At 71.5% G+C, this 55,314-nt stretch carries 55 protein-coding genes and 4 pseudogenes (1 of these 59 only partly in view); 27 read left to right on the forward strand and 32 right to left on the reverse strand.

Translation table 11 applies throughout. The features are described 5' to 3' along the window. Window positions 1-434: 434 nt before the first annotated feature. Window positions 435-830: pseudogene (locus tag ACFYP4_RS31835) on the reverse strand (DNA-3-methyladenine glycosylase); the annotation flags it as partial. A 69-nt stretch (window positions 831-899) separates the two neighbouring features. Between ACFYP4_RS31835 and ACFYP4_RS31840 the strand changes: the two are divergent. Beyond that, window positions 900-1,721: a recombinase family protein gene (locus ACFYP4_RS31840; RefSeq protein WP_388790167.1), complete on the forward strand. Its 822-nt coding sequence runs from the start codon at window positions 900-902 to the stop codon at window positions 1,719-1,721. Next, window positions 1,706-2,374, forward strand: a complete 669-nt coding sequence (locus tag ACFYP4_RS31845) for a zinc ribbon domain-containing protein (protein WP_388790170.1) — start codon at window positions 1,706-1,708, stop codon at window positions 2,372-2,374. Before ACFYP4_RS31840 ends, ACFYP4_RS31845 begins: the two co-directional genes overlap by 16 nt. Here the strand turns inward: ACFYP4_RS31845 and ACFYP4_RS31850 are convergent. Together ACFYP4_RS31850 and ACFYP4_RS31855 are read right to left on the reverse strand one after the other, a co-directional pair. Beyond that, window positions 2,302-2,913, reverse strand: coding sequence for a DNA-3-methyladenine glycosylase (locus tag ACFYP4_RS31850; protein ID WP_358853450.1), 612 nt, complete (start codon window positions 2,911-2,913; stop codon window positions 2,302-2,304). The genes ACFYP4_RS31845 and ACFYP4_RS31850 overlap by 73 nt on opposite strands. A 12-nt stretch (window positions 2,914-2,925) precedes the next feature. Next, window positions 2,926-3,185: pseudogene (locus ACFYP4_RS31855) on the reverse strand (DNA-3-methyladenine glycosylase); the annotation flags it as partial. A 166-nt stretch (window positions 3,186-3,351) separates the two neighbouring features. Here ACFYP4_RS31855 and ACFYP4_RS31860 point away from each other — a divergent pair. Next, the gene (locus ACFYP4_RS31860) at window positions 3,352-4,137 is read left to right on the forward strand and encodes a sporulation protein (RefSeq protein ID WP_358853449.1); all 786 of its coding nucleotides are present in this window, start codon (window positions 3,352-3,354) and stop codon (window positions 4,135-4,137) included. Between the two features lie 262 nt (window positions 4,138-4,399). Beyond that, entirely contained in the window at window positions 4,400-4,906 is a 507-nt protein-coding gene (locus tag ACFYP4_RS31865) for an HNH endonuclease (RefSeq protein WP_358853448.1), read from the forward strand. 57 nt (window positions 4,907-4,963) lie between these two features. Here the strand turns inward: ACFYP4_RS31865 and ACFYP4_RS31870 are convergent, their stop codons facing one another. The 3 genes from ACFYP4_RS31870 to ACFYP4_RS31880 form a co-directional block, all read right to left on the reverse strand. Then, window positions 4,964-5,899: an SPFH domain-containing protein gene (locus tag ACFYP4_RS31870; protein ID WP_355787350.1), complete on the reverse strand. Its 936-nt coding sequence runs from the start codon at window positions 5,897-5,899 to the stop codon at window positions 4,964-4,966. Between the two features lie 123 nt (window positions 5,900-6,022). Further along, on the reverse strand, window positions 6,023-6,454 hold the full coding sequence (locus ACFYP4_RS31875; protein WP_358853447.1) for an NfeD family protein: 432 nt from the start codon (window positions 6,452-6,454) through the stop codon (window positions 6,023-6,025). A 120-nt stretch (window positions 6,455-6,574) separates the two neighbouring features. Next, entirely contained in the window at window positions 6,575-7,366 is a 792-nt protein-coding gene (locus ACFYP4_RS31880; RefSeq protein ID WP_358853446.1) for an ABC transporter ATP-binding protein, read from the reverse strand. A 121-nt stretch (window positions 7,367-7,487) separates the two neighbouring features. Between ACFYP4_RS31880 and ACFYP4_RS31885 the strand changes: the two genes are divergently transcribed. Further along, window positions 7,488-8,276 carry a hypothetical protein gene (locus tag ACFYP4_RS31885; protein ID WP_388790176.1) on the forward strand — a complete coding sequence of 263 codons (789 nt, stop codon included), beginning with the start codon at window positions 7,488-7,490 and terminating at the stop codon, window positions 8,274-8,276. Window positions 8,277-8,442: 166 nt separating this feature from the next. Here the strand turns inward: ACFYP4_RS31885 and ACFYP4_RS31890 are convergent, their stop codons facing one another. Further along, entirely contained in the window at window positions 8,443-9,084 is a 642-nt protein-coding gene (locus ACFYP4_RS31890) for a response regulator transcription factor (protein ID WP_358853444.1), read from the reverse strand. Then, window positions 9,077-10,264, reverse strand: coding sequence for a GAF domain-containing sensor histidine kinase (locus ACFYP4_RS31895; RefSeq protein WP_388790179.1), 1,188 nt, complete (start codon window positions 10,262-10,264; stop codon window positions 9,077-9,079). The genes ACFYP4_RS31890 and ACFYP4_RS31895 overlap by 8 nt, the downstream gene beginning before the upstream one ends. Window positions 10,265-10,424: 160 nt before the next feature. On the opposite strand from ACFYP4_RS31895, the pseudogene ACFYP4_RS31900 reads away from it, so the two are divergent. Further along, window positions 10,425-10,878 (forward strand): annotated as a pseudogene (locus tag ACFYP4_RS31900) (S-adenosylmethionine:tRNA ribosyltransferase-isomerase); the annotation flags it as partial. 298 nt (window positions 10,879-11,176) lie between these two features. Next, window positions 11,177-11,899 (forward strand): transglycosylase SLT domain-containing protein, encoded by a 723-nt coding sequence (locus ACFYP4_RS31905; protein WP_388790182.1) that lies wholly within the window; start codon window positions 11,177-11,179, stop codon window positions 11,897-11,899. A gap of 97 nt (window positions 11,900-11,996) precedes the next feature. On the opposite strand, the gene ACFYP4_RS31910 is transcribed toward ACFYP4_RS31905, so the two are convergent. Next, window positions 11,997-14,615 carry an FHA domain-containing protein gene (locus tag ACFYP4_RS31910; protein ID WP_388790185.1) on the reverse strand — a complete coding sequence of 873 codons (2,619 nt, stop codon included), beginning with the start codon at window positions 14,613-14,615 and terminating at the stop codon, window positions 11,997-11,999. Between the two features lie 241 nt (window positions 14,616-14,856). On the opposite strand from ACFYP4_RS31910, the gene ACFYP4_RS31915 reads away from it, so the two are divergent. Beyond that, window positions 14,857-16,926 carry a streptophobe family protein gene (locus ACFYP4_RS31915; protein ID WP_388790188.1) on the forward strand — a complete coding sequence of 690 codons (2,070 nt, stop codon included), beginning with the start codon at window positions 14,857-14,859 and terminating at the stop codon, window positions 16,924-16,926. Between the two features lie 282 nt (window positions 16,927-17,208). Then, window positions 17,209-18,423 carry a phosphoserine phosphatase SerB gene (gene serB, locus ACFYP4_RS31920; RefSeq protein ID WP_358853440.1) on the forward strand — a complete coding sequence of 405 codons (1,215 nt, stop codon included), beginning with the start codon at window positions 17,209-17,211 and terminating at the stop codon, window positions 18,421-18,423. 84 nt (window positions 18,424-18,507) lie between these two features. On the opposite strand, the gene ACFYP4_RS31925 is transcribed toward serB, so the two are convergent. The 4 genes from ACFYP4_RS31925 to ACFYP4_RS31940 all read right to left on the reverse strand — a co-directional run bounded on the left by ACFYP4_RS31925 (window position 18,508) and on the right by ACFYP4_RS31940 (window position 21,410). Beyond that, window positions 18,508-19,026 (reverse strand): histidine phosphatase family protein, encoded by a 519-nt coding sequence (locus tag ACFYP4_RS31925; RefSeq protein ID WP_358853439.1) that lies wholly within the window; start codon window positions 19,024-19,026, stop codon window positions 18,508-18,510. Between the two features lie 254 nt (window positions 19,027-19,280). Further along, on the reverse strand, window positions 19,281-19,487 hold the full coding sequence (locus tag ACFYP4_RS31930) for a hypothetical protein (RefSeq protein WP_388790192.1): 207 nt from the start codon (window positions 19,485-19,487) through the stop codon (window positions 19,281-19,283). A 168-nt stretch (window positions 19,488-19,655) separates the two neighbouring features. Further along, window positions 19,656-19,772, reverse strand: a complete 117-nt coding sequence (locus tag ACFYP4_RS31935; protein WP_358853437.1) for an SGM_5486 family transporter-associated protein — start codon at window positions 19,770-19,772, stop codon at window positions 19,656-19,658. Window positions 19,773-19,841: 69 nt separating this feature from the next. Then, a complete protein-coding gene (locus tag ACFYP4_RS31940) occupies window positions 19,842-21,410 on the reverse strand; it encodes a CynX/NimT family MFS transporter (protein ID WP_388790195.1) in 1,569 nt (522 codons plus the stop codon). A gap of 103 nt (window positions 21,411-21,513) precedes the next feature. Here ACFYP4_RS31940 and ACFYP4_RS31945 point away from each other — a divergent pair, with 103 nt between their 5' ends. Further along, the gene (locus tag ACFYP4_RS31945; protein ID WP_388790198.1) at window positions 21,514-22,215 is read left to right on the forward strand and encodes a FadR/GntR family transcriptional regulator; all 702 of its coding nucleotides are present in this window, start codon (window positions 21,514-21,516) and stop codon (window positions 22,213-22,215) included. Between the two features lie 9 nt (window positions 22,216-22,224). Here ACFYP4_RS31945 and ACFYP4_RS31950 read toward each other — a convergent pair whose 3' ends face one another. The 3 genes from ACFYP4_RS31950 to fabG all read right to left on the reverse strand — a co-directional run bounded on the left by ACFYP4_RS31950 (window position 22,225) and on the right by fabG (window position 24,277). After that, a complete protein-coding gene (locus ACFYP4_RS31950) occupies window positions 22,225-22,584 on the reverse strand; it encodes a hypothetical protein (RefSeq protein WP_358853435.1) in 360 nt (119 codons plus the stop codon). Between the two features lie 200 nt (window positions 22,585-22,784). After that, window positions 22,785-23,552 (reverse strand): enoyl-ACP reductase FabI, encoded by a 768-nt coding sequence (gene fabI, locus ACFYP4_RS31955; protein ID WP_358853434.1) that lies wholly within the window; start codon window positions 23,550-23,552, stop codon window positions 22,785-22,787. A gap of 5 nt (window positions 23,553-23,557) precedes the next feature. Then, complete coding sequence (fabG, locus tag ACFYP4_RS31960; RefSeq protein ID WP_358853433.1) at window positions 23,558-24,277, reverse strand: 3-oxoacyl-[acyl-carrier-protein] reductase; 720 nt, start codon at window positions 24,275-24,277, stop codon at window positions 23,558-23,560. A gap of 272 nt (window positions 24,278-24,549) precedes the next feature. On the opposite strand from fabG, the gene ACFYP4_RS31965 reads away from it, so the two are divergent. The 3 genes from ACFYP4_RS31965 to tyrS are packed head-to-tail and all read left to right on the forward strand — an operon-like array spanning window position 24,550 to window position 28,799. Then, the gene (locus ACFYP4_RS31965; protein ID WP_358853432.1) at window positions 24,550-26,073 is read left to right on the forward strand and encodes a TldD/PmbA family protein; all 1,524 of its coding nucleotides are present in this window, start codon (window positions 24,550-24,552) and stop codon (window positions 26,071-26,073) included. Further along, a complete protein-coding gene (locus ACFYP4_RS31970) occupies window positions 26,070-27,473 on the forward strand; it encodes a metallopeptidase TldD-related protein (protein ID WP_388790203.1) in 1,404 nt (467 codons plus the stop codon). Before ACFYP4_RS31965 ends, ACFYP4_RS31970 begins: the two co-directional genes overlap by 4 nt. Before the next feature lie 57 nt (window positions 27,474-27,530). Then, window positions 27,531-28,799 carry a tyrosine--tRNA ligase gene (gene tyrS, locus ACFYP4_RS31975; protein WP_388790206.1) on the forward strand — a complete coding sequence of 423 codons (1,269 nt, stop codon included), beginning with the start codon at window positions 27,531-27,533 and terminating at the stop codon, window positions 28,797-28,799. Window positions 28,800-28,899: 100 nt separating this feature from the next. Here the strand turns inward: tyrS and ACFYP4_RS31980 are convergent, their stop codons facing one another. Next, the gene (locus ACFYP4_RS31980) at window positions 28,900-29,178 is read right to left on the reverse strand and encodes a GlsB/YeaQ/YmgE family stress response membrane protein (RefSeq protein WP_358853429.1); all 279 of its coding nucleotides are present in this window, start codon (window positions 29,176-29,178) and stop codon (window positions 28,900-28,902) included. Window positions 29,179-29,422: 244 nt separating this feature from the next. On the opposite strand from ACFYP4_RS31980, the gene ACFYP4_RS31985 reads away from it, so the two are divergent. Next, window positions 29,423-29,818, forward strand: coding sequence for a DUF3099 domain-containing protein (locus ACFYP4_RS31985; RefSeq protein ID WP_358853428.1), 396 nt, complete (start codon window positions 29,423-29,425; stop codon window positions 29,816-29,818). Between the two features lie 223 nt (window positions 29,819-30,041). Then, window positions 30,042-30,284, forward strand: a complete 243-nt coding sequence (locus tag ACFYP4_RS31990; RefSeq protein ID WP_388790210.1) for a hypothetical protein — start codon at window positions 30,042-30,044, stop codon at window positions 30,282-30,284. 108 nt (window positions 30,285-30,392) lie between these two features. On the opposite strand, the gene moaA is transcribed toward ACFYP4_RS31990, so the two are convergent. The 3 genes from moaA to ACFYP4_RS32005 all read right to left on the reverse strand — a co-directional run bounded on the left by moaA (window position 30,393) and on the right by ACFYP4_RS32005 (window position 33,534). After that, a complete protein-coding gene (gene moaA, locus ACFYP4_RS31995; protein WP_358853426.1) occupies window positions 30,393-31,382 on the reverse strand; it encodes a GTP 3',8-cyclase MoaA in 990 nt (329 codons plus the stop codon). A gap of 170 nt (window positions 31,383-31,552) precedes the next feature. After that, the gene (locus tag ACFYP4_RS32000) at window positions 31,553-33,181 is read right to left on the reverse strand and encodes a cation acetate symporter (RefSeq protein ID WP_388790215.1); all 1,629 of its coding nucleotides are present in this window, start codon (window positions 33,179-33,181) and stop codon (window positions 31,553-31,555) included. Next, the gene (locus ACFYP4_RS32005) at window positions 33,178-33,534 is read right to left on the reverse strand and encodes a DUF485 domain-containing protein (protein WP_358853424.1); all 357 of its coding nucleotides are present in this window, start codon (window positions 33,532-33,534) and stop codon (window positions 33,178-33,180) included. The genes ACFYP4_RS32000 and ACFYP4_RS32005 overlap by 4 nt, the downstream gene beginning before the upstream one ends. Before the next feature lie 363 nt (window positions 33,535-33,897). On the opposite strand from ACFYP4_RS32005, the gene ACFYP4_RS32010 reads away from it, so the two are divergent. From ACFYP4_RS32010 to ACFYP4_RS32025, 4 genes are all read left to right on the forward strand, one after another. Continuing rightward, window positions 33,898-35,436: a S8 family serine peptidase gene (locus ACFYP4_RS32010; protein WP_358853423.1), complete on the forward strand. Its 1,539-nt coding sequence runs from the start codon at window positions 33,898-33,900 to the stop codon at window positions 35,434-35,436. 92 nt (window positions 35,437-35,528) lie between these two features. Then, complete coding sequence (locus tag ACFYP4_RS32015; RefSeq protein ID WP_388790220.1) at window positions 35,529-37,052, forward strand: S8 family serine peptidase; 1,524 nt, start codon at window positions 35,529-35,531, stop codon at window positions 37,050-37,052. A gap of 199 nt (window positions 37,053-37,251) precedes the next feature. Beyond that, window positions 37,252-38,733 carry a CoA transferase gene (locus ACFYP4_RS32020; protein WP_388790223.1) on the forward strand — a complete coding sequence of 494 codons (1,482 nt, stop codon included), beginning with the start codon at window positions 37,252-37,254 and terminating at the stop codon, window positions 38,731-38,733. Window positions 38,734-38,859: 126 nt separating this feature from the next. Next, on the forward strand, window positions 38,860-39,864 hold the full coding sequence (locus ACFYP4_RS32025; protein ID WP_358853420.1) for a CopD family protein: 1,005 nt from the start codon (window positions 38,860-38,862) through the stop codon (window positions 39,862-39,864). 31 nt (window positions 39,865-39,895) lie between these two features. On the opposite strand, the gene ACFYP4_RS32030 is transcribed toward ACFYP4_RS32025, so the two are convergent. Together ACFYP4_RS32030 and ACFYP4_RS32035 are read right to left on the reverse strand one after the other, a co-directional pair. Then, window positions 39,896-40,939: a zinc-dependent alcohol dehydrogenase family protein gene (locus tag ACFYP4_RS32030; protein ID WP_358853419.1), complete on the reverse strand. Its 1,044-nt coding sequence runs from the start codon at window positions 40,937-40,939 to the stop codon at window positions 39,896-39,898. A gap of 258 nt (window positions 40,940-41,197) precedes the next feature. After that, window positions 41,198-41,761, reverse strand: coding sequence for a TetR/AcrR family transcriptional regulator (locus tag ACFYP4_RS32035; RefSeq protein WP_329900747.1), 564 nt, complete (start codon window positions 41,759-41,761; stop codon window positions 41,198-41,200). Between the two features lie 271 nt (window positions 41,762-42,032). On the opposite strand from ACFYP4_RS32035, the gene ACFYP4_RS32040 reads away from it, so the two are divergent. Next, window positions 42,033-43,115 (forward strand): aldo/keto reductase, encoded by a 1,083-nt coding sequence (locus tag ACFYP4_RS32040; RefSeq protein WP_388790228.1) that lies wholly within the window; start codon window positions 42,033-42,035, stop codon window positions 43,113-43,115. Between the two features lie 58 nt (window positions 43,116-43,173). Continuing rightward, entirely contained in the window at window positions 43,174-43,920 is a 747-nt protein-coding gene (locus ACFYP4_RS32045) for an SDR family oxidoreductase (RefSeq protein ID WP_358853417.1), read from the forward strand. 35 nt (window positions 43,921-43,955) lie between these two features. Here the strand turns inward: ACFYP4_RS32045 and ACFYP4_RS32050 are convergent, their stop codons facing one another. After that, window positions 43,956-44,156 carry a hypothetical protein gene (locus tag ACFYP4_RS32050; protein WP_358853416.1) on the reverse strand — a complete coding sequence of 67 codons (201 nt, stop codon included), beginning with the start codon at window positions 44,154-44,156 and terminating at the stop codon, window positions 43,956-43,958. Next, window positions 44,153-44,523: pseudogene (locus ACFYP4_RS32055) on the reverse strand (sterol desaturase family protein); the annotation flags it as partial. The pseudogene ACFYP4_RS32055 and the gene ACFYP4_RS32050, both read right to left, overlap by 4 nt. Window positions 44,524-44,781: 258 nt before the next feature. On the opposite strand from ACFYP4_RS32055, the gene ACFYP4_RS32060 reads away from it, so the two are divergent. The 5 genes from ACFYP4_RS32060 (at window position 44,782) to ACFYP4_RS32080 (ending at window position 49,682) form a co-directional block, all read left to right on the forward strand. Then, window positions 44,782-45,774, forward strand: a complete 993-nt coding sequence (locus tag ACFYP4_RS32060; protein WP_358853415.1) for a DEDDh family exonuclease — start codon at window positions 44,782-44,784, stop codon at window positions 45,772-45,774. A 95-nt stretch (window positions 45,775-45,869) separates the two neighbouring features. Further along, a complete protein-coding gene (locus ACFYP4_RS32065) occupies window positions 45,870-46,103 on the forward strand; it encodes a hypothetical protein (protein ID WP_307063999.1) in 234 nt (77 codons plus the stop codon). Between the two features lie 80 nt (window positions 46,104-46,183). After that, window positions 46,184-46,975 (forward strand): SURF1 family protein, encoded by a 792-nt coding sequence (locus tag ACFYP4_RS32070; RefSeq protein WP_388790233.1) that lies wholly within the window; start codon window positions 46,184-46,186, stop codon window positions 46,973-46,975. Window positions 46,976-47,133: 158 nt separating this feature from the next. After that, window positions 47,134-48,921 (forward strand): glycoside hydrolase family 15 protein, encoded by a 1,788-nt coding sequence (locus ACFYP4_RS32075; RefSeq protein ID WP_388790236.1) that lies wholly within the window; start codon window positions 47,134-47,136, stop codon window positions 48,919-48,921. A gap of 5 nt (window positions 48,922-48,926) precedes the next feature. Then, window positions 48,927-49,682 carry an SDR family oxidoreductase gene (locus ACFYP4_RS32080; protein ID WP_358853412.1) on the forward strand — a complete coding sequence of 252 codons (756 nt, stop codon included), beginning with the start codon at window positions 48,927-48,929 and terminating at the stop codon, window positions 49,680-49,682. A 175-nt stretch (window positions 49,683-49,857) separates the two neighbouring features. On the opposite strand, the gene amaP is transcribed toward ACFYP4_RS32080, so the two are convergent. From amaP to ACFYP4_RS32105, 5 genes are read right to left on the reverse strand one after another with little or no spacing between them, the layout of a single operon-like run. Continuing rightward, complete coding sequence (amaP, locus tag ACFYP4_RS32085) at window positions 49,858-50,436, reverse strand: alkaline shock response membrane anchor protein AmaP (RefSeq protein ID WP_358853411.1); 579 nt, start codon at window positions 50,434-50,436, stop codon at window positions 49,858-49,860. Between the two features lie 10 nt (window positions 50,437-50,446). Next, window positions 50,447-51,148 (reverse strand): DUF6286 domain-containing protein, encoded by a 702-nt coding sequence (locus ACFYP4_RS32090; RefSeq protein ID WP_358853410.1) that lies wholly within the window; start codon window positions 51,146-51,148, stop codon window positions 50,447-50,449. Then, the gene (locus ACFYP4_RS32095; protein WP_358853409.1) at window positions 51,145-51,528 is read right to left on the reverse strand and encodes an Asp23/Gls24 family envelope stress response protein; all 384 of its coding nucleotides are present in this window, start codon (window positions 51,526-51,528) and stop codon (window positions 51,145-51,147) included. Before ACFYP4_RS32095 ends, ACFYP4_RS32090 begins: the two co-directional genes overlap by 4 nt. Before the next feature lie 3 nt (window positions 51,529-51,531). Continuing rightward, entirely contained in the window at window positions 51,532-51,717 is a 186-nt protein-coding gene (locus ACFYP4_RS32100; RefSeq protein WP_358853408.1) for a hypothetical protein, read from the reverse strand. 31 nt (window positions 51,718-51,748) lie between these two features. After that, window positions 51,749-52,246 (reverse strand): Asp23/Gls24 family envelope stress response protein, encoded by a 498-nt coding sequence (locus ACFYP4_RS32105; RefSeq protein ID WP_358853407.1) that lies wholly within the window; start codon window positions 52,244-52,246, stop codon window positions 51,749-51,751. 87 nt (window positions 52,247-52,333) lie between these two features. On the opposite strand from ACFYP4_RS32105, the gene ACFYP4_RS32110 reads away from it, so the two are divergent. Further along, window positions 52,334-53,077: a nucleopolyhedrovirus P10 family protein gene (locus ACFYP4_RS32110; RefSeq protein WP_358853406.1), complete on the forward strand. Its 744-nt coding sequence runs from the start codon at window positions 52,334-52,336 to the stop codon at window positions 53,075-53,077. A gap of 288 nt (window positions 53,078-53,365) precedes the next feature. Here ACFYP4_RS32110 and ACFYP4_RS32115 read toward each other — a convergent pair whose 3' ends face one another. The 3 genes from ACFYP4_RS32115 to ACFYP4_RS32125 all read right to left on the reverse strand — a co-directional run. Further along, complete coding sequence (locus ACFYP4_RS32115; RefSeq protein WP_358853405.1) at window positions 53,366-54,157, reverse strand: enoyl-CoA hydratase/isomerase family protein; 792 nt, start codon at window positions 54,155-54,157, stop codon at window positions 53,366-53,368. A 133-nt stretch (window positions 54,158-54,290) separates the two neighbouring features. After that, window positions 54,291-54,512 (reverse strand): helix-turn-helix domain-containing protein, encoded by a 222-nt coding sequence (locus tag ACFYP4_RS32120; protein ID WP_006123601.1) that lies wholly within the window; start codon window positions 54,510-54,512, stop codon window positions 54,291-54,293. 372 nt (window positions 54,513-54,884) lie between these two features. Next, window positions 54,885-55,314, reverse strand: the 3' end of a protein-coding gene (locus ACFYP4_RS32125; RefSeq protein ID WP_388790243.1) for an ABC-F family ATP-binding cassette domain-containing protein. It continues 1,169 nt past the right edge of the window; the window shows 430 of its 1,599 coding nt (coding positions 1,170-1,599); its start codon lies off the right edge, out of view; its stop codon occupies window positions 54,885-54,887.

Here is a 55,314-nt window from a genome sequence, read left to right on the forward strand (position 1 = left end):
TCAAGGAACGGACGCTTCCTTTGTACTCACCCTCTCGGGCTTTCCTCCGGGCGCTTCCCTTCGGTCTTGCGTTTCCGACTCTATCAGACCGTTTCTGGCTCCGATTTCCTCGGTGCTTTCCAGGTTCCCGCTTTCGCGTTTCCCTTTCCGGCGGTTCCGACTCTACCAGACCCTTTCGGACCCGATTCCCTGTCGGCGGGATTGTCTTGGGCCTGCGGTTTATGCCTCGCGGGCCTTTCGACATTCACTACGTTAGCGGATTCCCCGTACAGCTCATAATCGAGCCGAGGAGTCAGAATTCGACATGCGGACATGGCGAATTGGACCCCGTTGAGGGGAGTCGCAGGTAGTGGGTTGGCCGCTTCCGGCTGCTGGCTGAACGCAGTACCCGGGTCAAGCGGCTCGGGCCACATTACGGATCCCTCCGAGGCGAGTCAAGTTCGGCGGCGACGAGGCGTATGGGCCCGATAGGGGCTCACCGTCGGGTCGTTGGCGATCCAGAAGCGCCAGGGGTGGACGCCGCCGTCGCCGGAGACCCCGGTGCGGGGACCGCTGAGTACCTGGTCGGGATGCACGGGAGTGCCGGCCAGCATGCGGAAGGGACCGTCCTCGGGCCCGCAGGCGTCCGCACCGTCGAGGGCGCGGTCCACCCCGAGGGCCGTGGCCAGGCGGGCGGGTCCTTTGGCCAGTTCTCTGTCGTTGCGGGCCGAGAGTCGGCGTTCGCGGGCGAGCTCGGCACCCTCCGTGACCTCACCGGCCCGCAGCAGGATCCCGCTCGCTCTGCCCTGGGGGCCGCAGACCGGGTTCATGCAGTGGCACATGCCATAGGTAACTCACCAGGCATATATGTCGTTTGGTCCGGCATCATCCGCAAGGCGACGACGAGCAGGAGACAGGCAGTGCGCGCAATCATCTACGCCAGGCTCAGTCCCACCCCGAGGGGCGAGGAATCCAAGGGTGGGAACCTGACACAACAGGTCGAGCTGAGTCAGGCGCTCTGCGACCGGAAGGGCTGGTCGGTCGTAGCCGTGATCGTCGAGGAGGACACGTCAGCTTCGACCAAGCGGGGAGCAAAGCGAAGCGCCGAGTGGGAGCGCGTCAAAGCTCTGGTGGAGGACGGCAAGGCCGACGCCATCGTGTCCCGCCACTACGACCGTATGTACCGCACCCCCTGGGACCTTGAAGACCTGGTGGACCTGGCCGAGGCGACCGGCGTCACGCTGGCCGCCGCACAGGCTCAGGGCGTGCTCGACCTGTCCACTCCGTCCGGCCGTCTCGCTGCTTGCATCGGCGCTGTGGTGGCTCGCAACGAGACCGAGATGCGGGTAGAGCGTCAGGTACTCGGACACCAGCGGTGCAGGGAGTCGGGGAGGCCCTTCTGGAGTACTCGCCCCTTCGGCTTCGAGCGGGACGGCAGGCACCGGGAAACAGAGGCGGAAGCCCTGCGGCAGGCGTACCGGGATGTCCTGGCGGGTGTCACCGTCTGGTCCATCGCGAAGGACTGGAACACGCGTGGACTGCCCTCGCCCCATGGCAAGGAGTGGCGCAGCTCGAACCTTCGGACCGTCCTCTTGAAGCCGAGGAACGCGGGAATCCAGACGTACTCGCAGTGGGTCGAAAGCCGGACGGGAAGCGCGTGCGGCGGACCGAGGAGACCGGCACGGGCAACTGGCAGGCGATCGTCTCCGAGACCATATTTCGGGCCTTGGTCCGCTACCTGAGCGACCCCGAGCGCAACACGGGCGGGGGCGGCAAGCGCAAAGCCCTGTTGTCCGGCGTGGCCCGCTGCTCCAAGTGTCAGGCCGTCATCACTCAAGGTTGGAGCAAGAAGAACGCGGCAGGCGAGCGGTACCGCATCTACACCTGTTCTGGTGGCCGCTGCATCACCTGCCCGGCGGACCCGCTTGACTCCTTCGTGGTCAGGAACGTCATCGACAGGGCCGAGGAGTGGAACGCGGCACCGGCCACAGATGCCGCGGACGAGGAGCGAGAGGCCGGACTACTGGCCGAGGAGACGGCCGCCTCCGAGAGGCGCACTGCCCTGGCGGAGATGTTCGCTGTAGGGGACATCTCCGCGTCGACCCTGCGGACGGGCATCAGCAGGTGTGATGCCGACCTGACCACGATCCAGGCCGAGCTGGCAGATCTGGCATTACGGAGGGCCAAGCCGGCTGTCGGCGCCACGTGGCGACGGGCCCTGTCTGACGAGAGTCGGGGGCCCTTCGTCATACCCGGCAAGGAGCCGGACATCCCTTCAAGCCTCTGCGTGCACCTCTCGCTCCCCAGCGAGGCGGGCAGCGCTCAGGCTCCGGCGGGCGGTTTGGCGCGCGGGCTCAGTCGGTACGCCGACACCGTCGGATCACCGGCTAGGTAGAACCGGTGTTGCCAGTCGTGGGCCTTGCTCACCCCTACGCGAGGGCCGGCCTGGATGAGCGCGGCAGATACAGGCTCACCTTCGGACAACAGGACCGAGGGCCCTCTTAGGAGGTCCGCGCCGTTGTGCTCTCCCGTCACGCCGAGTGCCTGGCAGAAGTTCCCCGGACCTCGGGCGAGCCGTGCGCTCTCGACCATCTCCCCCCGTCGCTCGCGTGCCAGGTCTTCCCCCTCGATGACCCTGCCTGCCCGGATGAGGACGGCCGAGGCGATGCCGTCCGTCCCGGTGACGACGTTGGCGCACCAGTGGAGGCCGTGGGACCGATACACGTACAGGTGCCCTGCAGGTCCGAACATGACCGCGTTACGGGGCGTCTGGCCTCGGTAGGCATGGGAAGCCGGGTCAGCCGTACCGGAGTACGCCTCGGTCTCCGTGATGACGATGCTCACGGTTCCCTCCGGGGTCTTGCAGGTGAGGACACTACCGAGCAACCTTGGGGCGACCTCTTCGGCAGGATGGGCGAGGAGATCGATGTTCATGCTGACCGCCTTGACATGCCATAGGTGAAGTAGACGTACACATGACCGGGCGGGCCGAACATCACGTCGTTGCGGGCCGTGCGGCCCCGGTAGGCGTGGGAGCCGGGGTCATTGGGACCGTCGTAGGCCTCGACCTCGGTGAGGCGCAGTTCGATCGGGCCGTCCTCCGTGGTGCGCACGAGGGTGCGCCCGAGGAGGTCCGGAGCGACCTCCAGGACGGGCCGGTCGAAGAACTCCCGGGCGAGAGGCGTACGGTCAGGGGCCGCGATCATGGCGTACGAGCGTAGTCGAGAGCGGCTGCTCGTCGTCGGGGTGGTCAGGGAGCGTCCCCCTTGGCAGGGTGAGGACGCGGAACCGGCCGCCACCGGATCGCGTTTGTACGGATCAGGGATCCACACGCACACAGAACGTACAGGCGTTGCCTGGGGAGGAAGTGACATGGGGTTCAAGCGGCTGCTTGCGAGCATGGGAGCCGGCGGGGCTTCGGTCGAGACGGTGCTGACCGAGGTCAACACGGTTCCGGGCGGCGTCGTGCAGGGCGAGGTGCGGATCCAGGGCGGATCCGTGGACCAGGCCATCGAGGGTCTGTCGGTGGGCCTGCAGGCCAGGGTCGAGGTCGAGGGCCACGACGACCAGGAGCACAAGCAGGACATCGAGTTCACCAAGGTGCGGCTGGGCGGTGCCTTCGAGCTGAAGGCGGGCGCGGTGCACGCCGTCCCGTTCGGCCTGGAGATCCCCTGGGAGACGCCGGTCACGACGATCGACGGCCAGCCGCTGCGGGGGATGCACATCGGGGTGACCACGGAGCTGGAGATCGCGCGCGCCGTCGACTCGAGCGACCTGGACCCGATCAACGTGCACCCGCTGCCCGCCCAGCAGGCGATCCTGGACGCGTTCCTCCAGCTCGGTTTCCGCTTCAAGAGCGCCGACATGGAGCGCGGTCACATCCGCGGTACGCGGCAGAAGCTGCCGTTCTACCAGGAGATCGAGTTCTTCCCGCCGGCGCAGTACCGCGGGCTGAACCAGGTCGAGCTGAGCTTCGTCGCCGACGAGCGCGAGATGGACGTCGTCCTGGAGATGGACAAGAGGCCGGGCCTGTTCAGCGAGGGCAGCGACTCGTTCCGCGCCTTCAAGGTGGGCCTGAACGACTACCAGGGCACCGACTGGACCGCGTACCTGAACCAGTGGCTGTCGGAGGTCGGCAGCAAGCGCAGCTGGTTCTAGGACCGGCCGGGAAGCGGTTCCGGCACGGACTGGTGTTCCGCGTCGCCGCGACGGACGCCCGGCCGCCGGGCGCGCGCCCGGCTCGTCGGTGAGTTCACGGCTCCCGTGCAAGACGGCGTTCCCCGGACGTTTGCCCGCCTCTGGTCTTGGAATTGATCAGAGGCGGGCATCTTTTTTATTGCGTTGTCCATCTCGACGTGCCCGGCCAGAGTTGATCCAAGCCCGCCAGGGGGTGGGCCGGAGCGCATGGGAGGTGGGCTTGATGCGGGACACGCTGGTACTGAATGCGAGCTTTGAGCCGCTGTCGACGGTGACGTTGAACCGGGCCGTCGTTCTGGTGCTGCAGGACAAGGCCGTCGTCGAGCAGGCCCACCCCGAACTCCGCATGCGCGGAGCCGCGGTCGACATACCCGTGCCCCGGGTGATCAGGCTCTGCCGTTACGTACGGGTGCCGTTCCGAAGACAAGCGCCGTGGTCCCGCAGGGGTGTGCTGGTGCGGGACCGGCACCGGTGCGCGTACTGCGGCAGGCGGGCGACGACCGTGGACCACGTGGTGCCGCGGGCGCAGGGCGGCCAGGACTCCTGGCTGAACACCGTCGCGTCCTGCGCCGAGGACAATCACCGCAAAGCGGACCGTACGCCGGAGCAGGCGGGCATGCCGCTGCTGCGGCAGCCGTTCGAGCCGACGCCCGCGGACGCGATGCTGCTGACGCTCGGGCAGGACGACTTCCAGGCGCTGCCGGAGTGGCTGGCGCAGCCGGCCGCCTGAGGCCGTACGTGACCGGGGCCCGCCTTCGTCGAAGGCGGGCCCCGGTCATGTGCTGCGTCAGTCCGTGACGGACGGCTTCTCACGGCGCTCGGAGCCGCCGCCACCCGAACCGCCGCCCATCGGGCCGAAATTGCCCATGGCGCCGCTCAGGCCCTTGAGGGCGTCACCGATCTCGCTCGGTACGATCCAGAGCTTGTTGGCGTCGCCCTCGGCGATCTTCGGGAGCATCTGGAGGTACTGGTAGGCGAGGAGCTTCTGGTCCGCGTCTCCGGCGTGGATGGACTCGAAGACCGTACGGATGGCCTGGGCCTCGCCCTCCGCGCGCAGGGCGGCGGCCTTGGCCTCACCCTCGGCCCGCAGGATCGCGGACTGCTTCTCACCTTCGGCGGTGAGGATCTGCGACTGGCGGATGCCTTCGGCGGTGAGGATCGCGGCGCGCTTGTCGCGGTCGGCGCGCATCTGCTTCTCCATCGAGTCCTGGATGGAGGTGGGCGGCTCGATGGCCTTGAGCTCCACGCGGTTGACGCGGATGCCCCACTTGCCGGTGGCCTCGTCCAGGACGCCGCGCAGGGCCGCGTTGATCTCCTCGCGGGAGGTGAGGGTCCGCTCCAGGTCCATGCCACCGATGATGTTGCGCAGGGTGGTGACGGTGAGCTGCTCGATCGCCTGGATGTAGCTGGCGACCTCGTACGTGGCGGCGCGGGCGTCGGTGACCTGGTAATAGATGACCGTGTCGATGTTGACCACCAGGTTGTCCTGGGTGATCACCGGCTGCGGCGGGAACGGCACGACCTGTTCGCGCAGGTCGATGCGGTTGCGGATGGTGTCGATGAACGGGACGACGATGTTGAGGCCCGCGTTCAGTGTCCGCGTGTAGCGGCCGAAGCGCTCGACGATGGCCGCGCTGGCCTGTGGGATGACCTGGATGGTCTTGATCAGGGCGATGAAGACCAACACCACCAGAATGATCAGGACGATGATGATCGGTTCCATCGATGCTCCCCGTACCCTTCGCCTCGGTAATTCCCTCAGATCTTACGGGTGTTGAAGATCTTGCTGGACGAGTCTGACAGACCGTCGGTCGCGACGTGGGGCGTTCGGTCCAGTCGTGCGCGGTCACATCACGATCGCCGTGGCGCCCTCGATGTCGACGACGTCGACCTGCTCCCCCGCCTCGTAGGTCTGTCCGGCGTCGAGGGAGCGCGCCGACCAGATATCTCCGGCGAGCTTGATCCGGCCGCCCGAGCCGTCGACCCGTTCCAGCACGACGGCCGTCTTGCCCCGCAACGCGTCCACACCGGTGGCGAGTTGGGGGCGTTGGGCCCGGTGCCGGGCCGCGATGGGGCGCACCACGGCGATGAGGGCGACCGATACGGCGACGAAGACGAGGACCTGGAGGACGACGTCGCCGCCGAGTCCCGCGGCGCCCGCCGCCGCGACGGCGCCCACGGCCAGCATGCCGAACTCCGGCATCGCCGTGACCACGAGGGGGATTCCGAGTCCGACGGCGGCGACCAGCCACCACACCCATGCGTCGATGTCGTTCACACGGTCATGGTAGGACCGCGCCGCACGGACGGACAGGGCGCACGATCACGGGTACCCCCGCCGCGCGGGCCCGGGGGGCGTTTGGCCCCGGACCCCGCCGCGGGCCGCACCGACCGGGTGTCAGGAGAGCGGGAGGCCCTGCGCCGTCCAGCGCTCGCCGACCTGCTCGACGACGAGGGGCAGGCCGAAGCAGAGGGAAAGGTTGCGCGAGGTGAGTTCGAGCTCGAGCGGGCCGGCGGCCAGCACCTTGCCCTGGCGGATCATCAGCACGTGGGTGAAGCCCGGCGCGATCTCCTCGACATGGTGCGTGACCATGATCATGGAGGGGGCGATCGGGTCGCGGGCCAGGCGGCCGAGGCGGCGCACGAGGTCCTCGCGGCCTCCGAGGTCGAGGCCCGCGGCGGGCTCGTCCAGGAGCAGCAGTTCGGGGTCGGTCATCAGGGCGCGCGCGATCAGGGTGCGCTTGCGTTCGCCTTCGGAGAGCGTCCCGAAGTTGCGGTCGAGGTAGTCGCTCATGCCGAGGCGGTCGAGGAACGCGCGGGCGCGCTGCTCGTCGATGTCCTCGTACTCCTCCTGCCAGCCGGCGGTCATGCCGTACGCGGCGGTGAGCACGGTCTGCAGGACGGTCTGGCGCTTGGGGAGCTTCTCCGCCATGGCGATGCCCGCCATGCCGATGCGCGGGCGCAGGTCGAAGACGTCGACCTTGCCGAGGGTCTCACCGAGGACGGTGGCGGTGCCCGAGCTGGGGAAGAGGTAGCTGGAGGCGAGGTTCAGGAGGGTCGTCTTCCCGGCGCCGTTCGGGCCGAGGATGACCCAGCGCTCGCCTTCCTTGACCGACCAGGAGACCTGGTCCACCAGAGCCCGGCCCTCTCGGACCACGGATACGTCCTCAAGCTCCAGAACATCGCTCATCAGCGCGCTGTCTCCCATTGCAGTCTCGGCCGTCGCATACGTCTGTGGACGCAGCCCCCAGGGAAAACCTACGCCACCGGTCGGGCGGTCCAATCCATCGGTCGGTCCTTAGGGTGGGGGCATGCTCTCGGAACCACGCTCAGGACGCCTGGCCGCATGGGGAAACGCCCTTTTGGCCGGACTTGTTTCGCCGGACGACGCCGTGCTCGCCATCGTCGGTGAGGACGCCGTGCATCGCGTCGCGGGACTCCCCGGTGAGCCGGGGCCCGTCGGTCTCACGCTCGCCCTCGGGCGGCTGCGCGCGCTCGGGGTGACCGGGCTGCGGGTGGCGCTGCCCGCGCCGGGGCATCCGCTGGGGCTGAGCGGGCCGCCTGAGTTCAACGCGCGGGCCCTCGACGCGCAGGAGGCGGTCGTCTGCCGGGGGGCCGGGCTCGGGCTGGTGCCTGAGGTGTACGAGGCGGGGCCCGAGGGCGACGTCCACGTGGAGGTCGTCTGGCACTGCCTTCCCGTACGGGAGGCGCCGCCCGCGGACGTGCCGTCCCTCGGCGAGGCGGAGCGGGAACTGGCGGAGGCCCTGCGCGAGGCGACCGAGGTGCTGTCGCGGCTCGACGTGGCCGGGTCGGGGCCGGTGGCGGAGGCCGCGGTGGACGCGTACTGGGCTCGGGCCGAGCGGGGTCGTGAGGTGCTGGCGCCCGGGTATCCGCCGCGGGCGGTACGGGTGCTGGAGCTGGCCCAGCGGGTGGGGCTGCTGATCTCCGTGGCGTACGAGAACGGGCACGGCGGGGCGGTGAGCGCCTCGGAGATGGGGGCGCGGGCGGAGGCGCTGCGGCCGGTGGAGCGGACGGCTCGGCGGGCGCAGGTGGCCGCGTTCAACGCGTTCGTGGAGGAGCGGGAGCGGGGGGTTCGCTGAACTCGCGGGCAGCGGGCGGGCGTTGCCCTCGTCGGGCGCCGTCCGGGTGGACCACTCCCGCCTTCACTCCGGGCGCCCCGCCTTGGCCCCCGGTGTCGGGGCGCGGTCGGCTGGACGGGCACCGGCCGGTGCCCCTCCGGGTGGGCACGCTCCCGTCCGGGCACCTTCAGCCTGCCGCCCCGTGCCGTACGGCCCACAGCGCGGCCTGCGTACGGTCGGCGAGGTCGAGTTTCATCAGGATGTTCGACACGTGGGTCTTGACGGTCTTCTCGGAGAGGACGAGTGCCCGGGCGATCTCCCGGTTGGAGCGGCCGTCGGCGATCAGACCGAGCACCTCGCGCTCCCGCTCGGTGAGCGAGCCGCCCCTCCCCTGACCCGGTCCCGCCTCCTCCTGGGACAGCAGGGCGCCCGCGACCTCGGGCTGGAGCAGGATGTGTCCGGCGTGCACGGACCGGATGGCGCCGGCGAGCGCGTCGGGGTCGATGTCCTTGTACACGTACCCGGCGGCACCGGCGCGCAGGGCGGGCACCACCGTGCGCTGCTCGGTGAAGCTGGTCACGATCAGCACGCGCGCGGGGTTGGCCAGCTCGCGCAGCCTGCGCAGCGCCTCGACGCCGTCCATCCCCGGCATCTTCACGTCCATGAGGACGACGTCCGGTTTCAGTTCCTCCGCGCGGGCGACTCCTTCGGCGCCGTCGGAGGCCTCGCCCACGACCTCGATGTCGTCCTGCACCTCGAGGAAGGTGCGCAGGCCCCGGCGGACCACTTGGTGGTCGTCGACCAGCAGCACCTTGATCGCGTCAGCCACCAGGGACCTCCATCTCTATCCGGGTGCCCTTTCCGGGCGCCGATTCCACGGTGAGCGTGCCGCCGACGCCGCTCGCCCGGTCCCGCATGGAGACGAGGCCGAGATGGCGTCCCGCGCTGCGGATCGCGTGGGGTTCGAAGCCGCCGCCGTCGTCGGCGACGGTGAGGACGGCGCCCGGTCCGCGCTTCGCGAGGGTCACGTCGACGCGGGCCGCTCCGGAGTGGCGCAGCGCGTTGTGCAGCGCTTCCTGGGCGACGCGCAGCAGGGCTTCCTCCTGGGCCGCGGGCAGGGCGCGTACTCCGCTGCTCTCGAAGGTCACGCGCGCCGCCTGGGCGCGGTCGAGCACCTGGATCTGGGTGCGCAGCGTGGCCACGAGACCGTCCTCGTCGAGGGCGGCGGGCCGCAGCTCCACGACGGCGGCGCGCAGTTCGTCGACGGCTTCCGCGGCGAGGGCGGCGACCTGCTGGAGTTCGCCCTTGGCCCGGGAGGGGTCGCGGTCGACGAGGGCCGCGGCGGCCTGGGCGGTGAGGCGCAGCGAGAACAGTTTCTGGCTGACGGCGTCGTGCAGCTCGTGCGCGAGGCGGGAGCGCTCCTCGGCGATGGTGAGTTCCCGGCTGCGCTCGTAGAGCCGGGCGTTGGTCAGGGCGATCGCGGCGTGCTGGGCGAGGATCGTCAGGAGTTCCTCGTCCTCCTCGGTGAAGCGGCAGCGGAGGCCGTCGCCCTCTTCTCTGCCGGGTCCGGGTGCGGCGGGGCGCTCCTCGGAGCACCGCACCTTGTTGGCGAGGAAGAGGGCGCCGAGGACGTCGTCGCCGTCGCGGATCGGCAGGCCGAGGAAGTCCGACATCTCGGGGTGGGCCGCGGGCCAGCCCTCGAAGCGGGGGTCCTCGCGCACGTCGGCGAGGCGCTCGGCGCGGGCCTCGTGCAGCATCGCGGCGAGGATGCCGTGCTGGCGCGGGAGCGGTCCGATGGCCTTCCACTGGGCGTCGCTGACACCGTCGACGACGAACTGGGCGAAGCCTCCGTGATCGTCCGGGACACCGAGGGCCGCGTACTCGGCGTCGAGCAGCTCGCGGGCCGAGGCGACGATCGTCTTGAGGACGTCGCGCACCTCGAGGTGTCTGCTCATGGCCAGCAGCGCGGAGCTGACCGCGTACAGGCCGGACCTGGGGCCTTGGCTCATGACTTCACGGTACCGGCGGCCTGTGACAGTGCGTATCCGACCTGTGGTGGCGGTCGCCCGGGCCGGTGGACCTAGGTCGCGGGACCCATGCCGGCGGGCCTAGTGCTAGAGGCCCATGCCGGCGGGCCCAGTGCGAGCGGCCCATGCCGGTGGGTCTAAGGGCGAAGGGCCCGGACACCCCCGGGAAGCCGCACCTCCCATTCGCTACTCGTACACGGAGCGGGCTCAGCCGCCGTCGGCGTACCAGACGGTGTTCGCGCTGCCGTCCGCCGACGGTACGGGCAGTGCGGAGATGCCGAGCGTGGCGCGTCCCTTGACAGCGCGGCGTCCGCGGCGGGAGCGGACGGGGTGGTCCGGGGCGGGCAGGGCTGGACGGATCTGGGATCACACCGGAGCGCGGGGTACGGGTGGTGGAGGGGCTGCTGACCGGGCTGCACGAGCCGGAGGCGTCGCATCTGCTGATGTCGGCGGCCGTCACCGGGCGGGCCGCGGTCGAGCGCGGGTACGGCGAGGCGCTGCGCGGGCGCCATCTCTGGCACGAGTTCGGGGACACCCACCTCCTGCTGCCGGCGGAAGACCCTCACACAGAGCATTGCGTCAGCAACCTGGGGTGAGACTGGCGCGGTGGCGGTGTGAGCCCGCGCATAGGGCACACATCACGTACGAACGGGCATAGGAGACAGGGGGGACCCACCTGAGCGGGGAAGACGTGCCAGTCTGCCCCGTTTTGCCCCTCTGTGCTCCACTACCCCGCTTCGTACGTCACACCTTTGCCACAGGATTTTGCGGCCGCTAACAATGGCTCACGTCGCTCAACGCCGCGGGTTTCGCCCCGCGGCGTTCGTCCGGAAAAACACTCTGTCCCCACGGACCGGGAGCGGCGTCCGCGCTATTCGAAGAGGTCCATCAGTCATGCCCAAGAAGTTCATCGCTCCGGTGCACAGTCCCCAGCTGACCAAGACCCACAAGCTTTCGTTCGCCGGTGTCGCGGCCCTCGGTGCCGCCGCCCTCGCGTTCACGGCCGTGCCGGCGAACTCGCAGACCACGACCACCGACGCCGCCGCGTCCACGTCCTCCGTGGCCTACAGCCAGGAGCAGATCAAGGACGTGAAGGCCAGCGTCACCGACCAGCTGGCGGGCGCCACGGTCAAGGCCGAGGCCGCGAAGAAGAAGGCTGCCGACGAGGCCGCCGCGAAGAAGAAGGCCGCCGAGCAGGCCGCCGCCAAGAAGAAGGCGGAGGAGGCGCGCAAGAAGCAGGCCGCGACCCGCTCCGCGCAGCGCCCGCAGGTCAAGCCGGTCGCCGCCAAGACGTACGCGAACAACCTGGACGGCTGGATCCGCCAGTCGCTGGACATCATGAAGCAGAAGGGCATCCCGGGCAGCTACCACGGGCTGCACAAGAACATCATCCGCGAGTCCTCGGGCAACCCCAACGCCATCAACGACTGGGACATCAACGCCATCAACGGCATCCCGTCGAAGGGCCTGCTCCAGGTCATCCCGCCGACCTTCGCGGCGTACCACGTCCCGGGCACGTCGACGAACATCTACGACCCGGTCGCCAACATCACGGCCGCCGCCAACTACGCGGCCGACAAGTACGGCTCCATCGACAACGTCAACAGCGCCTACTGAGTCTCGCGAGTATCGCGCGGACCTCTGAGGGTCTCGGTCAAGACGCACAAGGGCGGCACCCCGGTCGGGGGTGCCGCCCTTCAGGTGTCCGGTGGCGCTACTTGCGCATGACCTCCGGCTCGTGGCGGCGCAGGAAGCGGGCCACGAAGAAGCCGCACAGGGCGCCGAGGACGAGCAGGGCCATCATGTCCATGGTCCAGGCCGATGCCGCGTGGTCCCAGAGCGGGTCCGTGCTGGACGGGTCGTCCGTGTTCGGACTGATGTTGTTGAAGTCCAGCGTGGCGCCGGCCGCGGCGACCGCCCAGCGCGACGGCATCAGGTACGAGAACTGGTTGACGCCGACGGTGCCGTGCAGGATGAAGAGGCAGCCGGTGAAGACGACCTGGATGATCGCGAACATGACCAGCAGGGGCATGGTCTTCTCGGCGGTCTTCACCAGGGACGAGATGATCAGGCCGAACATCATCGAGGTGAAGCCGAGAGCCATGATCGGGATCGACAGCTCGATCATGACCGCGATCTTGCCGCTGCCGAGGATCAGGCCCTCGTCGGGGATCGTGCGGCTGGAGAAGCCGATCACGCCGACCAGGGCGCCCTGGAACACCGTGACGGTGCCGAGGACGATGACCTTCGACATCAGGTAAGCGGAGCGCGACAGACCGGTCGCCCGTTCCCGCTCGTAGATCACGCGTTCCTTGATCAGTTCGCGGACCGAGTTGGCCGCGCCCGCGAAGCAGGCGCCGACCGCGAGGATCAGGAGCACCGTGGTGGCGGTGCCGTTCGGGATGTGCGCGCCGGTCTTCGGGTTGACCGCCGGGTTCACCAGCAGGTTCTTGTCCGGGTCGATCAGCAGGCTGACCGCGCCGAGGACCGCCGGCAGGATCACCGTCAGCGCCAGGAACCCCTTGTCGGACGCGATCACCGACACATAGCGGCGGACCAGCGTCATCAGCTGCGAGCCCCAGCCCTGCGGCTTGGGCGGCTTCATCGCCTGCGCGGGCGGCATGTGCACCGACTGCGGGGCGACGGCGTCGATGTCCGCGGCGTACATCTGGTAGTGCTGCGAACCCCTCCAGCGGCCCGCCCAGTCGTAGTCGCGGTAGTTCTCGAAGGCGGAGAAGACGTCGGCCCAGGTGTCGTAGCCGAAGAAGTTCAGGGCCTCCTCGGGCGGACCGAAGTAGGCGACCGAGCCGCCGGGCGCCATCACCAGCAGCTTGTCGCAGATCGCCAGCTCGGCCACGGAGTGGGTGACGACGAGCACCGTGCGGCCGTCGTCGGCGAGGCCGCGCAACAGCTGCATGACGTCGCGGTCCATGCCCGGGTCGAGACCGGAGGTCGGCTCGTCCAGGAAGATCAGCGAGGGCTTGGTCAGCAGCTCCAGGGCGACCGAGACCCGCTTGCGCTGGCCGCCGGAGAGAGAGGTGACCTTCTTCTCCTTGTGGATGTCCAGCTTGAGCTCGCGCAGCACCTCGTCGATCCGGGCGTCGCGCTCCTTCCCGGTGGTGTCCGCGGGGAAGCGCAGCTTGGCCGCGTACTTGAGGGCCTTCCTGACGGTCAGCTCCTTGTGCAGGATGTCGTCCTGCGGGACCAGACCGATGCGCTGCCGCAGTTCGGCGAACTGCTTGTACAGGTTCCGGTTGTCGTAGAGGACGTCACCCTGGTTGGCGGGGCGGTAGCCCGTGAGTGCCTTCAGGAGCGTCGACTTGCCGGAACCCGACGGGCCGATCACCGCGATGAGCGACTTCTCCGGGACGCCGAAGGAGACGTCCTTGAGGATCTGCTTGCCGCCGTCGACCGTGACGGTCAGATGGCGGGCCGAGAAGGAGACCTCACCGGTGTCGACGAACTCCTCGAGCCGGTCGCCGACCAGCCGGAACGTCGAGTGACCGACGCCGACGATGTCGTTCGGGCCGAGCAGCGCGGAACCGCCCTTGGCGATCGGCTGGCCGTTGACGTACGTGCCGTTGTGCGAGCCGAGGTCGCGGATCTCGTAGCGGCCGTCCGGCGTCGCGTGGAACTCGGCGTGGTGCCGAGAGACCTGGAGGTCGGAGACGACCAGCTCGTTCTCCAGAGCGCGGCCGATGCGCATGACACGGCCCAGCGAGAACTGGTGGAACGTGGTCGGGCTGCGGTCGCCGTAGACCGGCGGCGCCCCCGCGCCCCCACCGGGTCCGTGCTGCTGCGGGACGGAAGCACCCTGCTGCGACTGCGGCCAGTTCTGCTGCTGCGGAGCCTGCTGCTGAGGCGGAACCTGCTGAGGTGCCTGCTTCTGGAGCGGCGCCTGCTGAGGTGCCTGCTGCTGAAGCGGCGCCTGCTGCTGCGGAGCCTGCGGCTGAGGTGCCTGATGCGCCCAGCCGGGGCCCGCGCCCTGCGCCGCGTACGGCTGCCGGGGCTGCGCCTGCTGCTGCGGGGCCACCGCCGCGGTGGCACCCGAGAGGCTCAGGCGCGGACCGTCCGTCGCGTTGCCGAGGTGCACGGCCGAGCCGGGGACGATCTCCAGCTGATGGATCCGCTGACCCTGCACGAACGTGCCGTTGGTGCTGCCGTGGTCCTCGATGACCCAACTGCGGCCGCTCCAGCTGATCGTGGCGTGACGCCAGGACACCCTGGCGTCGTCGAGCACCACGTCCCCCTGCGGATCACGTCCGAGGGTGTATGGCCTGGACGCATCGAGCGTCCAGGTCCGTCCATTCAATTCCAGTACGAGTTCCGGCACTCCATGCCCCACTGAGTTGTCCCCCGAAGTTCCCCCATCACAGGGAGTCTAGGGATGTCGAACATCGTGGGGAACTATTTCAGTAGGAGCCCCCTGACCGAAAGTCGGGCCATGTGAAGACTGCCCGGGTGCGGCTTGTCCGTTTCCGTTGACGGGGTGGAAACCGGCCCGGAGAGTGGTAATCCCCCGCGAGGGGGGACATCCGCGGTGCATCGCCGCGACGCGGGCCGGGGGGCTGACGATGGGTATGGAGAGCGCGGAGCACCACAGGAACGTGCCCTGGGGGGAGGTGCTGATCGCCGCGATCGCCGCCGTGAGCTGGGCTTTGATCGGAATGGCGGGCACGGCCGCGCTGGGGCTGCACCTGCTTCGGGCGGACTCGGCCGGCTCGCTCGGTCCGATGACCGCGGCGGTCGTGGTGCTCGGGGCGGGCGGTTCGGTGACGCCGTCCGGGGACGTCTCGGCCTTCGGCCTGGACGGAGCGGAGGCCACGACCGCCATCGAGATCACGCCACTGGGCGTGAGCCTCGTGGGCGCGCTGCTGCTCTCCTGGTTCTTCCTGCGTTCCCTGCGCGGGGCGCGGGTCGTGCTCCCCGCGTCCGAACTGGCGGCCCGCGCGGGCGCCGTGGTCGTGCTGTTCGTGGCCACGCTGGGCGGGCTCGCCTGGGCCGGTCACGACGTCATCACGATCGACGGCGGGGAACTCGGTCTCGACAAGGTGCCGGGCGGCGGCCTCGACGACCTCACGGACGAACTGCCCGGCGGTCTCGGGGACATCGGCGGACTGCTGCCCGACCGGGTCGGCGACCTGGTGGACGCGAAGGCGGCCGTCGGCTTCACCGTCGACACGGCGCCCACCCTGCTCGGCGGCGCCGCATGGACCGCAGGAGTCCTGCTGATCGCGCTGCTCGCGTCGCGCCGCACTCCCCTGCCGCGTGGCTGGGACGCCGTGCACCGGGTGGTACGCCCGGCCACGTCCGCGCTGGTGACGGTGTTACTGGTTTCGGTCGCCGCGGGGTTCGCGGCGGCGGCGTACGCGATGGCCGGTGACGACCACCCGAAGCGGATCGCGGGTGCCGCGCTGCTCGGCGCGCCCAACGGGGTGTGGCTGGGCGTTCCGCTCGGCCTCCTCGTGCCCTGGGACGGACAGGCCACGGGCGAACTCGCCAAGGTGCTGCCCGACCCCCTCGACGAGTTGCTGAGCATCAGTGCCGACGAGCCCGTCACGCTCGGCAGGATGGCCGAACTGGACGGCAGGGTATGGCTGTTGGGGGTCGCGGCCGCGCTCATGATGCTGTTCGCGGGAGTACTGGCGGCGGCGCGTACGCCGGGGGCAGGGGATCGGAGCGGCGCCCGCCGGGGAGAACCGGGAGCGCCGGCGGGCGTACGGGGTCGGGGCGCCCTCGGCTTCGCGGGGCGCTGCGCCCTGCCGCTCGGGATCGTGACGGCGGTGGCGCTTCCGCTGCTGGCCCGGCTGACGGACGTGTCGGTGGACGCCTCGCTGTCGGTGCTCGGGTTCGACGCGTTCGGCGCCGGGACAGAACTGCACGGGCACGCGGTGACGGCGTCGCTGCTGGGTGCCGCGTGGGGTGCGGGGGCGGGAGCCGGCGGGGCGCTGCTCGCGTACGCGACGGGGGCCGCCGGACGGCGGGCCGCGCCCTTGGCGCTTGCGGCGGCACGGAGTGACGCGGGCATCGAGGTGACCGGGGAACGTCCGGGGTTCCCGGAGCACTCCCCGGAGCGGGTCGCGGAGCCCGGGCCCTATCACCCGGGTGCGCCGTTCCGGCCGTCGAACCCCGACACCAATCCCTATCTGCGGGTACCGGACGAACTGCGCGAGCCGCAGGACGCGCGCCCGGCCGAGGGCACGGGACCGTGCGGCGGGGGCTCCGGACCTCCGCGTGACGGGCAGCCGGCCGGGAACGCCGGACGAGGGGGAGCCTCACGGCAGAGCGGCTCCCACGGCGAGGGCGGGGCCGGCGGCGAGGGCGGTACGGGGCAGCGGCCCGCACCGGGCTCCGGGGCGGGAGACCGGCCGCCCCGGGACCCCGGGGCGGGAGAGCGACCGCCGGCTCGGGCCGGACGACGGCACGGTCCCGAGCCGTACGGCTGCGACCCCGAGCAGGAGGGACGGGCGCCCGAGGACGTGTACGGAGCGCCCACGGTGATCAGGCCGGTCACGCCACCGCCGCGAGCACCCCGGCAGCGGCCTCCGTCGCGGGGCGGGGCTCTGATGCCGCCGCCTCCACCACCACCGCCGCCACCCCCGAGGAAGGGGTCACCTCCCCCGCCGCCGGAACGGCACGACTAGGCCGTGTCCGCAAAGTCCCGCCTGTTCCGCGACGCCTGGCACGACCTGGAGCCTCCTCCCACGACGAACGTCACGTTCTCCGCGGGCCTGCTCGCGCGGGGCGCGCCGACCGGGCACGGGGCACCCCCTGGCACCGAGCCCGGCGCCCGGGCACCGCGCGGCACCGGGCACCCGTCACCGGCGAGCAAGGCCGGGGTCGTCCGCCCGCCACGTACTGTTCGCTGTCCGCCAGACGGACCTCGGCGGCGAAAGGCACTGCGTGCCGGATACGGTGGGACCACCATGAGCGCTTCGCAGACCTCTGACGTCCCCACCCTCCTCGTCAAGATCTTCGGCAAGGACCGGCCCGGCATCACCGCCGGCCTCTTCGACACCCTCGCCGCCTACTCCGTCGACGTGGTCGACATCGAGCAGGTCGTCACCCGTGGCCGGATCGTCCTGTGCGCGCTCGTGACCGAGCCGCCCGCCGGGCTGGAGGGTGACCTGCGGTCCACCGTCCACAGCTGGGCGGAGTCCATGAAGATGCAGGCCGAGATCATCTCCGGGCTCGGCGACAACCGGCCCCGCGGCCTCGGACGCTCGCTCGTCACCGTCCTCGGGCGTCCCCTCACCGCGGAGTCGACGGCCGCGATCGCCGCCCGGATCACCGACACCGGCGGCAACATCGACCGGATCTTCCGGCTCGCCAAGTACCCCGTGACGGCGGTCGAGTTCGCGGTGTCGGGTACGGAGACCGGGACACTGCGCACCGCGCTGGCGACCAAGGCCGCGGCGCTCGGCGTCGACGTCGCGGTGGTCTCGGCGGGACTGCACCGGCGCGCCCAGCGGCTCGTGGTCATGGATGTCGACTCGACCCTCATCCAGGACGAGGTGATCGAGCTCTTCGCGGCGCACGCCGGCTGCGAGAAGGAGGTCGCCGAGGTGACCGAGGCCGCGATGCGCGGCGAGCTGGACTTCGAGCAGTCCCTGCACGCGCGTGTGGCCCTGCTGGCGGGGCTGGACGCGTCGGTGGTGGACAAGGTGCGCAGCGAGGTGCGGCTGACGCCGGGCGCGCGCACCCTCATCCGCACGCTCAAGCGGCTCGGCTTCCAGGTCGGGGTCGTCTCGGGCGGGTTCACCCAGGTCACGGATGACCTGAAGGAGCGGCTCGGCCTGGACTTCGCGCAGGCCAACACGCTGGAGATCGTCGACGGGAAGCTGACGGGCAGGGTCACCGGCGAGATCGTGGACCGGGCGGGCAAGGCGCGGCTGCTGCGCCGGTTCGCCGCCGAGGCGGGGGTGCCGCTGGGCCAGACGGTGGCGATCGGTGACGGCGCCAACGACCTCGACATGCTGAACGCGGCCGGACTCGGGGTCGCGTTCAACGCCAAGCCGGTCGTCCGTGAGGCCGCGCACACGGCGGTGAACTTCCCGTTCCTCGACACGGTGCTCTATCTGCTGGGGGTCACCCGCGAAGAAGTCGAGGCCGCGGACACCAACGACGACGACTCGTTCTGATCTTCGCGCTCGCCCCGGCCGGCCCTCCGGGTGCCTGGCACGCGGACGGGAGCCGTGGCGGCCGCCCGTCCGCGTGGTGGCGGGTTACTCCGACGGGGCCCAGTAGTCGACCAGGGTGGCCACGCCGGGCTCCAGGGTCTTCCAGGGGCCGGTGAAAGTGAGTACGGCGAAGGCGGCGGTCGGGAAACCGCGGCTGCCCATGCGGGCCCGGACATCGCCCTCGGACTGGCCGGCGAGGATGTCGGCGAGGCCCTGCACGCCGGGGTTGTGACCGATCAGGACCACGTCCTGCACGTCGTCGGGTGTCTCGTTCAGCACGGCGATCAGCTCACCGGGCGAGGCCTCGTAGACCCGCTCCTCGTAGACCGTCTTCGGCCGGTGCGGCAGCTCGTGGACGGCGAGCTTCCAGGTCTCGCGGGTCCGGGTCGCCGTGGAGCAGATGGCCAGGTCGAGGGGGACGCCCGCGTCGGACAGCTTGCGTCCGGCGACGGCGGCGTCCGTGCGGCCCCGGTCGGCGAGCGGCCGCTCGTGGTCGGAGATCTGCGGCCAGTCGGCTTTCGCATGCCGGAAGAGGACGATCCTGCGGGATTCTGCGACGCTCATGCGTCCCAGCTTCGCACGAAACACGCCACGGGGCGCAGGGAGTTGAGCCGCTCCCGTGGCAGGGGTGCCGGTCCTTCCCCACGGGTCACAGCAGCACTGCTGCCGCACCGGGCCGCGAGGCGGCCGGCCGACGCGTGCCCGTCCATACTTCCCGAGAATCGCGCGCCGCGCCTGCCGGCGAGACCACCCGCCGGCAAGACCGCCCGCCGGTCGGGGCACACGCCTGTCGCCGGGGTGGCCGTCCGGCGCAACCTTCAGCGGAGGACCGCTTCCTGGAAACGCTCGACGACGTGGGCGAGGGCGGGGGCACCGGACGCGGCGTGCGCGTCGGACGGATTGACTATCAGCGCCAGCAGCGCGACGAACGCCAGGACCGGAAGCGCGAGGGCCCACCAGGGCAGTCGCATGTCGACGCCGCCCGTGGTCACCGGGTGGGTCCGGATGTGCGTGGGGGCCGGCATGACGCCTCCGTGGTCCTCGAGTGTCCGTGGGCCGCGTCCTCGCGACCACACCTCGAAACTACGGAATCCGGCGCCCGCGCCCCATCCGGCGGTCCACCCACTTCACCCTGACACTCGCCCCCTAGGGGACGGTGGGGCTACCCCCACCACCGACGGCGGACGAAGCGGTCACGGGGAGGCGATCGACGCGATGACGCCGATGATCACGGTGATGGCCAGCATCGCGCCGAGCACGAGCAGCAGCTTCTTCTGGCCGTTCTGGGGGTTCGGGTCGAGCACAGGCATGCGGCCAGTCTCGCACCTGCCGCGCCCGTCCCCGCCCACGGGGTCGCCCACTCCGGCCCTCGTGAGGGGTCAGCGCCGGGCCTCGTCCTCCACGATGCGGTTGCGGCCCGCCAGGATGCCCACGGCGATCTGCGGGACCATCAACCCGGCCATCAGCGCGATCGGCAGGCCCCAGCCGCCGCTGTGCTGGTAGAGCACGCCCACCAGGAGCGGGCCGGGGATCGAGATGAGATAACCGGTGCTCTGGGCGAAGGCGGACAGCTTGGCGACGCCCGCGCCGGTCCTGGCCCGCATACCGACCATGGTGAGGGCCAGCGGGAAGGAGCAGTTGGCGACCCCGAGCAGCACCGCCCACGCCCAGGCGCCGGCGGCCGGGGCCAGCCACAGGCCCGCGTACCCGGCGAGACCGCTGATCCCGAGGGCGATCACGATCGGCCCCTGGTTCGGCAGCCGGGTGGCGAGGCTCGGGATGACGAACGCCAGCGGCACGCCCATCACCATGGTGACCGCGAGCAGCACACCGGCGGTGCCGGCCGGCACTCCGGCGTCGCGGAAGATCTGCGCCATCCAGCCCATGGTCACGTACGCGGCGGTGGCCTGGAGGCCGAAGAAGACGGCGAGCGCCCAGGCGGTACGGCTGCGGGTGATCCGCAGCCCCTCGGCCGCCCCGCGTCCGACGGCGGCCGCGGAGACCGCCTCGCCGGGGCCCGCCGCACGTCCGGAGGCGCCGGCCGCGGAGGCCTTCGTGCCGCTCACCGTGGAGGCCGTGGTGCCGCCGGCCACGGGACGCGGCTCAGCGACGCCCGCGGAAGCCCGAACTCCCCCGGCCGGGGAGGCCTGCTCGCCATCGGCCCCGGGCGTTCCCCTCTGGCCGGCCGCCGGCACTCCCCCGCCGCCCGTCGTCCCGGAATCGGCCGGCCGCGCGCGCAGCAGCGGTATCCAGGGCAGTACGGCGGCGGCCGCGAGGGCCGCCCATACGGTGAGCCCGGCCCGCCAGCTGCCGCCCAGCGCGTCGGTCATGGGCACGGTGACCGCGGCGGCGGACGAGGTGCCGAGCGCGAGTGCCATCGAGTACAGGCCGGTCATGGAGCCCACGCGGTCCGGGAACCAGCGCTTGACGATCACCGGCATCAGGACGTTGCTGACGGCGATGCCCATGAGCGCGAGAGCGCTGCCCGCCAGGAAGCCCGCCGCGTTGCCCGCGTACGGCCGGACGGCCAGGCCCGTGGCGATGGCGGCCATTCCCGCGCAGACGACCGCGCCGGGACCGAAGCGGCGGGCCAGGCGCGGCGCCATCACCCCGAACACGGCGAAGCAGAGCGGCGGCACGGAGGTGAGCAGACCGGCGACGCCGGCACTCATCCCGAGTCCGTCGCGCACCTCTTCGAGGAGGGCGCCCAGGCTGGTGATGGCGGGCCGCAGATTGAGGGCGGTGAGGACGATGCCGACGACCACCAGCCGCGTCGTCCACGCGCGCGGGGCGGGCACCTCGTTGCCGGCTCGGGGAACCGGGGCGGACGCCGGAGTCTGCCGCCCGGTTCGTCCGGACGACGGATCCTCGGGGCCGGTGACCCCGGAACCGCGTATCGCCCTGGGTGTCCTCGTCCGCGTCCGCTCGCTTGCCATGCCCGCCATCATAGAATCATGGGATGATTGGTTGTCCACTTCCGTTCGTGTCCGCCCGCCTGCGTTACTCTCCGGAGCCTGCGGTCCCGCAGGAAGGCCCGTAGGAAGGACCGTCATGCCGCTGAGCCACCCCCGCCGGTCGGCGCTGTCCGAGCAGGTCATCGGCGAGCTGCGGAACCAGATCACCTCCGGTGAGTGGCCCGTCGGCTCCCGCATTCCCACCGAGCCGGAGCTGGTCGAGCAGCTGGGCGTGGCCCGCAACACGGTCAGGGAGGCCGTCCGGGCGCTCGCGCACAACGGGCTGCTGGACATCCGCCAGGGGTCGGGCACCTACGTCGTGGCGACCAGTGAGCTGGCGGGCGTCATGCACCGGCGGTTCGCGGACGCCGACCCGCGGCACGTCGCGGAGCTGCGCTCCACGCTGGAGTCCAGTGCCGCCCGGCTGGCCGCCGAGCGGCGCACCGAGCGCGACCTCAAGCAGCTCCACGCCCTGCTCGTGCGGCGTGACGAGGCCTGGGAGTCGGGCGACGCGGAGGCCTTCGTGACGGCCGACGCGACCTTCCACCTCGCGGTGGTGGCCGCTTCGCACAACGAGGTCATGACCGGGATGTACGCGGACCTGGGCGAGGTCATGCGCGACTGGCTGCGCGAGGACGTCGGCGAGAGGCTGACGCCGGAGACGTACATGGACCACACCCGGCTCCTCGACGCGATCCGGGCGGGCGACGCGGCGACGGCCGGGACGGAGGCCGCGGGCTACCCGTTCCAGTGCCGCCCGGGCAGGTTCAAGGACCCGGACGTCACCACCGGCGGCTGACGGGCACCGTCATTTCCCGTGACTGACCCACGCCGAGCGGATCTCCTTCCAGCAGCGCCCGGTCAGCCGTACGGTCTCGGCGGGCCCGGCGGCGACCGGGGCCCCGTCGCTGTCGATGTCCCACCAGCGGTCGCACTCGACGTGCAGGCTGACCCGGTCCGTCTCGGGATACGGGTTGTGGCAGTAGGCGGTCACCCGGGAGCCCAGCACGTGGGTGCGGCACGAGGCCCCGAAGGGTCTTTCGTCGGGCACGCGCACGTGGAGGCCCGTTCCGGGCGAATGCGGGGAGTGCGAGGCCGCGTCGTCGGGCAGGGCGACGGGGAGAACCAGCGCGGCCAGTACCGGGGCGAATCGGTGGAAAAGGCGCACAAGGGGGACCTCCTCGGCCGAGCTCGGGAGGAAACCGCGTCCGGAGTGCGGGGTGAACGCGTACTCCATAGTGCCTGGTCACCGGCGTCCGCCGCCCGGCCGATGGGTCCGAACGGGTGACGCCCCGCTCCCCGCACCTGCGGGAAACGGGGCGTCACCTGTTCGGACCAGGCCTTCGACCCGTCCGGGGGACCGGGCGGTCAGGCGCCGATCGCGTGCAGGCCGCCGTCGACGTGGATGATCTCGCCGGTGGTCTTCGGGAACCAGTCGCTCAGCAGGGCGACGATGCCGCGGCCGGCCGGCTCCGGGTCCTTCAGGTCCCACTCCAGAGGCGCGCGGGAGTCCCACACCGCGGCCAGCTCGCTGAAGCCCGGGATGGACTTCGCGGCCATCGAGCCGATCGGGCCCGCGGAGACGAGGTTGCAGCGGATGTTCTGCTTGCCCAGGTCACGCGCCATGTAGCGGCTGGTGGCCTCCAGGGCGGCCTTCGCCGGGCCCATCCAGTCGTACTGCGGCCAGGCGTACTGCGCGTCGAAGGTGAGGCCGACGACGGAGCCGCCGCTCTGCATCAGCGGCAGGCACGCCATGGTCAGCGACTTCAGGGAGTACGCCGAGACGTGCATCGCTGTGGCGACCGACTCGAACGGGGTGTTGAGGAAGTTGCCGCCGAGCGCGTCCTGCGGCGCGAAGCCGATGGAGTGCACGACGCCGTCGAGCCCGCCCAGCTCCTCACCGACGATGCCGGCCAGGCGCCCCAGGTGCTCGTCGTTGGTGACGTCGAGCTCGATGACCTTGGTGGGCTTGGGCAGCTTCCTGGCGATGCGCTCGGTCAGCGTGGGCCGCGGGAACGCGGTCAGGATGATCTCGGCGCCCTGCTCCTGGGCCAGCTTCGCGGCGTGGAACGCGATGGAGGACTCCATCAGTACGCCGGTGATGAGGACGCGCTTGCCCTCGAGGATTCCGCTCATGGTGATCAGTGACCCATTCCCAGTCCGCCGTCAACCGGGATGACGGCTCCAGTGATGTAAGAGGCGTCGTCGGACGCGAGGAACCGCACCGCCGCGGCGATCTCCTCCGGCCGCGCGTAGCGGTTGAGGGGCACCTGCTTGACGATGCCCTCGCGCTGCTCGTCGGTGAGCACCTTGGTCATGTCGGTGTCCACGAAGCCGGGCGCGACGACGTTGAAGGTGATGTTGCGCGAACCCAGCTCACGGGCGAGGGAACGCGCGAAGCCGACCAGGCCGGCCTTGGAGGCGGCGTAGTTCGCCTGGCCGGGGCCGCCGTACAGGCCGACGACGGACGAGATCAGGACGACCCGGCCCTTCTTGGCCCGCAGCATGCCGCGGTTGGCGCGCTTGACGACACGGAAGGTGCCGGTGAGGTTGGTGTCGAGGACGGAGGTGAAGTCCTCCTCCGACATGCGCATCAGGAGCTGGTCCTTGGTGATGCCCGCGTTGGCGATGAGGACCTCGACCGGACCGTGCTCGGCCTCGATCTCCTTGTAGGCCTGCTCCACCTGCTCGGTGTCGGTGATGTCGCACTTGACGGCCAGGCAGCCCAGCTCCGTGAGGGCGGCCGGCGGCTCGCCGGAGCGGTATGTGATGGCGACCTTGTCGCCGGCCTCGGCGAACGCGCGGGCGATGGCGAGGCCGATGCCCCGGTTGCCTCCGGTGACGAGAACCGAGCGGCTCAACGGATCACCCTTTCGATAGCGGTCTGACTCGTCCGCCCGGACAGCTGGATCGACCAGCTGGATCGACAGGCGGCTTTCTCGAAAACCTATCGGTCCGGGCCCGTCGACGGACAATCGGGCACCGACAGTGGCGTAGGGGGACTCACTGTCGGGTCTCTACAGAAAGTCACGGTCCCGGGCCGGAAACCTGTGGTCCGCGGGCGCGATGGGCGACATGATCGGAGCGACCGCAGAGCACGGCGACCACCGTCAGTCCACAGAAAGAGACCCAGGTGCCTCATTCCATCGACGAAGCCTTCACGGCACTACCTCTGCGCGCCCTCGCCGACGCGGCGCTCGCCCGCGCGCGGGCGCTCGGCGCCGTGCACGCCGACTTCCGTTTCGAACGGGTGCGCAGCGCGTCCTGGCGGCTGCGGGACGCCAAGCCGGCGGGGTCGTCGGACACCACCGACCTGGGGTACGCGGTGCGGGTGGTGCACGGCGGCACGTGGGGATTCGCGTCGGGCGTGGACCTGACGATGGACGCCGCCGCGAAGGTGGCCTCGCGGGCCGTGGCGATGGCGAAGCTGTCGGCGCGGGTGATCGAGGCGGCCGGTTCCGACGAGAGGGTGGAGCTGGCGGACGAGCCGGTGCACGCCGACCGGACCTGGGTCTCCGCGTACGAGATCGATCCCTTCTCCGTACCGGACGAGGAGAAGTCCGGGCTGCTGGCGGACTGGAGCGCGCGGCTGCTGGCCGCCGACGGGGTCAGCCACGTCGACGCCTCCCTGCTGACCGTGCACGAGAACAAGTTCTACGCCGACACCGCGGGCACGGTGACCACGCAGCAGCGCGTGCGGCTGCACCCGCAGCTGACGGCCGTCGCCGTCGACGAGTCCAGCGGCGAGTTCGACTCGATGCGCACGATCGCGCCACCGGTCGGGCGGGGCTGGGAGTACCTGACGGGCACCGGCTGGGACTGGGAGTCCGAACTCGCGCGCATTCCCGGCCTGCTCGCCGAGAAGATGCGGGCGCCCAGCGTGGAGGCGGGCGTGTACGACCTGGTCGTCGACCCGTCCAACCTGTGGCTGACCATCCACGAGTCGATCGGCCACGCCACCGAGCTGGACCGCGCGCTGGGTTACGAGGCGGCGTACGCGGGGACCTCCTTCGCGACCTTCGACCAGCTGGGCAAGCTCAAGTACGGCTCCGAGCTGATGAACGTCACCGGCGACCGGACCGCCGAGCACGGCCTCGCGACCATCGGGTACGACGACGAGGGCGTCGCCGGGCAGTCCTGGGACCTCGTCAAGGACGGCACGCTGGTGGGCTACCAGCTGGACCGGCGCATCGCGAAACTGACCGGCTTCGACCGGTCGAACGGCTGTGCCTACGCCGACTCCCCCGGGCACGTGCCCGTGCAGCGCATGGCGAACGTGTCCCTCCAGCCGGATCCCGCCGGGCTGTCCACCGAGGACCTGATCGGCAGCGTCGACCGCGGGATCTACGTCGTCGGTGACCGGTCCTGGTCCATCGACATGCAGCGCTACAACTTCCAGTTCACCGGCCAGCGGTTCTTCCGGATCGAGAACGGCCGGCTGACGGGGCAGCTGCGGGACGTCGCGTACCAGGCGACGACCACCGACTTCTGGGGTTCGATGGCCGCGGTGGGCGGCCCCCAGACGTATGTGCTCGGCGGCGCCTTCAACTGCGGCAAGGCCCAGCCGGGCCAGGTCGCGGCGGTCTCGCACGGCTGCCCGTCCGCCCTCTTCAAGGGCGTGAACATTCTCAACACCACTCAGGAGGCGGGCCGATGACCTCGCGTACGCACGGTACGGACAAACCGCACGAGATCGTCGAGCGCGCCCTCTCCCTGTCCCGGGCCGACGGCTGCGTGGTGATCGCCGACGAGCAGTCGACCGCCAACCTGCGCTGGGCGGGCAACGCGCTGACCACGAACGGCGTGACCCGCGGGCGTACGCTGACCGTCATCGCCACCGTGAACGGCCGGGAGGGCACGGCGTCCGGCGTCGTCTCCCGCTCGGCGGTGACGCCCGACGAACTGGAACCGCTGGTGCGGGCCGCCGAGGCCGCCGCGCGCGGCGCCGGCCCCGCCGAGGACGCCCAGCCCCTCGTCACGGGTGTCCCGGAGTCCCCGGACTTCACGGACGCGCCGGCCGAGACCTCCTCCTCCGTGTTCACGGACTTCGCGCCGGCGCTCGGCGAGTCGTTCGCCCGGGCCCGTGCGGGCGGGCGGGAGCTGTACGGCTTCGCCAACCACGAGTTCGTGTCCAGCTACCTGGGCACGTCGACGGGGCTGCGGCTGCGGCACGACCAGCCCAACGGGACGCTGGAGCTGAACGCCAAGTCGCCGGACCGCACCCGCTCGGCGTGGGCGGGCCGCTCCACCCGCGACTTCAAGGACGTCGACCCGGCGGCCCTGGACGCGGAGCTCGCGACCCGGCTCGGCTGGGCGGAGCGGCACCTCGACCTGCCCGCCGGGCGGTACGAGACGCTGCTGCCGCCGACCGCCGTGGCGGACCTGCTGATCTACCAGATGTGGTCGGCGGCGGCCCGGGACGCGGCCGAGGGGCGGACGGTCTTCAGCAAGCCGGGCGGCGGCACCCGCGTCGGCGAGCGGCTCAGCGAGCTGCCGCTGACCCTGCGCAGCGACCCCTGCGAGCCGGGCCTGGAGAGCTCCCCGTTCGTACTGGCGCACTCCTCCGGGGACGACGCGTCGGTGTTCGACAACGGGCTGCCGCTCCGGGCCACCGAATGGATCGCCGAGGGCCGGCTCCGGCATCTGTCGACGACCCGGCACAGCGCGGCCCTGACCGGTCTGCCGGTGGCTCCGTCGATCGGGAACCTGATCCTGGACGGGGGTGACGACCGCTCCCTGGAGGAGATGGTCGCGAGCACCGGGCGCGGCCTGCTGCTGACCTCGCTCTGGTACATCCGCGAGGTCGACCCGGCGACGCTGCTGCTCACGGGGCTGACCCGGGACGGGGTGTACCTGGTGGAGAACGGCGAGGTCGTCGGCGAGGTGAACAACTTCCGGTTCAACGAGTCGCCGGTCGGTCTGCTGGGCCGGGCCACGGAGGCGGGGCGCACGGAGAAGACGCTGCCCCGGGAGTGGAGCGACTGGTTCACCAGGGCCGCTGCGCCGGCCCTGCGGGTGCCCGACTTCAATATGAGCTCTGTCAGCCAGGGCGTATAACCTCGTAGCCGGCGGCTGCCCGGCTGCCCGACATCATCCCGAGGAGATACGAGAACCGTGACGGACATCGTCGACGAACTGAAGTGGCGCGGGCTGATCGCCCTCTCCACCGACGAGGACGCACTGCGCAAGGCGTTCGCGGACGGTCCTGTCACGTTCTATTGCGGCTTCGACCCGACCGCGCCCAGCCTGCACCTCGGCAACCTGGTGCAGATCCTGACGATGCGCCGCATCCAGCAGGCGGGCAACCGCCCGCTGGGCCTGGTCGGCGGGGCGACGGGACTGATCGGCGACCCGAAGCCGAACTCGGAGCGCACGCTCAACGCTCCCGAGGTCGTCGCCCAGTGGGTGGAGCGGCTGCGCGCGCAGATCGCCCCCCTGCTGGACTTCGAGGGTCCGAACGCCGCGGTGATGGTGAACAACCTGGACTGGACCCAGGGCATGTCGGCCATCGAGTTCCTGCGCGACATGGGCAAGCACTTCCGGGTGAACAAGATGATCGCGAAGGAGGCCGTCTCGCGGCGGCTGAACTCCGACGCGGGCATCAGCTACACCGAGTTCAGCTACCAGATCCTCCAGGGCATGGACTTCCTGGAGCTCTACCGCAGGTACGGCTGCACGCTGCAGACCGGCGGCAGTGACCAGTGGGGCAACCTCACCTCGGGCACGGACCTGATCCACCGGGTCGAGCCGGCGGCCGTGGTGCACGCGCTGGGCACCCCGCTGATCACCAAGGCGGACGGCACCAAGTTCGGCAAGACGGAGTCAGGCACGGTCTGGCTGGACCCCGAGATGACGACACCGTACGCCTTCTACCAGTTCTGGCTGAACGCGGACGACCGTGACGTCTCCAAGTTCCTGCGCATCTTCAGTTTCCGGTCCCGCGCCGAGATCGAGGAGCTGGAGCGGCAGACCGAGGAGCGGCCGCAGGCCCGTGCCGCCCAGCGCGCGCTGGCCGAGGAGCTGACCACGCTGGTGCACGGCGCGGGCCAGACGGCCGCCGTCGTCGCCGCTTCCCGTGCCCTGTTCGGCCAGGGAGAGCTCGGCGACCTCGACGAGCCGACGCTGCGGGCGGCCCTGTCCGAGGTGCCGCACATCCAGGTCGCCGCGCTCGGTTCCGTGGTGGACCTCTTCGCGGAGGTCGGTCTTGTGGCCAGCAAGTCGGCCGCGCGGCGCACGGTCAAGGAGGGCGGCGCGTACGTGAACAACGTGAAGGTCGCCGCCGAGGACGCGGTCCCCGCAAAGGAGGACCTGCTGCACGGCCGCTGGCTGGTGCTGCGCCGGGGCAAGAAGAACCTGGCGGCGGTGGAGGTCACGGGCGCCTGAGCGCGCCCTGGCGAGCCACGTGCACGCGAGAGCGGGGGCGGTCCCGTCACGGGACCGCCCCCGCTGTCTGAGTCCCGCGGGGGACGGCGGGCCGGGTGTCTCAGGCGCGCTGCCGGCGGTTGCCCCGCAGAGACATGTAGAGCATGTCGCCGAAGAAGACGATGACGATCGCGGCGATGAGCTGGAGTGCGTGCCGCCCCCAGTCGATGCCGCTGGTCTCGTCGATGCCGACCGCCCTGGCGATGGCGTTGCCGACGACGGCCCCGAGGATGCCGAAGATCGTGGTCAGCCAGAGCGGACTGTGCTGCTTGCCGGGAATGATGGCCTTGGCCAGCAGACCCAGCACGAATCCCACGACGATGGCCCACAACCAGCCCATGGCTCTGCCTCCTAGTACGGCTCCACGTGAGCATTTCGGCCAGTCTCGGTCCGCGGGCCGTACGCCGCATGTCGGGCGAAGCCATACGCGGTACGGCGCAGTCCGCCCCCGGCCGCGCCGTGCCCCCGGTCTCCAGGACGGTCAGGACGCGGCGTACCGTGGAAGGCGTTCCGGACCCGGTCCTGACCGGGTCCGGGTGGTACGGACCGGGGAGCGTCCGACACAGGCAAGGCGGTGGAATGTGATGCGGAAGCAGAACAGTGGCCAGGTCTTCCGGATCACAGGAGCCAGGCAGGGACTCGACGAGGACGTCCGCGGGCGGCAGCGGCGCTACGTCATCTCGATGACCGTACGCACGATCGCGGTGGTCCTCGCCGCCACCCTCTGGAACGTGGAACGGCACGTCGCGATCGTCGCCCTGGTGCTCGGGGGGCTCCTCCCCTACGTCGCTGTGGTGATCGCCAACGCGGGCCGGGAGAACGCTCCGTCGCTCCCTTCCACGTTCGTCACCGTCCCCGTGCGGCCGATGATCGCACCCCCGGCGGAGGGGCCCTCGGAACCCGTTCCGGAATCTGTGCCGGGGGACGCGCCGACGGATGCCGGGGCGGAATTCCGGGGCGAACCGCACGAGCGGACCTGACCGTCGCGGAGTACCGGAATCCGGAACGGGACCGGGCGCCGGGGCGAGTACAAAGCTCAGGAAAAGCTCAGATCAATCATGGAGTTCAGGTGCCGGGCAGCGGGTCCCCCGTGACATACTTCGTACGCGCTCCGCATCCCCCGTCGGAGCGACGGACCGACGCCGGGCAGCTCCCCCCGTGGCTGCTCGGCGTCGCCTTTGGGGGGCCGTTTAGGGTGAGGGCGTGAACCTCCCGCTCCCCGACTCCGCCCCCTCCGTACCGCAGTGCTCCGCCAAGGGCTGCCGCGCCGACGCCGTGTGGGTGCTCGCCTGGAACAACCCGAAGCTGCACACGCCCGAGCGCCGCAAGACATGGCTCGCGTGCGAGGAGCACCGGGAGCACCTGTCACAATTTCTGAGCCTGCGCGGCTTCCTGAAGGACGTGGTGCCGCTCGCCGAGTGGGAGACGGCAGAGGGCGGGAACTAGGGCCAGTCCCGAGGCAGACGGGAAGCGTCGGACAGGCCCTTGGGCCTGTCGCTCCGGTCGGCCAGGACGAACCGTCGGCCACAGCCGGCCCGATCCGAACGACAGACCCTATCCGCCGATCGCGGACATCGGGCGCTCCGGCTGGAGGAACGACGGGTCGTCGAGGCCCGACCCCGCCTTCTTGCCCCACATCGCGGCACGCCAGATGCGGGCGATCTCCTCGTCGGGGGCGTCCGAGCGCAGGGCCGCCCGCAGGTCGGTCTCCTCGGTGGCGAACAGGCAGGTGCGGACCTGGCCGTCGGCCGTCAGCCGCGTACGGTCGCAGGCCGAGCAGAAGGGGCGGGTGACCGAGGCGATCACGCCGACCCGGTGCGGGCCGCCGTCGACGAGCCAGCGCTCCGCGGGGGCCGAACCGCGCTCACCGGCCTCCTCCTCGGTCAGCTCGAAACGGGTGCGCAGCGAGGCGAGGATGTCCCCCGCGGTGACCATGCCCTCCCGCTTCCAGCCGTGCTGGGCGTCCAGGGGCATCTGCTCGATGAAGCGCAGCTCGTAGTCGTGCTCGACGGCCCAGGCGAGCAGGTCCGGGGCCTCGTCCTGGTTCAGCCCCGGCATCAGGACCGAGTTGACCTTGACGGGGGTCAGGCCGGCGTCGCGGGCGGCTTCGAGGCCTTCGAGGACGTCCTTGTGGCGGTCGCGTCGGGTGAGCGTCTTGAAGACGTCGGGGCGCAGGGTGTCGAGGGAGACGTTGACCCGGTCCAGGCCGGCCGCCTTCAGGGCGGCCGCGGTGCGCTTGAGCCCGATGCCGTTGGTCGTCAGGGACATCTGGGGGCGCGGCCCGAGGGCCGCGACGCGCTCCACGATGCCGACCAGGCCGGGCCGGAGCAGGGGTTCGCCGCCGGTGAAGCGGACCTCGGTGATCCCGAGATCGCCGACCGCGATCCCGATCAGGCGGACGATCTCGTCGTCCGTGAGGAGGTCGGGCTTGGCCAGCCACTGCAGGCCTTCTTCGGGCATGCAGTACGTGCAGCGGAGATTGCAGCGGTCGGTCAGCGAGACGCGCAGGTCGGTGGCCACTCGGCCGAAGGTGTCGATGAGCACGTGGGCCCCCCTCCCTCGATGCGGATCACAACGTCGGACAGCTCCGAGCCTACGCGACGGCACCGACAACGGCGGGGGCCCGATCCCACGAGGTACGGCGCGGCCCCGTCGTAGAGACCTACCAGTGGTGATCCACCGGGTGTCCACGACGGGGCCGCCGGGCGGGCGGATCAGTGCGCTCCGGTGCCCGTGAGGGAGCGGACCTCCAGCTCGGCGTACTTGCCGGCGTCGGGCTCCTCCTTGGACACGAGCGTGCCGATAAAGCCCAGCAGGAAGCCGACCGGGATGGAGATGATGCCGGGGTTCTCCAGCGGGAACCAGTGGAAGTCGACGTCGGGGAACATCGAGGTCGGCTTTCCGGAGACGACCGGTGAGAACAGCACCAGGCCGACGGCGGTGACGAGGCCGCCGTAGATCGACCAGAGGGCTCCCTGGGTGGTGAAGCGCTTCCAGAAGAGGCTGTAGAGGATCGTCGGCAGGTTGGCGGAGGCGGCGACCGCGAAGGCGAGGGCGACCAGGCCGGCCACGTTCAGGTCGCGGGCGAGGGCGCCGAGGCCGATCGACACCACACCGATGGCGATCGTGGCGTAGCGGGCGGCCCTGACCTCCTCCTTCTCGGTGGCGTCGCCCTTCCTGATCACGTTCGCGTAGATGTCGTGGGCGAACGAGGAGGACGAGGCCAGCGTCAGTCCGGCGACGACCGCGAGGATGGTGGCGAAGGCGACCGCCGAGATGGTGGCGAGCAGGATCGCTCCCCAGGTCGAGTCCACGCCGCCCAGGTGCAGCGCGAGCAGCGGGGCGGCCGTGTTGCCGGCCTTGTTGGAGGCGATGATCTCCTCCGGCTTGATGAGCGCGGCGGCGCCGAAGCCGAGCGCGATGGTCATCAGGTAGAAGCCGCCGATGATGCCGATGGCCCAGTTCACGGACTTCCGCGCGGCCTTGGAGTTCGGCACCGTGTAGAAGCGGATCAGGATGTGCGGCAGGCCGGCGGTGCCGAGGACCAGCGCGATGCCCAGGGAGATGAAGTCCACCTTGGAGGTCGAGGTCGCGCCGTACTTGAGGCCGGGTTCCAGGAACGACTTGCCCTTGCCGCTGTTGTCGGCCGCGGAGCCGAGCAGGTCGGAGATGTTGAAGTTGAACTTCAGCATCACCAGGAAGGTGATCAGGATGGTGCCGCCGATGAGCAGCACGGCCTTGATCATCTGCACCCAGGTGGTGCCCTTCATGCCGCCGATCGTGACGTACACGATCATCAGGACGCCGACCAGGGCGACGATGGCGACCTTGCCGCCGTCGCTGGTGATGCCGAGGAGCAGCGACACCAGGACGCCCGCGCCCGCCATCTGCGCCAGCAGGTAGAAGATCGAGACGACGATCGTGGAGGTGCCGGCCGCCGTCCGCACCGGGCGCTGGCGCATCCGGTAGGCGAGGACGTCGCCCATCGTGTAGCGGCCGGAGTTGCGCAGCGGCTCGGCGACCAGGAGCAGCGCCACCAGCCACGCCACCAGGAAGCCGATGGAGTAGAGGAAGCCGTCGTAGCCGAAGAGGGCGATGGCGCCGGCGATGCCGAGGAAGGACGCGGCGGACATGTAGTCGCCGGAGACGGCGAGTCCGTTCTGGAAGGCGCTGAACTGGCGTCCGCCCGCGTAGAAGTCGGCGGCGCTCTTGGTCTGGCGGCCGGCCCAGACGGTGATGACGAGGGTGGCCACGACGAAGACGGCGAACAGGGAGATGATCAGCGGCCGGTGCTCGCTCGCCTCGCCCGCCGCGAGCTGGACCTGGGTGATCGCGGGGCTCATGCGCCGCCCTCCATCCGGGACTTGATCGCCTCGGCCTTGGGGTCGAGCTCGGCGGCGGCGTGCCGCGAGTACCACCAGGCGATGAGGAACGTGGTGAGGAACTGGGCGAGACCGAGCACCAGGGCGACGTTGATGTTGCCGAAGAGCCGGGTGCCCATGAAGTCGCCCGCGTAGTTCGAGAGCAGGACGTACAGCAGGTACCAGGAGATGAAGCCGACGGTCAGCGGGAAGGCGAAGGACCGGTGCGAATGGCGCAGTTCACCGAACTCCGCACTCTGCTGGACCTCGACGAACTCCTCGGTGGAGGGGAGCGGGGGTTGGGATTTCGAGGGGGGCGGTGCGTCGGTGGCCACGGAGTCTCCTCGTGGTGCGGTTGCGACGGTGGACGGTTTCGCCGAGGGGGACGGGGACGAACTGGGCACGGACATGGGCGGCTTGACCTCACAGTGACGTGGATCACGTGAACCGGGAGGTGATGTTAGGGCCCCCGAGCGTGATCCGACAGGGGGCTCGATCGTGCTCGTGCGCCCTGCTCAAGGTCACGGCGCCACGCGTGGACCGGTTCAACTCACCTGAGTTCTTTCGGAAGTCGTCGCCGGATTTCATTGCTGGCCAGCTGGGGCGGGGGATAGCTTCGCCCTGCACGCCCGTCATGTACCTGCCCGAGCACCACCTGTGTTCGGGCAGTGCCCGTTTCCGGATGATGTGGAGATCCCATGGCTCATCTGCCTTCCAGACGCCGTCTCGCGCTCGCCGTGCCCGCCGCGCTGGCCCTCACCGCCTCCCTCGGCCTGCTGCCGGGTGTCGCGGCGGCCGCCCCCGGCGGCGCCGCCGCCTCCGCCTCCGCCGCGACGACCGCGGACGGCCCGAAGCTGGCGTACGTCGTCAACACCAGGACGGACCACCGCACGCTCGCGTCCGTGCGGCGGGCGATAGCCGCGGCCGACGGGACCGTCGTCGCCGCGTACGAGAAGATCGGCGTGTTCGTCGTCCAGTCGGCCGACCCGGACTTCGGCAAGCAGCTCCGCGCGGTGCGCGGGGTGCAGTCCGCCGGCGCCACCCGCACCGCGCCGCTGACCGCGGCGGGCACCACGGACGAGGGCGCCGCGCAGTACCTGACGGCGGCTCAGGCAGCCAAGGCCGAGGCGGGCAGCACCGCTTCGGGCGAGGAGCCCCTGGAGGCCGACCAGTGGGACCTGCGGGCGATAGGCGCCGACAAGGCCGCGAAGATCAACCCGGGCAGCAGGAACGTGACCGTCGCCGTGATCGACACGGGCGTCGACGACACCCACCCGGACCTGGCCCCCAACTTCTCCGCCTCGCAGTCCGCGAACTGTGTCGGCGGCAAGGCGGACACCTCGCCGGGCGCCTGGCGTCCCGCGAACGCCGACCACTACCACGGCACGCACGTGGCGGGCGAGATAGCCGCGGCGCGCAACGGCATCGGCGTCGCCGGTGTCGCTCCGGGCGTGAAGGTCGCCGGCATCAAGGTGGCCGACCCGGTCAGCGAGCTGTTCTACCCGGAGGCGGTCGTCTGCGCCTTCGTCTTCGCCGCCGACCACGGCGTCGAGGTCACCAACAACAGCTACTACGTGGACCCGTGGCTCTACAACTGCATGGACGACCCCGACCAGCGGGCGATCGTCGACGCGGTGAACCGGGCCCAGCTGTACGCCCAGAAGAAGGGCACCCTGAACCTGGCCTCGGCGGGCAACTCCAACGACGACCTCGACGCGGACGCAATCGTCGACGACTCCAGCCCCGACGACTCGACCCCGGTCCCCCGGACGATCGACCCGCACGAGTGCTTCGACGTGCCGACCCAGCTGCCGGGTGTCGTCACGGTCAGCGCGACCGGCGTCAAGGGCGCCAAGTCGTATTACTCCACCTACGGCGACGGTGTCATCGACATCGCGGCGCCCGGCGGCGACAAGTACCAGATCCCGGACACCCCGTCGAAGAACGGCCGGATCCTCTCCACGATGCCGAACAACCAGTACGGCTTCCTCCAGGGCACGTCGATGGCCTCGCCGCACGCCGCGGGGGTGGCCGCGCTCCTGAAGTCCGCGCACCCGCACGCGACTCCGGCCCAGCTCCAGGCGCTGCTCAAGGCGCAGGCCGACAACCCGGGCTGCCCGGCCGAGCCGTACGACGGTGACGGCGACGGTGTCGTGGACGCCACCTGCGAGGGCGGCAAGCGGGTGAACGGCTTCTACGGCTTCGGCGTCGTCAACGCGCTGCGGGCGGTCAAGTAGCCCCGGACGTCGGGCTCCTGCCCCGGACCTCCGCCCTGTGAGCTTTCCGCACGGCTCGTACAGCTCGTACCGTTGAACGAACTGGAGACACCATGACAGCGCCTCAGTCGCGCTCGCGTCGCGCGATAGCCGTCCCCCTCGGGATGGCCATGGCGACGGCTCTCGCCTTCCTGCCGAACGTCAGCGCGTCCGCGGCGGACACCGCCGCGCCGCGTGCCGCGGCAGCGGACGCGACCTCGCTCAGCTATGTCGTCAACGTCCGCCCGGGGCACGGCCCTTCGGCGCACGTGAAGAAGGCCATCGCCGAGGCCGGCGGCACGATCGTGACGTCGTACGACCGGATCGGCGTGATCGTCGTCCACTCGTCGAACGCCGACTTCGCGGCCACCGTCCGCACCGTACGCGGTGTGCAGTCGGCCGGCGCCACGCGCACCGCGCCGCTGCCCGCCCAGTCGACCACCGACGTGGGCACGCCCAAGGTGCTCACCGCGAAGGACGTCGCCGACGTCGAGGCGGCCGCCGGGCAGGACCCGTTGGAGCCGCTGCAGTGGGACCTGCCCGCCATCAAGGCGGACAAGGCGCACGAGAAGACCCTCGGCAGCCGGAAGGTCACGGTCGCCGTGATCGACACCGGCGTCGACGACACCCATCCCGACATCGCCCCGAACTTCGACCGCGACGCCTCGGTCAACTGCGTGACGGGCAAGCCGGACACCACCGACGGGGCGTGGCGGCCGAGCGCCGAGGAGAGCCCGCACGGCACGCATGTCGCGGGTGAGATCGCGGGCGCCAAGAACGGCGTCGGCATCACCGGTGTCGCCCCGGGCGTGAAGGTCTCCGGCATCAAGGTGTCCACCACGGCCGGGTTCTTCTACACGGAGGCCGTGGTCTGCGGCTTCGTGTGGGCCGCGGAGCACGGCGTCGACGTGACCAACAACAGCTACTACACCGACCCCTGGTACTTCAACTGCAAGGACGACCCGGACCAGCGGGCCCTGGTCGACGCGATCACGCGCGCCTCGCGCTACGCGGAGCACAAGGGCGCGGTCAACGTCGCGGCGGCGGGCAACGAGAACTACGACCTGGCCGCGGACGAGATCACGGACCCGTCGTCCCCGAACGACACGACACCGGGCGACCGGGTGATCGACCCGTCCGAGTGCTACGACATCCCCACCCAGCTGCCGGGTGTGGTCACCGTGGCGTCGACGGGCGCGAAGGGCATCAAGTCGTCCTTCTCGAACCACGGCCTGGGCGTCATCGACATCGCCGCGCCCGGCGGCGACTCGACGCGCTACCAGACCCCGGCCCCGCCCGCCACGAGCGGCCTGATCCTCGGCCCGCTGCCCGGCGGCGGCTGGGGCTACATGGCCGGTACGTCGATGGCGTCCCCGCACGTCGCGGGGGTCGCCGCGCTGATCAAGTCGACGCATCCGCACGCCTCCCCCGCCCTGGTGAAGGCGCTGCTGTACGCAGAGGCCGACGCGACGCCGTGCACCGACCCGTACGACATCGACGGTGACGGCAAGATCGACGCCGTCTGCGAGGGCACGAAGAACCGCAACGGCTTCTACGGATGGGGCACCGCGGACGCGCTGGACGCGGTGACGAAGTAGCGGTGACGTAGTAGCGGTGACGAAGTAGCGGTGAAGTAGTAGCGGTGACGTGGTCGGGACCACGCACCCGCCGAGGGGCCGGACGGCAGCACGCCGTCCGGCCCTTCGCCGTCCCCGGTCACGCCGCTCCCCGGGGGTCCCGCCCCAAGTACCCGGCCCGGTCGACATGTTGATTCCGTACATCCGGCACAGTGCCGTCATGACACCTGCACCGGTGACCGTCGCCTGGGAGGCGCTGGGCGGCGACCCCGCATCCCTCTCCCGTCTCTCGGCCGTCGTACGGGACGGCGCGCTCGACGCCCGGCTGCCCGTACGGGAGGTGGCACGCGGGTGTGTGGGCGCCTGCGCGCTGGCGGCCGCGGAGCTGGCCGCCCGCCGCACCGGGCGGGCGATGCCCGCGGCCGAGGTCGACGACGGGGCCGTCGCCACGGCCTTCGTCAGCGAGCGGCACCTGCGCGTCGGCGGGCGGGCGCCGGTGAGCTTCGCGCCGCTGTCCCGGTTCTGGCGGACCGCGGACGGATGGGTGCGGACGCACGCGAACTATCCGCATCACCGGGCACGGCTGTCGGCCGCGCTCGGCCTGCCCGCGGACCCCGCCGCCGAGACGGTCGCCGCCGCCCTGGCGGAACGGTCCGCGGGCGAGGTGGAGGAGTCCGTCTACGCGGCCGGGGGCCTCGCCGTCGCCCTGCGCACGGCGCGGGAGTGGGCGGCGCACGAGCAGGGTGCCGCCGTCGCGGGCATGCCCCTGGTCGCCCGGGAGCGGCTGGACGAGGAGCCGCCGCGGACCTTCACGGACCTCGCCGGTGACCCGCTGCGGCCGGCCGCGGGCGTCCGTGTCCTGGACCTGACCAGGGTCATCGCAGGCCCCGTGGCCACCCGCACACTCGCCCTTCTCGGCGCCGACGTGCTGCGGGTGGACCCGCCGCGGCTGCCGGAACTCCCCGACCAGCACGCCGACACCGGCTTCGGAAAGCGCTCCGCCACGCTCGACCTGACGACCGACGGGCGCGCCCTTCAGGAGCTGCTCGACGCGGCGGACGTCGTCGTCACCGGCTACCGGCCCGGTGCCCCGGACCGGTTCGGGCTCGGCCCCCGGGCCCTGGCCGGGCGGCGGCCGGGTCTGGTGGTCGCGCAGTTGTCGGCCTGGGGGGACGAGGGGCCGTGGGCCGGGCGGCGCGGCTTCGACAGCCTGGTGCAGGCCGCCACCGGGATCGCGGTGGCCGAGGGCTCGGCCGAGCGGCCCGGTGCCCTGCCGGCGCAGGCCCTCGACCACGGCACCGGCTATCTGCTGGCGGCGGCCGTGCTGCGGTCGCTGACCGAGCAGTCGCGCGAGGGCGGGACCCGGCTCGTACGGCTGTCGCTGGCCCGGACGGCGCAATGGCTGACGAACGGGCCGGCAGGGGTCCGGGACGTTCAGCGGACGAACGGGCCGGTGGGGATCCGGGACGACCCGGAGACGAACGGCCCGGTACGGAAGGCCGGGCGCCGGACGACGGGGCCGGTCCCGGACGACCGGACGACGGACACCCCGTACGAGCGGGCGGACCGCTGGCTCACCGGGACGGACAGCCCGTTGGGGCCGCTGCGCCATGCCCGGTCGCCGGTCTCCTTCGAGGGGGGACCACGCGACTGGCAGCGGCCGCCGGGGAACTGGGGCGCAGATCCGGCGCGCTGGTGGTGAGCGAGGGCGCGGGGTGGTCAGCGAGGGCGCGGGAATGGGCGGGCACCTCCGCTCCCGGGGGATGCCGTTCCGCCGATCACCCCACCCGACTTGTCCGATTTTCAGAGAGATGGTGAAGATCGTGACGTGAGTTCGACTGAACAGACGGCCGAGAGAGCCGCCACCGCCCCCGCGCAGCCCGCCTCCGCCGGCCGGGCCGCCGCCGTGCTCGGTCTGGTGACCCTGGCCGCGCTGATTCCCCTGCTCGGACCCTCGCTCGCGCTGCGCGGCACCGGCGAGGCCGCCGCGCCGGGCGTCGCCGGGATCGCCCTGCTCCGGGCGGTGCTGTTCGCGGCCATGTGCGTCCCGGCGGGCGAGCTGTTCGCGGCCCGGCTGGTGCGCCGGGTGCCGGGCGCCCCCGCCGCGCGAGCGCCCCGCAGCTGGGCGCCTTTCGCGGCGGCCGCGGGATGTGTGGCGGCGCTGGGACTCGCCGCTTGCGCGGCCACCGGGAACCGGCTGCCCGGGGGCCTCGTCGGCCTGGACGTGGGCGCGCTGTTCGGCTCCCGGGACGGCGCGCTGGCGCTCGTGGAGTTCAACGCGTTCGGAGCGGTCGGGCTGGGCGCCCTCACGAACCGTCCCGGCTTCCAGGTGCTGCCGTCGGCCGCGGTGGCCGTGGCGGAGGCGCTGCGGGCCCATCCCGTCACGGAGCACCTCCCGCTGGTCGGCTCGGCCCTGACGCTCGTTCACGTCACCTGCACGGTGCTGTGGGCGGGCGGGCTGCTGCACGTGCTGCGGACGCTGCGGGCCTGGCGCGCCCCGGAGCAGGGCGCCGCGCTGCTCGGCCGCTACGCGCGCGTGGCGGCCGTCCTGTTCGCGGGGATCACCGCCACCGGGGTGTGCAGCACGCTGCGCCGTATGCCGCCGGGCGCGGTCCTGGACCAGCTGGCGACGACGTCGTACGGGCGTGCCCTGCTCGCCAAGGTGCTCCTGGTGGCCGTCGTCGCCGGCCTCGCCCTGTGCGCGCGGCTGCGGATGGGCCGCGCGAACGACCCGCTCAGCGCCTGTTCGCCCGCGCGCGCGGAGGTGACGGCGCTGGGCGCGGTCGTCGTGGTGTCGGCCCTGCTGACGGCGCTGCCGCTCCCGGGCCGGTGAGCCCGGGGTTCCCGGCGGCGGCTGCCCTTACTCAGCCCGCGACCATGACCTTGAGCGCGGTCCGCTCGTCCATCGCGCGGTAGCCCTCCGGGACGTCCTGAAGGCCGACGGTGCGGTCGAAGACGGGCGACGGGTCGATCGTTCCGTCCAGGACGTCGGGCAGCAGTTCCGGGATGTACGCGCGCACCGGGGCGACGCCGCCGCGCAGGGCGATGTTCCGGTCGAACAGGACGCTCAGGTCGAGTCCGGTGCCGCTGCCGTGGGGCACGCCGACGAAGCCGACGGCGCCGCCGTCGCGGGTGATGCTCACGGCGGTGCTCATGGACTGTTCGGTGCCGACGGCCTCGACGACGCAGTGCGCGCCCTGTCCGCGGGTGAGTTCGCGCACTGCCGCCACGGCGGCCTCCCCGCGCTCGGCGACGACGTCGGTGGCTCCGAAGCGGCGCGCGATGTCCGTTCGCGCCGCGTGGCGTCCGAGCGCGATGATCCGCTCGGCGCCCAGCCGCCGGGCGGCCAGGACGGCGCACAGCCCGACGGCTCCGTCACCGACGACGGCGACCGTCGCGCCCGGCCGCACCCCCGCGCCGAGAGCGGCGTGGTGACCGGTGCCCATGACGTCGGAGAGGGTGAGCAGGGCCGCCAGCAGACGGTCGTCGGAGGCGGCCTCCTTGGGCAGCCGGACGAGGGTGCCGTCGGCGAAGGGCACCCGCACGGCCTCGCCCTGCCCGCCGTCGTAGCCGACGGAACCCCAGAAGCCGCCGTGCTCGCACGAGGTGGTGAGCCCCTCACGGCAGTAGTCGCAGGCGCCGTCGGACCACATGAACGGCGCGACGACCAGGTCCCCGCGGCGCACACCGGTCACCTCGGAACCGGTCTCCTCGACGACGCCGAGGAACTCGTGCCCGATCCGCTGTCCCGGCTGCCGTGCCGCCTCGCCCCGGTATGCCCACAGGTCGCTGCCGCAGATACAGGACCGCAGCACCCGTACGACCGCGTCGGTGGGCAGCTGTGCCACGGGGTCGGGGACGTCCTCCACGCGCATGTCGTAGGGGGCGTGGATGGTGGTGGCGCGCATGCGAGGGTCCTTCTCGGCTGATCGGCGGTGGTGCGCTCAGGGGGTGGTCGAGCGCGTCTCACCGTACGCCGGGGCGGGCACGGATCGCCCGCGAGGGCACCCGGGGGCGGCACGCTTCTGGAAGGCCCTGTTCTCGTATGGCTACGGCGAACGGACACAGCGTCCTCGCCAAGGTCTGGGGCGCCACGACCGCCGCGGCCACAGCCATGCCGTCCGGCCGGCATGGGCCGACGCCTCGCCGAACGGCCGGCGTATCGCTCAGCGGGGCCTGAGTCCGTCGACGACGACGTCCAGCATGCGGTTCAGTTGGGGGCGCTGCTCGGGTGCGCCGGCCACGGAGAGCAGACCGGCGAGGATGCCACCCACCTCGACCGGGTCGATGTCGCTGCGCAGTTCTCCTGCTGTGGCGCCGGCCTCGAGCACCATCGCCAGGACTTGCTGGACCTCGTCGCAGACCGGTCCGGTGCCGAAGCGGCCGGAAGCGCTCATGGCGACCAGGGCCTCGCAGATACCGCGTCGTTCGCCGGCCCAGTCGGCGAATCGGAGCATCCACGCGTGGAGGGCCTGTGCGGGCGGCTCGGTAGCCAGCAGGGTGCGCGCGTCTTCGCGCAAGGGGCGGATCTGGTCCCGGTAGACCTCTTCGACCAGATCCTCTCGGGTGGGGAAGTGCCGGTACAGGGTGGCGTTCCCCACTCCCGCGCGTTTGGCGATCGCGTCCAGCGAGATCGGGCGTCCGGAGGCGAAGGCCTCGGCGGCCGTGGCGATCAGCTGCTCGCGGTTGCGCTGCGCGTCGGCGCGCAGGGTGCTGCGTGGAGGTGTCATGACCCTCGCGATCGTGAGTGTCGGATGAGGCTCGGGAACGATTCGGGGATGTCCCCGGTTCAGTGTACGGTGAGACAAACGGGGAGTTCCCCGATTAAGGGTGGTCTCACCCATCGCTTCAGCGGCGAAAGGTCTGCCATGCCTACAGCGGTCATCACCGGGGGGGGCGACCGGCATCGGCAGAGCGACGGCCGAGCCGCTGCACGCCCGCGGCCACCGGGTCGCGGTAACCGGACAGAACGCCACGAACCGCACCTCACAGGAGAACACGATGGCACTCACTCTCGACACCTATCGGCTGCTGGGCCGTTCCGGACTCCGGGTCTCACCGCTGGCGCTGGGCACGGCGACCTTCGGCACCGAGTGGGGCTGGGGCGCCGAGCGCGACGAGGCGCGCAAGCTCTTCGACCGCTACACCGAGCTCGGCGGCAACTTCTTCGACACCGCCAGCACCTACACCAACGGCAGCTCCGAGCGACTGCTCGGCGAATTCGCCCGCACCAACCGCGACAAGATGGTGCTGGCGACGAAGTACTCGACGCTGCGTCAGCCCGGTGACCCGAATTCCGGGGGTACCCACCGCAAGAGCATGCTGGCGTCGGCGGAAGCCAGTCTGCGGCAGCTGAACACCGACTACATCGATCTGCTCTACGTGAACGTATGGGACTTCAGGACGCCGGTGGAGGAGATCCTGCGGGGCCTGGACGACCTGGTGAGGCAGGGCAAGGTGCTGTACGTGGCGATCTCTAGCGCCCCGGCCTGGCAGGTGTCGCGCATGCAGGCGATCGCCGACCTGCGCGGCTGGTCGCCACTGGTCGCACTGGAGACCGAGTACAGCCTGATCGAGCGCACCGCGGAGCGTGACCTGATCCCGATGGCACGCGAGATGGGACTCGGCGTGGTCCCCTTCTCCCCGTTGGGCGGCGGGGTGCTCACCGGCAAGTACAGCCGGGAGGACCAGAACCAGGCGGGCCCCGTCGTCGGCGAAACCGCCGGCAACCGCAAGAGCCTCAACGTCGCCCTGGGATGGGTCACCGACCGCAACCTTGCCATTGCCGATGCGGTGAAGGAGGTGGCCTCGGAGCTGGGCCGCACACCCGCCCAGGTCGCACTGGCCTGGACCCTGAACGCCCCGGGTGTGACGGCACCCGTCATCGGCGCCCGCACCATCGCGCAGCTGGAGGACAACCTGGGTGCCCTGCAGGTCGACCTCACTCCTTCCCAGCTGGCCCGCCTCGACGAGGTCAGCTCCATCGACCTCGGCAATCCGCACGACCTGCTCGCCAGCGATCACATCCGCGCGGTCACCACAGGCGACATGAAGATCGAAACCCTCGGCCGATTCGCTTCCTGAACGGCGACATCCAGACATATCGACATGTTCTTGATGATGGAACGGAGCAACCTCGGTTATGGGTGAGTACAGCGACAAGAATGTAGTGATCACGGGTGGCAGCAGCGGCATGGGGCTCGCGCTGGCGGAGCTGCTGGTGCGAGGCGGAGCCCGCGTGGTGATCACCGGCCGTTCTCAGGCCAAGCTCGACGCGGCACGCGAGCGGCTCGGCGGGAATGCCGTGGCCGTCCGGGCGGATGTGGCCTCACTGTCCGACCTGGATATGCTCGTCGGCCGTGCAAAGAGCGAGCTCGGCTCGATCGAGGCTTTGTTCGTCAACGCCGGCATCTCACCCCTCACGCCACTCGAGTCGACGACCGAGGACGTGTACGACGAACTGTTCGCGATCAACGTCAAGGGCGCCTTCTTCACTGTGCAGAAGCTCGCTCCGCTGCTGAGCGCGAACGCCGGCATCGTCCTCACCACCTCGATCGCGAACGTCATCGGCATGGTGGACACCAGCGTCTATGCGGCCGGCAAGGCGGCGCTGCGCTCGATGGCCCGCACCTTCTCCCGCGAGCTGCTTCCGCGGGGAATCCGTGTCAATGCGATCAGCCCGGGTCCCATCGACTCGGGGATTCTGGAAACGATGAACTTGTCCGAAGAGGCCGCTGACCAGTTCAGGGCGGAGCGGACCGCGAGCAACCCCATGAAGCGCTACGGCACCGTCGAAGAGTTCGCCAAGGCGGCCGCGTTCCTCGCCTTCGATGCCACGTACACCACCGGCATCGAGCTGGCCGTGGACGGCGGCGAAACCCAGCTCTGAGCTCGTCTGCCGTCCCGCCACGGCCGTAAGGCCCGCTACCACGGCGGCTTCAGCGGGGAGCTGCAACACGTGGTCGTGTGGATCAGGCCGCGAGCAGTGTGAGCGGCCAGGAGGGGCATCAACAGCGGTTCGGCGACGGCGTGTCCGGGACCGAGGCCGGCCGTCAGGCAGACCAGATCCACCGGAACCGCGACGCCGAGGGCGGCGAGCGCCACACGCGCGTGGCGTGGGTTCACGCGACGGGCTCCGCGACCGGCGTCGGTTCGGCGGCCGGCCGAGCGGGCTGCCGGACCGGCCCGCGGAGGACGCGCCCCGCACGCTCGCGCCAACCGCGGGCAGCCTTGAGGACCTTGGCGATGGCGACGTACTCGTGAGTGGCGACGCGCGCGGGGTTGTACGTGTCGATGTTCTCGGCGAGGCCGTGGACGGGCCGCTCGGCCTCGGGCACGAACGACCCGAAGATCCGGTCCCGGACGATGAGGATCCCCCGAAGTTCCGGTCCGGGCAGCCGCCTTGGGAGGGGTGGTGGACACGGTGGTGCGAGGGCGCGTCGAACACGAACTCGACGGGCCGGGGCAGCCTGCCAATGCGCTCGGTGTGGATCTCACCGTCTCCGTACCGGCCCCGGTGGACGGGCTGCCGGTGAAGGCGTGACGTGGTCGCACACGTGACGGACCCCGCCTTCGGGACCGGTGAAGCGCGTCCGTTTTCAGAGGAATTGCACTGATAATCCGTCAGGAGGTCGCCACCGCAGCGCATCTACGCCACCGCGCCGCCACCGGCCGTTCGCCACGCGCCGGGACCCGACGGGCTTCGGGTCCGGGCCGTCACTGTCGGCGCCGACCCGTATCCTCGTGAACCATGCTCGAAGACCTCGCGACCGCAGCGCTCCCCGCCGCCTGGCCGGCCGCGTATCCGAAGGGATACGCGGTCGTTGACGTGGAGACCACCGGCCTGGCCCGGGACGACCGGATCATCTCGGCCGCCGTCTACCGGCTGGACGCGCGCGGCGAGGTCGAGGACCACTGGTACACGACGGTCAACCCGGAGCGGGACCCCGGCCCGGTGTGGATCCACGGCCTGACGAGCGAGGTGCTCGAAGGGGCACCGCTCTTCCCGGACATCGCCGAGGAGTTCGCGTCCCGGCTGGCGGACCGCGTACTCGTCGCGCACAACGCGGTCTTCGACTGGTCGATGATCGCCCGGGAGTACGCGCGCGCCGAGCGCGAGGCGCCGGTGCGCCAGCGACTGTGCACCATCGCGCTCGCCAAGGAGCTGGGGCTGCCGCTGCCGAACCACAAGCTGGAGTCGCTGGCCGCACACTTCGGCGTCGTGCAGCAGCGGGCGCACCACGCGCTGGACGACGCGCGCGTGCTGGCCGAGGCGTTCCGCCCGAGCCTGCGGGCGGCGGCGCGCGGCGGGGTCCGGCTGCCCCTGCTCGAATGCCGGCCGCTCACCGAGTGGTCCGGCACACCGCGGATCGGACAGCAGGCCTCGGGCGGATACCCCTCCGGCGGTTACCGGCCGGGCAGTTGGCGGCCGTCACGCAAGCGGCCCGTGTGCCCGTACCCCAACCCGGGCCGGTACGAAGCGGGCAAACCCCTCAAGCAGGGCATGCGTGTCGCCTTTTCGGGTGACACGTCGGTCGAGCGGGAACTGCTGGAGGACCGGGCCGTCGAGGCCGGGCTGCACATCGCGACGAGCCTGTCCCGGCTCACCAGCCTGCTCGTCACGAACGATCCCGAATCGGGTACGTCCAAGGTGGTCAAGGCCCGGCAGTACGGCACGCCGGTGATCGACGAGGCCGCGTTCGGCCAGCTGCTGCGGGACGTGGAGCCGGCGTCCGGAGCGTGACGGGGCGCACGCCCCGGACGTCAGACGGGTGATTGCCGGGCGACTCGCCCGCAGCCCGCTCGCCCGGGCCGCGCCGGCGCCCCACCCTGTGGCGCATGGCGAGATGTGAAGTCTGTGGCAACGACTACGGCATGACGTTCGAGGTGCACGCGCAGGGCGCCGTGCACGTCTTCGACTGCTTCTCCTGCGCGATCCACCGGATGGCCCCCATCTGCGAGCACTGTCGCGTCCAGATCATCGGTCAGGGTGTCGAGGTCGAGGGGCACTGGTACTGCGGCGCGCACTGCGCCCGCGCCGAGGGGAGGGCGGGAATCACCGACAAGGTCTGAACCCGGGCCGGACCCGGACGCCGAGCCCCCGCCGGGACCCTCCCGGCGGGGGCCGGCACGTGCGGGGTACCGTCAGTGGGGTGTACCGCTTCCTGTTGTCCCGGCAGTGGGTGATCCTCACCCTCCTGACGCTCGCGCTCATCCCGACCATGATCGAGCTGGGCTTCTGGCAGCTGCACCGCCACGAGCACAAGGTGGCGCTCAACGAGGTGATCGCCACGTCGCTGGCCGCGAAGCCGGTGCCCGCCGAGACGCTCACCGCCCCCGGCAGGACCGTCGCGCACGACGACCTGTACCGCCGCGTCACCGCGCGGGGCACCTTCGACCCGGCGCACGAGGTCGTCGTCCGCCGCCGTACGAACGCCGACGGCGAGGTCGGCTTCCATGTCCTGACCCCGTTCGTCCTGGACGACGGGCGGGTGCTGCTGGTGAACCGGGGCTGGATCCCCGCGACCGGCGTACAGACGCAGTTCCCGAAGGTCCCGGCGCCCGCGCGGGGCGAGATCACCGTCACCGGCCGGCTGATGGCCGACGAGACGACCGCCGAGAGCGGCATCAAGAACGTGCGGGGCCTGCCCGACCGCCAGATCATGCTGATCAGCAGCGGCCAGCAGGCCCGGCAGCTCGGCAAGCGGGTCCTAGGCGGCTATGTCGAGCAGACCGCGCCCGCGCCCCGGGGCGGCTCCCCCGAGCTGATCCCCGATCCCGAGCACGGCGACATCGGTCCGCACATGGCGTACGCCGTCCAGTGGTGGCTGTTCTCGGCCGGTGTCCCCGTGGGCTGGTTCGTGCTGGTGCGCCGGGAGCGCCGGGACCGGGCGGAGGCCGCCGCGAAGGAGTCCGCCCCCGAGGCGGCCCCGGCGCCCGTCTAGACCCTCCGGGCCGGCCCGGTGAACGGGCATTCCGGGGGCGCGCGGTGTCCCTCCCGAGGTCAGATGTGCGGCCGTCCGGCCGCTCGGCCGGACCGCGCGGCCCACGTGCCACTCCGGCGGCCCGATTGGCGGTCGCCGCACTCGGGAACCCAGTGTGCGTGCAACGACGCATCGAGGACTACGCGCTCATCGGGGACGAACAGACGGCCGCACTGGTGGGACGTGACGGTTCCATCGACTGGCTGTGCCTGCCGCGGTTCGACTCCCCGGCCTGCTTCGCGGCACTGCTGGGCGACGACGAACACGGCCAGTGGCGCATCGCCCCCAAGGACGCGGAGCTCTGCACCCGCCGCGCCTACCGGCCCGACTCACTGGTGCTCGACACCGAGTGGGAGACGGCGGAGGGCGCGGTCCGCGTCACCGACCTGATGCCGCAGCGCGACCGTGCCCCCGACGTCGTACGCGTCATCGAGGGCCTCAGCGGCCGGGTGACGGTACGCAGCGCCCTCAGGCTGCGCTTCGACTACGGCATCGTCGTGCCGTGGATGCGCAGGCTCGGGGACGGTCACCGGGTCGCCGTCGCCGGCCCGGACGCGGTATGGCTGCGCAGCGATCCGCCCGTGCGCACCTGGGGCAAGGACTTCTGCACGCACTCGGAGTTCACCGTCGGGGCGGGCGAGAAGGTCGCCTTCGTCCTCACGTGGCATCCCTCGCACCAGCCGCGCCCGCGGCTCGTGGATCCGTACGAGGCCCTGCGGTCCAGCCTGGACGACTGGCAGCGGTGGGCGGCACGCTGCAACTACGCCGGCCCGCACCGGGACATCGTCGTACGCTCCCTGATCACCCTGAAGGCCCTCACCTACGCGCCGACCGGCGGGATCGTCGCCGCCCCCACCACCTCGCTCCCCGAGGAGCTGGGCGGCATCCGCAACTGGGACTACCGCTACTGCTGGCTGCGCGACTCCACCCTCACGCTCGGCGCGCTGCTCGCGGCCGGGTACCACGAGGAGGCCGAGGCGTGGCGTGACTGGCTGCTGCGGGCGGTCGCGGGCGACCCGGCGGAACTGCAGATCATGTACGGCCTCTCCGGCGAGCGCCGGCTGACCGAGTACGTGCTGCCGTGGCTGCCCGGCTTCGCGGACTCGTCACCGGTGCGGGTCGGCAACGACGCCGTGCGCCAGCTCCAGCTGGACGTCTACGGCGAGGTCATCGACTCGCTCTCGCTGGCCCGCGAGGCGGGCCTGCCGATGAAACCGCACATGTGGCGGCTGCAGGTCGCGCTGATGGAGTTCCTGCGGACGGCGTGGCGGCAGCCGGACGAGGGGCTGTGGGAGGTGCGCGGACCGCGCCGGCACTTCGTGCACTCCAAGGTGATGGCATGGGTGGCCGCCGACCGCGCGGTCCGCGCACTGGAACGCGACCCGCAGCTCAGCGGGGACCTGGAGGGCTGGCGCGCGATGCGCGACGAGGTGCACCGGGAGGTGTGCGAGCGCGGCTACGACCCCGGACGGAACAGCTTCACGCAGTCCTACGGCTCCCAGGAGCTGGACGCCTCCACGCTGCTCATCCCCCGCGTCGGTTTCCTGCCGCCCGACGATCCGCGGGTCGTCGGGACGGTCGAGGCGATCGCGCGGGAACTCGGCCACAGCGGCTTCGTCCGCCGCTACAGCACCGCCGCGAACCTCGTCGACGGGCTGCCGGGCGACGAGGCCACGTTCCTCGTCTGCTCCTTCTGGCTCGCGGACGCCCTGCATCTGATCGGCCGCAAGCAGGAGGCGCGCCGCATGTTCGACCGGCTGGTCGGGCTCACCAACGACGTCGGCCTGCTCTCCGAGGAGTACGACCCCGTCGCGGGCCGCCAGCTGGGCAACTTCCCGCAGGCGTTCAGTCACATCGGCCTGGTGAGCACCGCCCTAGCCCTGTATGAGGGCGAGGGGGCAGGATAGGAGCCATGGATCTTGGACTGAAGGACCGGGTGTACGTCGTCACGGGGGCCACCCGTGGCCTGGGCAGCGCCGCCGCGCGCGAGCTGGTCGCCGACGGGGCGAAGGTGGTCATCACGGGGCGCGACGAGAAGAGCGTCGCCGAGGCCGCCGGGGTGCTCGGCCCGAACGCGGTCGGGGTCGCCGCGGACAACGCCGACCCGCGGACCACGGACCGGGTGATCGAGGCGGCCCGTGAGCACTTCGGCGGCTTCGACGGGGTGCTGATCAGCGTCGGCGGCCCGGCGCCCGGGTTCGTCGCCGACACCACGGACGAGCAGTGGGCCGCGGCGTTCGAGTCCGTCTTCCTGGGCGCGGTGCGGCTGGCCCGGGCCGCCGCCGCGGAGCTCGGCGAGGGCGGGGTCATCGGGTTCGTCCTCTCCGGCTCGGTGCACGAGCCGATTCCGGGGCTGACCATCTCCAACGGTCTGCGCCCGGGCCTCGCGGGGTTCGCCAAGTCCCTCGCGGACGAGCTGGGACCGCGCGGCATCCGCGTCGTCGGCCTGCTGCCCGCCCGCATCGACACGGACCGCGTCCGCGAACTCGACGCCCTGTCCGCCGACCCGGAGGCCACCCGCGCGGCCAACGAGTCCCGTATCCCGCTGCGGCGCTACGGCAGGCCGGAGGAGTTCGGCCGCGCCGCCGCGTTTCTGCTCTCGCCCGCCGCGTCGTACCTGACGGGCGTCATGCTGTCGGTCGACGGCGGCATGCGCCACGGCTTCTAGAGCCCCGAGCGGCTCCGGATCCCCGTCCCCCGGTTCCAGCCCCGGGGCCGCTTCCGCACGCCCGGCGGGTTCCGAGGGGCAGGAGCTGGACAGGGCGCCGGCCCGAGCAGAGGCAGTCCCGGCACCGGCGGGGCGGAGCCCGGCAGGGACGGGAACCCGGCAGGGTGGCCTCTGCTCAGGTGACGCGTTCGGGGCGGTGCTTGGCCGCGCGGAGGTGTACCTCCGAGGGCAGCGCCGCCAGGCCCGCCGATTCACGGGCGTGCTCCAGCGCCTCCGTCGTGAGCAGGTTCAGCGTGTTGCCGGGGTCCGCATACGGCTCCAGCACGAGCTGGACCCGCGTCCACGGGGCGGTGCGGCGCCCGCCCAGCCGCACCTGGGCCCGCTCGACGCCCTCCAGCTCACCCGCCTCACCGGCCAGTACGCCCTCCACTGCGCGACCGCGCAGCAGCGCACCCTCGCCGTCGCCGGTGTCGACGAGTACGTCGGCGAGCCTGCGCCGCCGCAGCACGGCCGCCAGCCACCACAGGGCCAGCAGCACCAGGACGGCGAGCGCGGCGATGACGGCCCACCACCACCAGCCCTCGTCCCGCCACCGGCTCCGCTCGGCAGCGGTCAGCAGCACGTCGTGCCGCCCGTCGTGGATCCACCAGGAGGGCGGTTTCAGCCCCAGCCCGACGGCCAGCACGGAACCCCCGAGGGCGACGAGCACCAGCCCGGCGATCCCCAGCAGCACACGGTTGACGGTCCTGAGCACCGGACCTCACCTATCCCTTCCGGCCGGGACGTCCGACGTGCAGCGTCAGCGCGGGCTGCCGGGCGAGCCCGAGCCCCCGGATGCCGTCGGTCAGCGTGGCGTCCAAGTCGGCGCGTACATCGTCGAGTTCACGGAAGTGGCAGACCGCACGGACGTCGACCCTGCGGCGCTTGACACGCACCTTGGCCGCGCGCACCCCGGCGACCTCCATGGCCCGGTCCCGCAGCACCATGGCGGCCAGGCCCCGGTGCAGTCCGGCGCGGACGTCGGCGTGGCCGCGCCGCATCGGCAGCACGTCACGCAGACCGGGCGTCAGGGCGAGGAGAAGCAGCCAGAGTCCGAGTGCCGCGGCGATCCCGGCGCCGACGAGCACCCACGTGTCGTCGAGCGGCCGTTCGGCCAGCTGACGGGCCAGTGACCTGCGCCAGTGCAGGGCCTTGTGGCCGGCGCGGACGGCCACGACGTCGTAGAGGAGGAGACCGGCGCCCGCGAGGACCAGCAGCGCGACGATGCCGGCGGGCACGCGGCGGGACGACCAGAAGCGGCCCGCGCGTCCGCCCTCGTCGTCGGAGGTGGGCGGGGGTTCGGGGGTGGCCGCGGAGGCGGACCGGCCGAATCCGCCGTCCGTCCCGTCCTCGGCGCGCTTCTCCATGACGGGCAGCCGCCGGGTGCTGCCGCCGGACGGTTTCTCGTGCTCCCGGGGCTCGCTCACCGCGTCCTCCCCTGTGCCGCTCCGTAGGCAGGTGGCAGGTGCAGCCGCTCCACGTGTACGGCCACCTCCGGTACCTCCAGTCCCGCCAGGGCCCGCACCCGCTGGGCGACCTGACGACGCACCGCGTGGCACTGGCCGCCGATGTCCGAGGGGTAGTCGAGTTCGAGGCTGACGCTGACGCGGGCGGTCCCGTGGTGCACGGCGACCGAGGCGTGCGGGCGTCCCGTGCCGGCCGGCGGCACGTCCAGCGCCTCGGAGGCCGCCTGCGAGGCGATCTTCGCGACGACCCGGTCGGCGATCCGGGTGGCGCCTCGCTCAGCCGCCGCGACGGCCGTCACCGGAGGCCGTGCCTCGGCGAGCCGGTCGGTCCGGGGCGGCACGCGTCACCGCCGCCGGTCGTCACGGCTGCGGAAGAAGTCACTGCTGTCCAGATCGCCCTCGACGAACTTCCCGACGACGAAGCCGACGGCCCCCAGGGCCGCCACCAGCAGGAAGGCCCCGAACCCGCCGAAGTACCCGGCGAAGCCCAGTGCCATTCCGGCGATCATGCCGATCACGGCCCAATTCATGTGCGCTCCTCAACAGTCCGGGGGTCCGGTGTCACTGCAGCCGTGACTCCGGCTCCTCGTCCTCCTCGTCCGGCAGCTTCACGTCGCTGACAGCGATGTTGACCTCGACGACCTCGAGCCCCGTCATGCGCTCGACGGCCGCGATCACGTTCTCCCGTACCTCGCGGGACAGGTCCGTGATCGACACGCCGTACTCGACCACGATCTCCAGGTCGAGCGCGGTCTGCAGCTCGCCCACCTCGGCCTTGACGCCGCGTGTCACGGACTTCTGGCCGCCGCTGCCGGGCACCCGGTCGCGCATCGCCCCGAAGGTCCGGCTCATTCCGCTTCCCATGGCGTGCACGCCGGGCACGTCCCGGGTCGCGAGTCCGGCGATCTTCTCCACCACTCCGTCCGCGATGGTGGTCCGGCCCCGGCCGCCCGGGTCCCCACCGCCTCGCTTCGTCACACTGGTCCTGCCCGCCTGCGTACCGCCCGCGTTCTCGCCCTCACGGCTGTCCGGGCGGTTCCGCTCCGTCATGTCGGTCATAGCCGTTTATCCCTTTCGTTCGTCCTTCTTCACCCACAGTAAGCGGGGTTGCGCCATCTCGCGCCGGGGATGCGGCAGGCTGGAGGAATGACGGCGGACCGATGGACGCAAGCGGTACGGAATCAGCTGAGGCTCGGCCGGCTGCTGCCCCTGGGCAGCGCCCGCGACGGGGCCTGGATCACGGAGGCGGCGGTCGACTCGGTGCTGCGGCGTGCGGCACACCCGGTCGGCGGCGTCCGCCTGGGCACACTCAGGGTCGCCCTCGCGGACCCGGACGAGGTGTACGACGCCGCCGTGCCGGCGCCGCCCAGCGCCCTGCCGCCCGGGCCGCTCCGCGTGAACGCGGAGTTCCTGGCCTCGGCGGACCCCACGGCGCCGGGAGCGGAGCCTCTTCCGACGACGGCGGCCCGGCTGCGGGCGGCGCTGCTCGCGGCGGCGACGGAGCGGCTGGGCCTGCGGGTCGCGGAGGTGGATCTGCGGGTGACGGGGCTGCTGGACGACGGCGGGACGCCCGCTGCCCGCGCCGACGAACGGCGGCCCGCGGCCGGACCCGCCGGTCCCGGTGAGGAGTCGCTGGTGGCCGCGGCCGCGCTGGCCGTCCCCGGAGTGGCCCGGCTGACGGAGGTGCTGGGCCGTCCGGTCCACATCGAGGACCGAACGGGTGATGCCGCGGACGGCGGCGGCGCCCTGCCGCGCCGTCATGTCCGCGTGGAGATCGCCGTCACGGCGGACGCCCGGGCCCTCGACGCGGCCCGTGCCGTTCGGGCCGCGGTGGCGGACGTCCTGTCCGACCGCCCGTCGGTGGCGGTACTGGTCACCGCGACCGACTGAGGACCGGACGCCGCCCGCCTCCGTCCGGAGCGGAGCCGTCCGTGCACGTGCGGACGGCTCCGGAAGCGCGCCGCGGAGGGCGCCGTCGGAGAACCCCGGGTCCGGCCGCGGGTGCCCGTGTGCCTGGACGGCGAGGTGAGCGCGGCGCGCGTACACGGGGCCCGCCGGCGCCACCGGCCAGGGGTGTTCCGGCCGGCGCCCCGGGGGCCGGCCGGGTGTCGCGGTTCCTCCGCGAGTACGGGCCCGGTGCGTCCTGGTCGCTGCGGCCGGGACGCCCGGGCGCGGGCGCTAGTCGCCGATTCCGGCCAGGTCCCGCAGGCGGCGGGCCTGGGCCGCACGTTCGGCGGTCCGCTGCTCCTCGTAGGAGCGTTCCTGCGCACCGCGCAGCAGCGCCTTGGTCTCCACGACGGCGTCGCGCGGCGCGGCCAGCAGCGCGCCGGCCAGGTCCTGGACGGCGGCGTCGAGCTGCCCGGCGGGTACGGCGAGGTTGGCGAGCCCGGTGCGCTCGGCCTCCTCGGCCGTCACGAAGCGGCCGGTCGCGCAGATCTCCAGCGCGCGGGCGTACCCCACGAGGCTCACCAGCGGGTGCGTGCCCGTGAGGTCGGGCACCAGCCCCAGGCTCGTCTCACGCATGGCGAACTGCACGTCGTCGGCGACGACGCGCAGGTCACAGGAGAGCGCGAGCTGGAAACCCGCGCCGATGGCGTGACCCTGCACGGCGGCGATGGACACGATGTCGCTGCGCCGCCACCAGGTGAACGCCTCCTGGTACTCGGCGATGGTCGCGTCGAGCTCGGCGTCGGAGCCACGCGCGAGGTCGATGAACGACGGCTCGCCGTCGAAACCCTCGGGCGTGAACGCCTGCCGGTCGAGCCCCGCGGAGAAGGACTTGCCTTGGGCGCGCAGCACCACCACCCGGACGGTGCCCGGCAGTGCCCGCCCGGCCTGCGTCAACGCCCGCCACAGAGCAGGACTCTGGGCATTGCGCTTGACCGGGTTGGTCAACGTCACCGTGGCGACTGCCTCGTCGACGGTGAGCCGTACGCCGTCCTTGTCGAGTACCGGGTCGAGCGAAGCCATGGCAAGCCTCCGATGAGTGCGGTCACAGCGGATGCCGTACGACGGCATCCTCAAGTGACTGCACAGTAACCACCCGGTCGATCAACCGACCGACCGGGTGGCCACCACCGAAAGCCGATGGGGACGTCCGGCCTCAGGCCGAAGCGGCCTTCTTGCCCCGCGTCGCACCGCCACGTCCTCGGAGTGTGACGCCGGACTCGCTGAGCATCCGGTGGACGAAGCCATACGAGCGACCGGTTTCCTCGGCCAGCGCTCGGATGCTCGCACCGGAGTCGTACTTCTTCTTCAGGTCTGCCGCGAGCTTGTCGCGCGCGGCGCCGGTTACCCGGCTGCCCTTCTTCAGAGTCTCGGCCACCCGTGCCTCCTCGTGGGAAGTGCGCTCTGGTCTTCTCATGATCACCCCTTCCCGGCGTGATGGCCACCCATTCGGCAAGGTCGGTGAGACAAGGTTTTGACGACAGGAGCCCGTCCCCACGAGTGGAACCTGTGCTTCCGCCCTGTCTCCGGCGTACGGCTGAACGGGTTCGCGCGCGAAGCAGCAGGTCAGCAACGCGATGCGGCCGAGTCCCGGGAACCGGGGACTCGGCCGCGAAATCGATGTAGGACACACCTCGGTATGAGGAGATCTCACACAGATGAGGGATCACGGATCGGCCGAATGATCCATGAGCGGTGGATCAGTCATTCGATCAAGCCCGGTCCGCGCCCCGGGCGGCCGGGCCGGGGGTCAGGCCAGGGCGACCAGATCGGCGTAGTCGGCGCCCCACAGGTCCTCGACGCCGTCGGGCAGCAGGATGATCCGCTCCGGCTGGAGGGCCTCGACCGCGCCCTCGTCGTGGGTCACAAGGACGACGGCGCCCTTGTAGGTGCGCAGCGCGCCCAGGATCTCCTCGCGGCTGGCCGGGTCGAGGTTGTTCGTCGGCTCGTCGAGGAGCAGGACGTTCGCGGAGGAGACGACCAGGGTCGCGAGCGCGAGACGGGTCTTCTCGCCGCCGGACAGCACACCGGCCGGCTTGTCGACGTCGTCACCGGAGAACAGGAAGGAGCCGAGGGTCTTGCGGACCTCGACCAGATCCAGGTCGGGGGCGGCGGAGCGCATGTTCTCCAGGACCGTGCGCTCGGGGTCGAGGGTCTCGTGCTCCTGCGCGTAGTAGCCG

This window comes from Streptomyces sp. NPDC005551, from assembly GCF_042871785.1.
Taxonomy (GTDB): domain Bacteria; phylum Actinomycetota; class Actinomycetes; order Streptomycetales; family Streptomycetaceae; genus Streptomyces.

Coding starts and splice junctions, on each gene's coding strand:
- ACFYP4_RS31870 (WP_355787350.1), bottom strand. CDS start 5,899: ATGGAACCGATCATCATCGTCCTGATCATTCTGGTGGTGTTGGTCTTC.
- ACFYP4_RS32060 (WP_358853415.1), top strand. CDS start 44,782: ATGCTCGAAGACCTCGCGACCGCAGCGCTCCCCGCCGCCTGGCCGGCC.
- ACFYP4_RS31905 (WP_388790182.1), top strand. CDS start 11,177: ATGCCCAAGAAGTTCATCGCTCCGGTGCACAGTCCCCAGCTGACCAAG.
- ACFYP4_RS31925 (WP_358853439.1), bottom strand. CDS start 19,026: ATGAGCGTCGCAGAATCCCGCAGGATCGTCCTCTTCCGGCATGCGAAA.
- ACFYP4_RS32015 (WP_388790220.1), top strand. CDS start 35,529: ATGACAGCGCCTCAGTCGCGCTCGCGTCGCGCGATAGCCGTCCCCCTC.
- ACFYP4_RS31865 (WP_358853448.1), top strand. CDS start 4,400: ATGCGGGACACGCTGGTACTGAATGCGAGCTTTGAGCCGCTGTCGACG.
- ACFYP4_RS32105 (WP_358853407.1), bottom strand. CDS start 52,246: ATGACCGACATGACGGAGCGGAACCGCCCGGACAGCCGTGAGGGCGAG.
- ACFYP4_RS32000 (WP_388790215.1), bottom strand. CDS start 33,181: ATGAGCCCCGCGATCACCCAGGTCCAGCTCGCGGCGGGCGAGGCGAGC.
- ACFYP4_RS32040 (WP_388790228.1), top strand. CDS start 42,033: ATGGCACTCACTCTCGACACCTATCGGCTGCTGGGCCGTTCCGGACTC.
- ACFYP4_RS31985 (WP_358853428.1), top strand. CDS start 29,423: ATGCGGAAGCAGAACAGTGGCCAGGTCTTCCGGATCACAGGAGCCAGG.
- ACFYP4_RS31895 (WP_388790179.1), bottom strand. CDS start 10,264: ATGAGCCAAGGCCCCAGGTCCGGCCTGTACGCGGTCAGCTCCGCGCTG.
- ACFYP4_RS31860 (WP_358853449.1), top strand. CDS start 3,352: ATGGGGTTCAAGCGGCTGCTTGCGAGCATGGGAGCCGGCGGGGCTTCG.
- ACFYP4_RS32110 (WP_358853406.1), top strand. CDS start 52,334: ATGACGGCGGACCGATGGACGCAAGCGGTACGGAATCAGCTGAGGCTC.
- ACFYP4_RS31945 (WP_388790198.1), top strand. CDS start 21,514: ATGCCGCTGAGCCACCCCCGCCGGTCGGCGCTGTCCGAGCAGGTCATC.
- ACFYP4_RS31880 (WP_358853446.1), bottom strand. CDS start 7,366: ATGAGCGATGTTCTGGAGCTTGAGGACGTATCCGTGGTCCGAGAGGGC.
- ACFYP4_RS31915 (WP_388790188.1), top strand. CDS start 14,857: ATGGGTATGGAGAGCGCGGAGCACCACAGGAACGTGCCCTGGGGGGAG.
- ACFYP4_RS31940 (WP_388790195.1), bottom strand. CDS start 21,410: ATGATGGCGGGCATGGCAAGCGAGCGGACGCGGACGAGGACACCCAGG.
- ACFYP4_RS31980 (WP_358853429.1), bottom strand. CDS start 29,178: ATGGGCTGGTTGTGGGCCATCGTCGTGGGATTCGTGCTGGGTCTGCTG.
- ACFYP4_RS32030 (WP_358853419.1), bottom strand. CDS start 40,939: ATGCGCGCCACCACCATCCACGCCCCCTACGACATGCGCGTGGAGGAC.
- ACFYP4_RS32020 (WP_388790223.1), top strand. CDS start 37,252: ATGACACCTGCACCGGTGACCGTCGCCTGGGAGGCGCTGGGCGGCGAC.
- ACFYP4_RS32100 (WP_358853408.1), bottom strand. CDS start 51,717: ATGAATTGGGCCGTGATCGGCATGATCGCCGGAATGGCACTGGGCTTC.
- ACFYP4_RS32035 (WP_329900747.1), bottom strand. CDS start 41,761: ATGACACCTCCACGCAGCACCCTGCGCGCCGACGCGCAGCGCAACCGC.
- ACFYP4_RS31885 (WP_388790176.1), top strand. CDS start 7,488: ATGCTCTCGGAACCACGCTCAGGACGCCTGGCCGCATGGGGAAACGCC.
- ACFYP4_RS31970 (WP_388790203.1), top strand. CDS start 26,070: ATGACCTCGCGTACGCACGGTACGGACAAACCGCACGAGATCGTCGAG.
- ACFYP4_RS32080 (WP_358853412.1), top strand. CDS start 48,927: ATGGATCTTGGACTGAAGGACCGGGTGTACGTCGTCACGGGGGCCACC.
- ACFYP4_RS32115 (WP_358853405.1), bottom strand. CDS start 54,157: ATGGCTTCGCTCGACCCGGTACTCGACAAGGACGGCGTACGGCTCACC.
- ACFYP4_RS32045 (WP_358853417.1), top strand. CDS start 43,174: ATGGGTGAGTACAGCGACAAGAATGTAGTGATCACGGGTGGCAGCAGC.
- ACFYP4_RS32010 (WP_358853423.1), top strand. CDS start 33,898: ATGGCTCATCTGCCTTCCAGACGCCGTCTCGCGCTCGCCGTGCCCGCC.
- ACFYP4_RS31850 (WP_358853450.1), bottom strand. CDS start 2,913: ATGAACATCGATCTCCTCGCCCATCCTGCCGAAGAGGTCGCCCCAAGG.
- ACFYP4_RS31930 (WP_388790192.1), bottom strand. CDS start 19,487: ATGCCGGCCCCCACGCACATCCGGACCCACCCGGTGACCACGGGCGGC.
- serB (WP_358853440.1), top strand. CDS start 17,209: ATGAGCGCTTCGCAGACCTCTGACGTCCCCACCCTCCTCGTCAAGATC.
- ACFYP4_RS31935 (WP_358853437.1), bottom strand. CDS start 19,772: ATGCCTGTGCTCGACCCGAACCCCCAGAACGGCCAGAAGAAGCTGCTG.
- ACFYP4_RS32065 (WP_307063999.1), top strand. CDS start 45,870: ATGGCGAGATGTGAAGTCTGTGGCAACGACTACGGCATGACGTTCGAG.
- fabI (WP_358853434.1), bottom strand. CDS start 23,552: ATGAGCGGAATCCTCGAGGGCAAGCGCGTCCTCATCACCGGCGTACTG.